The 57,671-nt window shown below is 33.5% G+C and carries 54 protein-coding genes and 2 pseudogenes (2 of these 56 only partly in view); 25 read left to right on the top strand and 31 right to left on the bottom strand.

Annotated elements, in window-relative coordinates:
• Both BTM19_RS06680 and BTM19_RS06675 read right to left on the bottom strand, forming a co-directional pair.
• On the bottom strand, positions 1–1,007 hold the 5' portion of the coding sequence (locus BTM19_RS06680) for a M20/M25/M40 family metallo-hydrolase (protein ID WP_058625876.1). It extends 592 nt beyond the left edge of the window; only the first 1,007 of its 1,599 coding nucleotides appear in the window; the start codon lies at positions 1,005–1,007; the stop codon falls past the left edge of the window.
• 221 nt (positions 1,008–1,228) lie between these two features.
• Positions 1,229–2,620, bottom strand: a complete 1,392-nt coding sequence (locus BTM19_RS06675; protein ID WP_058625877.1) for an MFS transporter — start codon at positions 2,618–2,620, stop codon at positions 1,229–1,231.
• 439 nt (positions 2,621–3,059) lie between these two features.
• Here BTM19_RS06675 and BTM19_RS06670 point away from each other — a divergent pair, with 439 nt between their 5' ends.
• From BTM19_RS06670 to lrgB, 4 genes are all read left to right on the top strand, one after another.
• Positions 3,060–4,811, top strand: coding sequence for a sensor histidine kinase (locus BTM19_RS06670; protein WP_029378326.1), 1,752 nt, complete (start codon positions 3,060–3,062; stop codon positions 4,809–4,811).
• Between the two features lie 2 nt (positions 4,812–4,813).
• On the top strand, positions 4,814–5,578 hold the full coding sequence (locus tag BTM19_RS06665) for a response regulator transcription factor LytR (RefSeq protein ID WP_029378325.1): 765 nt from the start codon (positions 4,814–4,816) through the stop codon (positions 5,576–5,578).
• 121 nt (positions 5,579–5,699) lie between these two features.
• Positions 5,700–6,143, top strand: a complete 444-nt coding sequence (gene lrgA, locus BTM19_RS06660) for an antiholin-like murein hydrolase modulator LrgA (RefSeq protein WP_029378324.1) — start codon at positions 5,700–5,702, stop codon at positions 6,141–6,143.
• Positions 6,140–6,841, top strand: a complete 702-nt coding sequence (gene lrgB, locus BTM19_RS06655; RefSeq protein WP_029378323.1) for an antiholin-like protein LrgB — start codon at positions 6,140–6,142, stop codon at positions 6,839–6,841. Before lrgA ends, lrgB begins: the two co-directional genes overlap by 4 nt.
• Before the next feature lie 137 nt (positions 6,842–6,978).
• On the opposite strand, the gene BTM19_RS06650 is transcribed toward lrgB, so the two are convergent.
• The 10 genes and pseudogenes from BTM19_RS06650 to BTM19_RS06605 form a co-directional block, all read right to left on the bottom strand.
• Complete coding sequence (locus BTM19_RS06650) at positions 6,979–7,737, bottom strand: alpha/beta hydrolase (protein ID WP_029378322.1); 759 nt, start codon at positions 7,735–7,737, stop codon at positions 6,979–6,981.
• An 18-nt stretch (positions 7,738–7,755) separates the two neighbouring features.
• Positions 7,756–8,448, bottom strand: coding sequence for an ABC transporter permease (locus BTM19_RS06645; protein ID WP_029378321.1), 693 nt, complete (start codon positions 8,446–8,448; stop codon positions 7,756–7,758).
• Positions 8,448–9,392: an osmoprotectant ABC transporter substrate-binding protein gene (locus BTM19_RS06640; protein WP_029378320.1), complete on the bottom strand. Its 945-nt coding sequence runs from the start codon at positions 9,390–9,392 to the stop codon at positions 8,448–8,450. The genes BTM19_RS06645 and BTM19_RS06640 overlap by 1 nt, the downstream gene beginning before the upstream one ends.
• A 15-nt stretch (positions 9,393–9,407) precedes the next feature.
• Positions 9,408–10,043 (bottom strand): ABC transporter permease, encoded by a 636-nt coding sequence (locus tag BTM19_RS06635; protein ID WP_017722793.1) that lies wholly within the window; start codon positions 10,041–10,043, stop codon positions 9,408–9,410.
• On the bottom strand, positions 10,043–11,227 hold the full coding sequence (locus BTM19_RS06630) for a betaine/proline/choline family ABC transporter ATP-binding protein (protein WP_029378319.1): 1,185 nt from the start codon (positions 11,225–11,227) through the stop codon (positions 10,043–10,045). Before BTM19_RS06630 ends, BTM19_RS06635 begins: the two co-directional genes overlap by 1 nt.
• Positions 11,228–11,519: 292 nt before the next feature.
• Positions 11,520–11,987 carry a thioesterase family protein gene (locus BTM19_RS06625; RefSeq protein WP_058625878.1) on the bottom strand — a complete coding sequence of 156 codons (468 nt, stop codon included), beginning with the start codon at positions 11,985–11,987 and terminating at the stop codon, positions 11,520–11,522.
• Between the two features lies 1 nt (position 11,988).
• Entirely contained in the window at positions 11,989–12,951 is a 963-nt protein-coding gene (locus tag BTM19_RS06620) for a 3-hydroxyacyl-CoA dehydrogenase NAD-binding domain-containing protein (RefSeq protein WP_029378317.1), read from the bottom strand.
• On the bottom strand, positions 12,948–13,838 hold the full coding sequence (locus BTM19_RS06615) for a beta-keto acid cleavage family enzyme (RefSeq protein WP_029378316.1): 891 nt from the start codon (positions 13,836–13,838) through the stop codon (positions 12,948–12,950). Before BTM19_RS06615 ends, BTM19_RS06620 begins: the two co-directional genes overlap by 4 nt.
• Before the next feature lie 193 nt (positions 13,839–14,031).
• The gene (locus BTM19_RS06610) at positions 14,032–14,580 is read right to left on the bottom strand and encodes a TetR/AcrR family transcriptional regulator (RefSeq protein WP_029378315.1); all 549 of its coding nucleotides are present in this window, start codon (positions 14,578–14,580) and stop codon (positions 14,032–14,034) included.
• Positions 14,581–14,839: 259 nt separating this feature from the next.
• Positions 14,840–15,436 (bottom strand): annotated as a pseudogene (locus tag BTM19_RS06605) (YdeI/OmpD-associated family protein).
• Between the two features lie 175 nt (positions 15,437–15,611).
• Here BTM19_RS06605 and BTM19_RS06600 point away from each other — a divergent pair.
• Positions 15,612–16,967: an APC family permease gene (locus BTM19_RS06600; protein WP_029378313.1), complete on the top strand. Its 1,356-nt coding sequence runs from the start codon at positions 15,612–15,614 to the stop codon at positions 16,965–16,967.
• A 263-nt stretch (positions 16,968–17,230) separates the two neighbouring features.
• Positions 17,231–18,601: a CitMHS family transporter gene (locus tag BTM19_RS06595; protein WP_029378312.1), complete on the top strand. Its 1,371-nt coding sequence runs from the start codon at positions 17,231–17,233 to the stop codon at positions 18,599–18,601.
• A 176-nt stretch (positions 18,602–18,777) separates the two neighbouring features.
• Here the strand turns inward: BTM19_RS06595 and BTM19_RS06590 are convergent, their stop codons facing one another.
• From BTM19_RS06590 to BTM19_RS06575, 4 genes are all read right to left on the bottom strand, one after another.
• A complete protein-coding gene (locus BTM19_RS06590; RefSeq protein WP_029378311.1) occupies positions 18,778–19,956 on the bottom strand; it encodes an MFS transporter in 1,179 nt (392 codons plus the stop codon).
• 239 nt (positions 19,957–20,195) lie between these two features.
• On the bottom strand, positions 20,196–20,969 hold the full coding sequence (locus tag BTM19_RS06585; RefSeq protein ID WP_029378310.1) for an ABC transporter permease: 774 nt from the start codon (positions 20,967–20,969) through the stop codon (positions 20,196–20,198).
• Positions 20,966–21,616, bottom strand: coding sequence for an ABC transporter ATP-binding protein (locus tag BTM19_RS06580; protein WP_058625687.1), 651 nt, complete (start codon positions 21,614–21,616; stop codon positions 20,966–20,968). The genes BTM19_RS06585 and BTM19_RS06580 overlap by 4 nt, the downstream gene beginning before the upstream one ends.
• A gap of 104 nt (positions 21,617–21,720) precedes the next feature.
• Complete coding sequence (locus BTM19_RS06575) at positions 21,721–22,497, bottom strand: CPBP family intramembrane glutamic endopeptidase (protein ID WP_058625688.1); 777 nt, start codon at positions 22,495–22,497, stop codon at positions 21,721–21,723.
• Positions 22,498–22,688: 191 nt separating this feature from the next.
• Here BTM19_RS06575 and BTM19_RS06570 point away from each other — a divergent pair, with 191 nt between their 5' ends.
• Entirely contained in the window at positions 22,689–24,272 is a 1,584-nt protein-coding gene (locus tag BTM19_RS06570) for an FMN-binding glutamate synthase family protein (protein WP_029378307.1), read from the top strand.
• A gap of 55 nt (positions 24,273–24,327) precedes the next feature.
• On the opposite strand, the gene BTM19_RS06565 is transcribed toward BTM19_RS06570, so the two are convergent.
• Positions 24,328–24,846, bottom strand: a complete 519-nt coding sequence (locus BTM19_RS06565; protein WP_029378306.1) for a thioredoxin domain-containing protein — start codon at positions 24,844–24,846, stop codon at positions 24,328–24,330.
• 199 nt (positions 24,847–25,045) lie between these two features.
• Here BTM19_RS06565 and BTM19_RS06560 point away from each other — a divergent pair, with 199 nt between their 5' ends.
• Positions 25,046–26,122: a M42 family metallopeptidase gene (locus BTM19_RS06560; protein WP_029378305.1), complete on the top strand. Its 1,077-nt coding sequence runs from the start codon at positions 25,046–25,048 to the stop codon at positions 26,120–26,122.
• Between the two features lie 668 nt (positions 26,123–26,790).
• Here the strand turns inward: BTM19_RS06560 and BTM19_RS06555 are convergent.
• Positions 26,791–27,609 (bottom strand): SDR family oxidoreductase, encoded by an 819-nt coding sequence (locus tag BTM19_RS06555; RefSeq protein ID WP_029378304.1) that lies wholly within the window; start codon positions 27,607–27,609, stop codon positions 26,791–26,793.
• A 220-nt stretch (positions 27,610–27,829) separates the two neighbouring features.
• Here BTM19_RS06555 and BTM19_RS06550 point away from each other — a divergent pair, with 220 nt between their 5' ends.
• From BTM19_RS06550 to hisIE, 13 genes are all read left to right on the top strand, one after another.
• The gene (locus BTM19_RS06550; RefSeq protein ID WP_029378303.1) at positions 27,830–29,368 is read left to right on the top strand and encodes an AbgT family transporter; all 1,539 of its coding nucleotides are present in this window, start codon (positions 27,830–27,832) and stop codon (positions 29,366–29,368) included.
• A 232-nt stretch (positions 29,369–29,600) separates the two neighbouring features.
• The gene (gene ppx / locus BTM19_RS06545; protein WP_029378302.1) at positions 29,601–31,130 is read left to right on the top strand and encodes an exopolyphosphatase; all 1,530 of its coding nucleotides are present in this window, start codon (positions 29,601–29,603) and stop codon (positions 31,128–31,130) included.
• Positions 31,131–31,198: 68 nt separating this feature from the next.
• On the top strand, positions 31,199–33,358 hold the full coding sequence (locus tag BTM19_RS06540; protein ID WP_069796931.1) for an RNA degradosome polyphosphate kinase: 2,160 nt from the start codon (positions 31,199–31,201) through the stop codon (positions 33,356–33,358).
• 302 nt (positions 33,359–33,660) lie between these two features.
• The gene (locus BTM19_RS06535; RefSeq protein WP_038679117.1) at positions 33,661–34,977 is read left to right on the top strand and encodes a D-serine ammonia-lyase; all 1,317 of its coding nucleotides are present in this window, start codon (positions 33,661–33,663) and stop codon (positions 34,975–34,977) included.
• Positions 34,978–35,357: 380 nt separating this feature from the next.
• On the top strand, positions 35,358–36,173 hold the full coding sequence (locus BTM19_RS06530) for an ATP phosphoribosyltransferase regulatory subunit (RefSeq protein ID WP_037557181.1): 816 nt from the start codon (positions 35,358–35,360) through the stop codon (positions 36,171–36,173).
• 17 nt (positions 36,174–36,190) lie between these two features.
• Positions 36,191–36,808 carry an ATP phosphoribosyltransferase gene (gene hisG, locus BTM19_RS06525; protein ID WP_029378298.1) on the top strand — a complete coding sequence of 206 codons (618 nt, stop codon included), beginning with the start codon at positions 36,191–36,193 and terminating at the stop codon, positions 36,806–36,808.
• Positions 36,798–38,054 carry a histidinol dehydrogenase gene (gene hisD / locus BTM19_RS06520; RefSeq protein ID WP_029378297.1) on the top strand — a complete coding sequence of 419 codons (1,257 nt, stop codon included), beginning with the start codon at positions 36,798–36,800 and terminating at the stop codon, positions 38,052–38,054. The genes hisG and hisD overlap by 11 nt, the downstream gene beginning before the upstream one ends.
• Positions 38,054–39,058 carry a pyridoxal phosphate-dependent aminotransferase gene (locus tag BTM19_RS06515; protein ID WP_058625690.1) on the top strand — a complete coding sequence of 335 codons (1,005 nt, stop codon included), beginning with the start codon at positions 38,054–38,056 and terminating at the stop codon, positions 39,056–39,058. Before hisD ends, BTM19_RS06515 begins: the two co-directional genes overlap by 1 nt.
• Complete coding sequence (gene hisB / locus BTM19_RS06510; protein WP_017723145.1) at positions 39,036–39,614, top strand: imidazoleglycerol-phosphate dehydratase HisB; 579 nt, start codon at positions 39,036–39,038, stop codon at positions 39,612–39,614. The genes BTM19_RS06515 and hisB overlap by 23 nt, the downstream gene beginning before the upstream one ends.
• Positions 39,611–40,207, top strand: a complete 597-nt coding sequence (hisH, locus tag BTM19_RS06505) for an imidazole glycerol phosphate synthase subunit HisH (RefSeq protein WP_029378295.1) — start codon at positions 39,611–39,613, stop codon at positions 40,205–40,207. The genes hisB and hisH overlap by 4 nt, the downstream gene beginning before the upstream one ends.
• Positions 40,182–40,886, top strand: a complete 705-nt coding sequence (hisA, locus tag BTM19_RS06500) for a 1-(5-phosphoribosyl)-5-((5-phosphoribosylamino)methylideneamino)imidazole-4-carboxamide isomerase (RefSeq protein WP_029378294.1) — start codon at positions 40,182–40,184, stop codon at positions 40,884–40,886. Before hisH ends, hisA begins: the two co-directional genes overlap by 26 nt.
• On the top strand, positions 40,883–41,641 hold the full coding sequence (gene hisF / locus BTM19_RS06495) for an imidazole glycerol phosphate synthase subunit HisF (protein WP_029378293.1): 759 nt from the start codon (positions 40,883–40,885) through the stop codon (positions 41,639–41,641). The genes hisA and hisF overlap by 4 nt, the downstream gene beginning before the upstream one ends.
• The gene (gene hisIE, locus BTM19_RS06490; protein WP_029378292.1) at positions 41,638–42,270 is read left to right on the top strand and encodes a bifunctional phosphoribosyl-AMP cyclohydrolase/phosphoribosyl-ATP diphosphatase HisIE; all 633 of its coding nucleotides are present in this window, start codon (positions 41,638–41,640) and stop codon (positions 42,268–42,270) included. The genes hisF and hisIE overlap by 4 nt, the downstream gene beginning before the upstream one ends.
• Before the next feature lie 89 nt (positions 42,271–42,359).
• Here the strand turns inward: hisIE and BTM19_RS13125 are convergent, their stop codons facing one another.
• The 3 genes from BTM19_RS13125 to BTM19_RS13115 all read right to left on the bottom strand — a co-directional run bounded on the left by BTM19_RS13125 (position 42,360) and on the right by BTM19_RS13115 (position 43,079).
• The gene (locus BTM19_RS13125) at positions 42,360–42,590 is read right to left on the bottom strand and encodes a TroA family protein (RefSeq protein WP_081047818.1); all 231 of its coding nucleotides are present in this window, start codon (positions 42,588–42,590) and stop codon (positions 42,360–42,362) included.
• A 21-nt stretch (positions 42,591–42,611) separates the two neighbouring features.
• Positions 42,612–42,851 (bottom strand): TroA family protein, encoded by a 240-nt coding sequence (locus BTM19_RS13120; RefSeq protein WP_029378290.1) that lies wholly within the window; start codon positions 42,849–42,851, stop codon positions 42,612–42,614.
• An 81-nt stretch (positions 42,852–42,932) separates the two neighbouring features.
• Complete coding sequence (locus BTM19_RS13115; protein ID WP_228064943.1) at positions 42,933–43,079, bottom strand: hypothetical protein; 147 nt, start codon at positions 43,077–43,079, stop codon at positions 42,933–42,935.
• A gap of 116 nt (positions 43,080–43,195) precedes the next feature.
• Between BTM19_RS13115 and BTM19_RS06480 the strand changes: the two genes are divergently transcribed.
• Positions 43,196–43,564, top strand: a complete 369-nt coding sequence (locus BTM19_RS06480; RefSeq protein WP_029378289.1) for a VOC family protein — start codon at positions 43,196–43,198, stop codon at positions 43,562–43,564.
• Between the two features lie 311 nt (positions 43,565–43,875).
• Here BTM19_RS06480 and BTM19_RS06475 read toward each other — a convergent pair whose 3' ends face one another.
• The 3 genes from BTM19_RS06475 to BTM19_RS06465 all read right to left on the bottom strand — a co-directional run bounded on the left by BTM19_RS06475 (position 43,876) and on the right by BTM19_RS06465 (position 45,810).
• Entirely contained in the window at positions 43,876–44,409 is a 534-nt protein-coding gene (locus BTM19_RS06475; RefSeq protein ID WP_029378288.1) for a GNAT family N-acetyltransferase, read from the bottom strand.
• A gap of 41 nt (positions 44,410–44,450) precedes the next feature.
• Positions 44,451–44,951, bottom strand: a complete 501-nt coding sequence (locus BTM19_RS06470; protein ID WP_058625692.1) for a GNAT family N-acetyltransferase — start codon at positions 44,949–44,951, stop codon at positions 44,451–44,453.
• A 154-nt stretch (positions 44,952–45,105) separates the two neighbouring features.
• Positions 45,106–45,810 (bottom strand): SDR family oxidoreductase, encoded by a 705-nt coding sequence (locus BTM19_RS06465; protein ID WP_029378286.1) that lies wholly within the window; start codon positions 45,808–45,810, stop codon positions 45,106–45,108.
• A 194-nt stretch (positions 45,811–46,004) separates the two neighbouring features.
• On the opposite strand from BTM19_RS06465, the gene BTM19_RS06460 reads away from it, so the two are divergent.
• Positions 46,005–46,274 carry a DUF1413 domain-containing protein gene (locus BTM19_RS06460; protein ID WP_029378285.1) on the top strand — a complete coding sequence of 90 codons (270 nt, stop codon included), beginning with the start codon at positions 46,005–46,007 and terminating at the stop codon, positions 46,272–46,274.
• 223 nt (positions 46,275–46,497) lie between these two features.
• On the opposite strand, the gene BTM19_RS06455 is transcribed toward BTM19_RS06460, so the two are convergent.
• From BTM19_RS06455 to BTM19_RS06435, 5 genes and pseudogenes are all read right to left on the bottom strand, one after another.
• A complete protein-coding gene (locus BTM19_RS06455; protein WP_029378284.1) occupies positions 46,498–46,689 on the bottom strand; it encodes a hypothetical protein in 192 nt (63 codons plus the stop codon).
• A gap of 244 nt (positions 46,690–46,933) precedes the next feature.
• Positions 46,934–47,966: pseudogene (locus BTM19_RS06450) on the bottom strand (mannonate dehydratase).
• A 24-nt stretch (positions 47,967–47,990) separates the two neighbouring features.
• Entirely contained in the window at positions 47,991–49,397 is a 1,407-nt protein-coding gene (gene uxaC / locus BTM19_RS06445; protein ID WP_029378282.1) for a glucuronate isomerase, read from the bottom strand.
• A gap of 20 nt (positions 49,398–49,417) precedes the next feature.
• Positions 49,418–50,812, bottom strand: coding sequence for an MFS transporter (locus BTM19_RS06440; RefSeq protein ID WP_228064947.1), 1,395 nt, complete (start codon positions 50,810–50,812; stop codon positions 49,418–49,420).
• 241 nt (positions 50,813–51,053) lie between these two features.
• Positions 51,054–51,692 (bottom strand): bifunctional 2-keto-4-hydroxyglutarate aldolase/2-keto-3-deoxy-6-phosphogluconate aldolase, encoded by a 639-nt coding sequence (locus BTM19_RS06435; protein WP_099265794.1) that lies wholly within the window; start codon positions 51,690–51,692, stop codon positions 51,054–51,056.
• Between the two features lie 524 nt (positions 51,693–52,216).
• On the opposite strand from BTM19_RS06435, the gene BTM19_RS06430 reads away from it, so the two are divergent.
• The gene (locus tag BTM19_RS06430) at positions 52,217–53,062 is read left to right on the top strand and encodes an HAD hydrolase-like protein (protein ID WP_038679123.1); all 846 of its coding nucleotides are present in this window, start codon (positions 52,217–52,219) and stop codon (positions 53,060–53,062) included.
• A gap of 3 nt (positions 53,063–53,065) precedes the next feature.
• Positions 53,066–54,790: a glycoside hydrolase family 3 protein gene (locus BTM19_RS06425; protein WP_029378278.1), complete on the top strand. Its 1,725-nt coding sequence runs from the start codon at positions 53,066–53,068 to the stop codon at positions 54,788–54,790.
• Between the two features lie 225 nt (positions 54,791–55,015).
• Here BTM19_RS06425 and uidA read toward each other — a convergent pair whose 3' ends face one another.
• A complete protein-coding gene (gene uidA / locus BTM19_RS06420) occupies positions 55,016–56,809 on the bottom strand; it encodes a beta-glucuronidase (protein WP_069796932.1) in 1,794 nt (597 codons plus the stop codon).
• Between the two features lie 34 nt (positions 56,810–56,843).
• Positions 56,844–57,671: the 3' portion of an MFS transporter gene (locus tag BTM19_RS06415; RefSeq protein WP_029378276.1), read on the bottom strand. It continues 576 nt past the right edge of the window; the window shows 828 of its 1,404 coding nt (coding positions 577–1,404); its start codon lies off the right edge, out of view; the stop codon is at positions 56,844–56,846.

Here is a 57,671-nt window from a genome sequence, read left to right as displayed (position 1 = left end):
TCTAAAATCGATAACCAATCACTTTCACAGCGTTCTGTTGCTTTAATAACTGTATCTATAAATTGCCTATATAAGTCAGCAGGTCTCTGTTTGAAAAGGAACATATTAAATAATGCCATTGTTCTAAATGGTGTTTGTACATCATATGTTTGCTTAATATCTTTTGTCATTAATGAAACAGGCAAAGGTGTCGTTTCATTTTCAAATGTTTCTTTAAACTCATCATTATATTCTATCGCTTGATTAATATAACTCATCATAAAGTTAGAACTTAATCCATCCATTGGGTTTCCTACATGCGTTTCTTTTCCATAACATAATACACCTGGCATTATTTTCCCAATAGAGCCAGAGTATATATAATGATGTTCATCTGCGCTAGCTTGTTGGAAAGTAGGTTCACTATTTAAATGAAGCTGAATATCTAGCTGATGTTGTTGTTTTAGTCTAGCAATCGTCTCTACAGCTTTGCGCATACCTGAAGAATTCACTTCTTCATCTGGTACAGTGACTAAAATCAAATTAATATCCCATGCTTCAATACTTGCTTGTTCTATTAAAGATAAATGCAACATTAAACCTGCTTTCATATCCATTACACCACGACCAAATAAATATGTATCACGATTTAAATCTTCAATGGCATCTTCACTGAGGTAACTACTATTATCTTTAAATATTTCCTTTAATGCATCAGGATCAAAAGCATGCTCACTATATGAGCCAAAATCTTCTACACCAACTGTATCAAAATGACTGATTAGTACGATTGTCTTTTTAGAAGTAGGTGCCTGATAAAAAGCTACAACAGCTTCTTTTTTATCTTCAGTAGCTTCAAGTAATATTTGAGATTGATGCTGTTGAAAATACTCCAATTTTAATAGCAGATTCTTTACAAAATTAGGAAATGTAATCTCACCTTGAGTACTAGTAACTGTTTCATGTTTAACTAAACTTTTTAATAAATTCAATCTATCTTCATAAGTTTGCCATAGTTGCTGTGCCATATAACCCCTCCTCATGCAAACGCTTACTTAATTATAATATGTTTTTTATTCCATAAGCAATATATTCCCGTGAAAAGCTTTTTAAAATTAATACTCCTCCGCTTAATATAATATGAACAACAAAAAATAAAAAACGGAATTACGCAATCAATATTATAAATTGACTTCGTAACCCCGTTTCGACAATAAAAAATTATAATTTAAAGTTCTATAGATTTACATTAATTATTAAATTGATTTTTTGGTACTAATATGAGTACTGCTAAAAATGCGATAATCGCTAATGCTGCATTGAACCACAATCCCATCATTGCTCCTACTTGTATATTAGATACTACAGTCATAACAGTAAAGATAGTACCAGATAATGCGACACCAAATGAATTTCCTAATGATGATGCCATTTTATACACACCAGATGCAACGCCTACTTTATCTTCTGGCGCAGTTGATACTGCTGTATCTGTCGATGGTGTTGCATACATACCTAATCCCATACCATAGATTAAATAACCTATTATACACACTACAATATAAGCTGGTGTAGGTAAAAACGTAAATGAAATTAAAATAATACCAATAGCATTAAGTGCTGCACCAATTAGCATTGGTCTTCTTGGACCAATCTTTTGTAACACTTTTTCTCCGACTCTAATCATTACAAGTACCGCTACTAAATACGTAATAGACATGACTCCAGACTGGAAAGAACTAAAATGTAATCCAGATTGGAAATACGTATTAGCAACAATAAGTGTCCCTGCTACTGCATTTAATAAAAAGTTGGAAATTGTAGCACCACTATAACCTTTATGTTTAAATAGTTTAAAATCTATAAGTGGATTTTTAACTTTGCCTTCATAATATAAAAAACAAAGTGCTGAAATCACAAACACAACAATTAGTGTCATGATAAATGGCGAGAAAAGCCCATAATTCGATGATTCTGTGATAATCAAATTAATACTTAGCATTCCAATAATTAAAATAATAAGGCCTACTATATCAAATTTAGCTTTTTTTGTTTCTTCTGTTTGTATAGCTTTTGTTTCTGGAGTATGTCTCATTAAGTACATTGCCATTAATGCTACAATAATTGAAATAATGAATATTGATCTCCAACCAATAAAGGTAGACATTACACCACCAAATAATGAACAAACTCCAGTCCCTCCCCAAGAACCGATTGACCAATAACTCAATGCCCGTTGACGCCGACTACCAATATAATATTCATTGATAATAGCCAAAGTTGAAGGCATAATACATGCTGCAGATAATCCTTGAATCGCACGACCAACAACAAGTAATGGCATAAATCCTGGTATTATGATTAATAACGAACCAACAATACTTAATATTAATCCGATATAGGTCATTTTCACCCTGCCATATCTATCAGCAAGTCCTCCTGTTCCTACTACAAATAAACCACATAATAATGCAGTTAAACTCACAGCCACATTTATTGTTCCATAATTAGTATCAAATGATGATTCTAAATCTGGAATAATATTTACTAATGATTGTGCAAACAACCAAAATGTAATAACTCCTAAGAAAATACCTACAAGAAGTTTATTATCTCCTTCAAACGAATGTGTTGATTCCATATGCTTTTTTCCTCCTATTTTCCCGTAAACACATAGATCACATTTCAAAAAAGGTATACACGCCTTTAACGCTATCTTCCTTACAAACTGAAAAACCGCTAAAAAAGTCTATATCTATTTCAAAAATAATCTTTTAAGATGCAATTGACTTAAAATTCCGTAATAATTATATACAATTAATTTTATATTAATATCTACATTTTTTACAAATCCTTTTAAAAGCCAATATTAATAAAATAACACTTCACTCGCAATAATGCTAAAGAACTGCGTCAATTATGTATTTATTTACATAGAGAGTAATTTGATTCTCCTACTCTAATCACTGGTATGATGGGTCTTTAGGATATAATCTAAATAAAATAATTCACATAAAACTCATAGTTTTATAAAATTCTGTATAATCAACCATGACAAACTAATTAAAAAAGGTGAAATCATGTTAAATTTATTTATCTTATTATTAGAACGTGTTGGTTTAATTATACTGATTGCATATATTTTAATGAATATTAATCATTTTAAATCAATGATGAATGACCGAGAAAAGCGACGTTCACAATGGCAACTGATTATCATATTCGGTTGTTTCTCTATGCTTTCAAACTTTACCGGAGTACAAATTCGTGGTGCTGAAATTATTAACGGCACGGTCTATAATCATTTGAGTCCTGATGCGTCGTTAGCTAACACACGCGTATTAACAATTGGAGTATCTGGGTTAATTGGTGGCCCTTTCGTCGCCTTAGCTGTATCACTAATTTCAGGCATTTATCGTGTCTATATCGGAGGTGCAGATGCATACATATATTTAATTTCTTCAATTATTATTGCACTTGTTTCTGGTTATTTTGGTCATAAAGCTATGCGAGCTAACAGATATCCAACAATTGTAAAAGGCGCGCTCATCGGTGGTGCTACAGAAATTATTCAGATGCTTTGCATTTTAGTATTTTCCGATAATACTTTACACGCATGGACGTTAGTAAAACTTATTGCCTTACCTATGATTTCCATTAATTCAATAGGTACAGCTATATTTTTATCAATCATCCTTTCTACGATTAAGAAAGAAGAAGAAACCCGTGCAATCCAAACTCATGATGTCTTACAATTGGCTAACCAAACATTGCCTTATTTCCGTTCAGGTTTAAATGAGCAATCTGCTAAACAAGCTGCTGAAATTATTTTAAATTTAATGCGAGTTTCAGCCGTTGCTATTACAAATCGTAAAGATATACTAACCCACGTTGGTGTTGCAAGTAATCATCACGTTGCACAAAAAACAATTATTACAGATTTATCAAAAATTGCTATTCAAACTGGCACTTTAAAAGAAGCATATTCAAGTAAAGAAATTGGTTGTAACCACCCTGGCTGTCCGTTAGAGGCTGCTATTGTTGTGCCATTATATGTAAAAAATGAAGTCGTTGGTACACTAAAACTCTATTTTACTAACAAGCATGACGTTAACTTTTCAGATAAACAGCTAGCAACAGGACTGGCAGATATATTTTCTAGCCAACTTGAACTGGGTCAAGCTGAAACGCAAAATGCGTTAATAAGAGATGCTGAGATTAAGTCGCTCCAAGCTCAAGTCAATCCTCACTTTTTCTTTAACTCAATTAACACTATTTCGGCATTAGTACGAATCGATAGCGAAAAAGCACGAGAATTATTATTACAACTCAGTCAATTTTTCCGTTCAAACTTACAAGGTACACGTAATAACACTATTTCTTTAGAAAAAGAATTACAGCAGGTTGAGGCTTATTTATCATTAGAACAAGCGCGTTATCCAGATCGATTTAATGTTAGTTTTGATATCGATGATTCAAGCTATGGTGCTTTAGTCCCCCCTTTTGCAATTCAAATACTTGTTGAAAATGCAATTAAACATGCATTTAAAAATAGAAAATATGATAACAATATTATTGTAAAAGCCCACCAAAATAACTACGGATTAAATATTTCTGTCTCAGATAATGGACAAGGCATACCAGTAAATAAACTTGATAAAATTGGAAAAACTAGTGTTTATTCAGAATCTGGTACAGGAAGTGCGTTAGAAAATTTAAATCAAAGATTAGATGGTTTATTTGGCTATAAAGCTAAACTTCAATTTGAATCAAATAAACAAGGTACAAAAGTAAGTTGCACAATTCCGCATCACACTACAGAGGAGGGATAAATATGAAAGCAATTATCGTAGATGATGAACCGCTAGCACGTAATGAACTACACTATTTATTAAATAAGATTCGTTCTTTTGACTTAATTAAAGAAGCCGAAAATATCTCTGAAACTTTAGAATTATTACTTTATGATAACTACGACGTTATTTTTTTAGACATTAATTTAATGGATGAAAGCGGTCTTGATTTAGCCAATAAAATCAAAAAAATGAAGCATCGCCCTTTGATTATTTTCGCAACTGCACATGACACTTTTGCAGTAAAAGCGTTTGAATTAGATGCTATTGACTATATTTTGAAACCATTTGAACAACAAAGAATCGCACAAGCTATCCATAAAGTTGAACAAGTGCTTCACCCAAATATTGAAAAACAAAATTTTATAAATAATGATAATAACCCTAATGATTCACATAACAAACTTGAAAATACGCCCAACGTACTCCCTATAGAAGTTAACGAGCGTATTCATATTATCAATTTAGATGATATTATCGCAATTTCCGTCAATAATGGGGTCACAACAATTAATACAACGCTTGATGAATTTGATACTTCTGAACCACTGAATTATTACGAAAAAAAATTAGATACTACTCAATTTATGAGAATTCATCGTGCCACTTTAATTAACAAAACACATATTCAAACAATTGAGCATTGGTTTAACTATACCTATCAATTAACCATGACCAATCAATTAAAATTCCAAGTAAGTCGCTCTTACATGAAACCATTTAAACAAGACATGGGACTATCTTGATTTTCAAGTTCTAATTTATGCATTTCGGAGTCAACGTCTAGTAAGTCGCTCGCGAATCCAACAAAAGTAATCGCTTTCATTTTATAATTAACCCAAGATCAATACGGGAGGAACTTTAATTATGGAAGCAAACAAACAACAAAATACAGAACAAACTCAACATTCAAAAACATATAATTTTTTCCATCAAGCACTTGTAATTGCTATTATTATGCTTATTTCAAATATTATCGAAAGTTTCATGCCAATTCCTATGCCCGCTTCAGTTATAGGTCTTGTGCTACTATTTATAGCACTATGTACAGGTGTTATTAAACTTGGTCAAGTCGAGAAAGTCGGTACAACGTTAACAAACAATATTGGTTTCCTATTTGTACCAGCAGGTGTATCAGTTATTAATTCACTAGGCATTTTAAGTACGAGCCCTATCCTGATTATTTTATTAATCATTATTTCAACACTCTTATTATTATTATGTACAGGATTCTTTGCTCAAATGCTTATAACTAAATCCTTTATTCCAAGAAAAAGACTACAAAAACAACTTGCGGAGGATAAATTATGATTGAACATTTAGCTATTAACACGCCTTATTTCGGTATCTTACTTTCACTGATACCATTTATTATTGCTACATTTTTATTTAAAAAAACTAATGGTTTTTTCTTATTCACACCGTTATTTGTAAGTATGGTAGTAGGTATAGCATTTCTAAAATTAACTGGTATAGATTATGCAAATTACAAAATAGGTGGCGACATCATTAATTTCTTCCTAGAACCAGCAACTATATGTTTTGCTATTCCTTTATATAAAAAACGTGATGTTTTAAAAAAATACTGGAAACAAGTATTAGGCGGTATTACATTAGGTACTACGGCAGCTCTAATTTGCATTTACTTAATAGCTGAAGCATTCCAATTTTCTAATGGCATTATTGCATCTATGTTACCTCAAGGTGCGACAACTGCTATCGCACTACCTGTTTCAGCAGATATCGGCGGAATTAAAGAATTAACTTCATTAGCTGTTATATTAAATGGCGTAATTATTTACGCACTCGGCACAAAGTTAATCAAATTATTTAATATTACTAATCCTATCGCGCGTGGCCTTGCGCTTGGCACAAGTGGTCATTCTTTGGGTGTTTCTTCAGCTCAAGAGTTTGGTGAAACCGAAGCTTCAATGGCATCTATTTCATTAGTTATTGTCGGTGTGATTGTAGTAGTTGTTGCTCCAATTCTTGCAACAATTTTACTTTAAAGAAAATATATTGTAATGACAATTAGCCTTTGTCTCATCGTTTGTACGTTCAATCTTTTCAAAATAAAACCACCTCAATCATTTTTATGATTGAGGTGGTTTTTTATTTATGATAAATCATTATTATAATTTATTATTTATCCTACGAACCATTCAATTGCACGTTTTACTGCCTTGTCCCAATAAGCATAATCATGCTTACCAGGTCCATCTTCAAATTGATAAGGGACATTTTGTTTGTCCAAATATGCTATAAATTGCTTATTATCTTCGTAGAGTTGATCTTCTGTTCCACACATAATAAGTAACTCTGGTATTACTTTGCTTTCAGCTACTGCTTGATCGACTAAATAATACGGATCAAGTTCTGTGTCCTGTGTCATTTTGTCTACACCTGCAATTGCTTGGCCTGAAAAGTCGTTCCAATCAATGTCTATAAAGGATTGTGCATTAAATACAGATGATAATGGGCAAGCTTTAGCAAAACGATGGCCTTGTATTAAGGCATATTTTATCGTTCCATATCCTCCCATAGAATGCCCAGCAATAAAGTTATCTTCTCTCTTCTGTGATAACGGTAAGATTTGATGTGCATAGTCTAATACTTCTAATACATAATCAAAGTATTTATGACCAAATTTCATATTACTATAACCACTATGGTCAGCATTAGGCATAATAACTGCAATTTGATGGTCATTTGCATAACGTTCAATGCTTGTATAGCGCATATAAGATGTTTCATCACTCGATAAGCCATGTAACAATAACATTGTCTTTAATTGTTTTGGCTCTGTCTCCGTATTAAAATAGCTAACATCTTCAGGTAAAATTGCTATAAATGAATGATTCATACCAATGGTTTTGGATTTGTAATTTATCGTTAACAACGCCATATGACTTCACTACTTTCATTACTGATTAATACCCTGAGGTCTATGCTTTTGTTTCTTCTGTGTTCTATTCGTGGGGTCTAATCGTTTTTCTAATAATCTTAATACAACATCTATTAAAATTGCAATTAATGCGATAGGTATGGCACCAGCTAAAATAAATGTCGTGCCATCTGTAGCATTTGTTCCACGAATTACAATGTCACCTAATGTCGGTGCACCAATGAATGATCCAACAGCGACAACTCCAATAGCTACGACAAGTGCAATTCTGAGTCCGCCTAAGATAACAGATAAAGCTAATGGTAACTCTATCATGCGTAAGACTTGGTTGCGTGTCATACCCATACCTTTACCAGCATCTTTAATATTTTCATCTACGCCCACGATACCTGTAAAAGTATTTTTAATAATTGGTAATAAAGCGTATAAGAATACCGTTACTACTACAGTCGTTGGCCCTAGACCCATAACTAACATCAAAATAGCAAGCATCGCTATAACAGGTACGGTTTGTATAATATTCGCTATCGTAATAATCGTCCATGACAGTTTCTTATATCTAGCTATAATAATACCTAATGGGATACCTACAATAGCTGCAAATAACACACCATACACAGACATAAGTAAATGTTTAATAAATAAATCCCAAAGGTAGCCAAAGTTTACTGAATAATATTCGACTAATTGCTGTAATAAATTACCCTCCATTAGTTTTGACCACCCTTCTTATCATTTTCAAAATAGTTATGTTTTTTCAAGAAGTTTTCTGCAACAACTGCCGGCTCTTTGCCCTTACCATCAGCTTGATAATTAAGCTCTTGCATTTCACTTGTTGAAATCGTATTCTCTAACTTATTTATAATCGGTTTTAACTCAGGATATTTATCTAATAATTCATTTGTAGCTACCGAACTAGCTGCATAAGGTGGGAAAAAGCGTCTATCATCTTTCAATACTTTTAAATCATATGCCGCAATTCTACCATCTGTTGAATATCCTACTGCTACATCAAGGTTTTTAGAATTTAAAGCATCATATACTAAACCAATTTGCATCGGTCTAACAGTATTAAATTTAAAACCATACTCTTTCGTAAACCCTGGATAACCATCGCCTTCACGATTTAACCATGAACTATCGACGCCTAGTTTTAATTCATCACTATGTGCTTTCAAATCAGATACTGTTTCCAAGTTATATTTTTTAGCTGTTTCTTTTGTAACCATAAACGCATATGTATTTGCAAAACCATACGAGTTAAAGAATGTTTGATTAAACTTCTCTTGGAAACCATCTTGGGTAACTTCCATTGCTTTTTTTGGATCTTTAATAGGATCTTCATTTAATGCACCTGTTAAGTCTGTACCATTGTAACGAGCCCCAGACATATTAGCATCACCATTTACAAGAGCGTTGTGTTGAATTGTACTTGATCCTAAGTTATTTATTAATGTTGGTTTAATCTTTCCATCTGTATCATGTTCTATTAAAAGTCTCAGCATATGAGACATAATTTGTGATTCACTCGTCGCAAGCGCTGTAATCTTGACTTCGTTGTCTGAGCTATTTCCACCTAAACCGGGTAAACTACATCCAGATAACACCGTCAGACACAGTACAAGCGCGATACAATACTGTTTCAATCGTTTCATAATGTCCTCCTTAATTTATCTGGATACTTTTAATCCTTTTGGCACTGCCCATTTTTCAACTAACGATAGTAATAAATCAACAATTAATGCCAATGCTGTGACAAGCACTGCAGCACTTACAATCATCAATGGATCGTATAAGTTTAATCCATTAAATACAAAGTCACCTAAACCGCCGGCACCGACATAACTTGCAAGTGTGGCCCAGCTGATTACATAAACTGATGATAATCTAATACCACCTAAAATCAGCGGTAAGGCTAATGGCAATTCTACGTCTTTCATTAATTGAAAACGAGTCATCCCCATACTTATCGCCGCTTCTTTAATATTACTATCGATATTTTTAACACCTAATACAGTATTATTTAATATTGGTAAAAGTACATAGATAAATAAAGCGATGATTGCTGGTAATTTTCCCACACCAAAAATTGGTATCATGACTGCAAGTACAGCTAATGTAGGAATCGTTTGTAGTACACCAGCAACTGTAAGCACAATATTTGAAGTTCGTTTCATCTTGGATAGAATTATGCCTAATGGCACAGCTACTACAATGGCAATCAACAAAGCGATCATTGAGATATAAAAGTGTTCTACTGTTTTAGAAATCAGTTGACCACCATATTGCTCTATGAATTGTTTCATTATATATCAGCTCCTACATTATCGGCCTCTACAATTGCAGCTTCAGTAGCGCTAACATCCTCATCTAATTCTCCCCAAATGCTGTCATAAACGATATCTACTAAGTTGGCTCTCGTTACTAATCCAATCAATGTTTTGCCATCACTATCCACTACTGGCACATTTCTTACATTTCTCTTAAGGATTGTACGAACAGAGTCTTGTAACTTACTGTCTATTCTCACTCTATAAATATCACGTTGCATCATATCAATAAGGTCTTTATTTGTTCTTAAACCTTGATTGATATCTTCAATATCTAAATAACCTAATAATCTGCTATTATTACCTACTACAAAAATAGTATCGACACGACGTGCTCTCATAATTTCTACCGCTTCATTCAATGTACTATCTGCATGTACTGTCACTGGTTTAATCATCGCATCTTTAACCGTACGCATGTTAGGTCTATCTTGTATCAATCTATTTTGACCAATAAAGTCACGTACAAAGTCGTTAGCTGGGTGACGTAAAATATTGTCAGGTGTGTCATATTGAATCACTTGACCTTCTGACATAATACAAATTTTGTCGGCTAGCTTAATCGCCTCATCCATATCATGCGTGACAAATATAAATGTTTTACCTAGTTTTTGTTGTAACTCTTTAACTAAATCTTGTAGCGTATCTCTAGTAATTGGATCCAATGCCCCAAAAGGCTCGTCCATCAGAATAACATCTTGCTCAGCTGCTAATGCTCTAACAACACCAATACGCTGTTGTTGACCACCAGAAAGTTGCGATGGGTATCTATCTAAAAATTCTTCAGGTAAGTCGACTAATTTAATTAATTCTTTTGCCTTTTTTTCTTTTTTTTCTTGTGACCATTTCAACAATTTAGGTACTAAAACAATATTTTCTCTAATAGTCATATGTGGCATCAATCCGATTTGTTGAATAACGTAACCAATTTTTCTACGTAATTCTACTGGGTTCATCTTTCGAACATCTTTGCCATTAATTGTAATTTGTCCCTCAGTCGCTTCTATCATTCTATTTATCATTCTTAAGGCAGTTGTTTTACCACTACCACTCGTACCAATAAATGCTATAAATTCACCAGATTCAACCTCTAATGAAATATTATCCACAGCTTTTTTACCGCCGCCATAAACTTTAGATAAGTTTTTAATACTTAACATGGGTCAGTTCCTTTCTATGTACATATTCAATTTCAACTATTTCCTAATAAATTTAGGGCTACTTGTGGATGTTATACAAATCCTAAAATAAGTAAAAACATGAGCACATATAGCCCTAATTTATTCATGTTCCGCTAAATACATATAAATAAATAGCCATTTTTTCGTAGATGTTTTATCAACCTATATATAACAAGATACATCAATTAATAAAATTAAACAATTTATAATGATGAATTTTGTTTCTCAATACATTCAAAAATCGTTTTATTCAATAGCCTAAAATTTATTTTCATTTAATCCCAATATGATGGCCAAGTTCTTCAGGTTGATGTTGGATCGATGCTATATCTGCATAAAATTCAACTGATTTTCTAATAGTTTCTGGAAATGGCTTTGGTTTATTAGATTCAGTATCCATCCCCATTAACATCACTTCATATGTCGCACATCTGTCATTTCGCTCATTATTTAATGTCATAAATACGTGTAAGCGCTTTGCATCAAAATCAAACAACTCTACTGTGACAGTGATAGACTCATTTACTTTTATTTCTTTTAAATACATCACGTGATTTTCAAGTGTGAATATTGTATATTTCAATTGTTCGATTGCTTGTAAATCTAACCCCAAAGTAGCTAACCACGCGTCTGTTGCATCGCTGAATACACGATTATACTCAGCATCATTCATATGACCATTATGATCTACCCAAATTTGTTTTACTGTTGTTGTATATTCAAATAGTGATTGAGTCATATTAATACACCGACTGATTATTTTTTTTCATTGAAGGAGTGTCTTCTGGCCAATACGTTTCTGCAAGTTGTTTAACTTTAACTAAAAATTCATTACGTTTTTGGTCAAGTTCTGACATCGTTTGTCCTTGTGATGAAGATTCACATCCATTGACGACTTCATCATAAAGTTCTTGTGTTAATTCAGGAGCCAATAACTTAGTCCAAGGTTTTTTCAATGCAGGGCCAAATTGTTTTAACATATGACGCATACCGCCCTCACCACCAGCTAAATGGAAAGTCATAAACGGACCATATTGTGCATAACGTAATCCAGCTGCGTGGGTAAATGCTTTATCTACTTCTTCTGTAGTAGCGATGCCATCATTGACTATATGCAACGCTTCTCTCCATAAAGCCTCCATCAATCTGTCAGCCACATGTCCTTCTATTTCATGTCTCACATGTAGTACATCCATACCAATACTCTCGTAAATTGTTTCAGCTTTTTCAGTTGTTTCTTCTGTAGTTAGTTTACCAGGAACAATTTCAACTAAAGGTAAAATATACACAGGATGGAATGGGTGTGCTACCACTAGCCTTTCTGGATGTTGTAAATTCTTTTGTAATTCTGAAGGCATAATACCCGATGTACTAGAACCTATTATCGCATCAGGCTTTGCATAAAAATCTATCTCAGTTAATACTTGATCTTTTATCGATTCAATTTCTGGCACATTTTCTTGAATGTGATCTGCATCTTTAACTGCTTCTTCTAAATGAGGTGTGAACGTTAAGTTTTCTAAAGATGCATTTTCTGCTAAACCAAGTTGTTCGGCATATGGCCAATTTTGTTTCACTTGTTTCAACATACTTTCAAATGCTTTTTCACTCGGATCAGTCGCAATGACTTCATGTCCATGTGCTAACATTCTTGTAATCCAACCGCTACCGATTACACCTGTACCTACAACTGCAAACTTCATTTTGTACCTCCTTGTGGCGCTCTAAGCTGATACTTTTCACGCGCCTCTGCTGGTGTCATCGGCTCAATGTCTAAATCTTTAAGTATTGCTACTGCTTTTTCAACAAGTTGCTCGTTAGAAGCTTTTACACCTTTTGCTAAATATAAATTGTCCTCTAAACCAACACGAACATTACCACCACGTTTTGCTGCTTCCTCTACAGTTGGAAATTGCATTCTTCCAATACCAAATGCTGACCACTCTGCATTTTCAGGTATACGTGTTTTAAAATATTCTATCGTTTCTGTATCATTCTCAGCGCCCCATGGTATACCTAAACAGAATTGGAATAATGGCGTACCTTCTATAAGCCCTTCATTTATCAATTGTTTCGCAAAAGAAATATGGCCACTATCAAAGCACTCTAATTCTGGTTTAACACCTGCATCTTTGACCAATTGCGCTTGTTTCCTTAACCAATCTGCAGGGCTCAAATAAATAGCATCCCCCATGTTGACACTACCACAATCTAATGTACACATTTCAGGTAATAATGTGCCAACTGGTTCATGTCGCTCATCAGGGGTTTGCAAATCGGATCCTTTTTCTGCTTTATATGGATTATCAAGGCTCGGAATGAAATCTCCGCCTCCACCTGACGTAATATTGATAATGATATCTTCATCGGCAGCTCTAATTAGTCTTACTGCTTCTCTAAAAAACTCCACATTATGACTAATGCCCCCTGTTTCTGGATCCCTCGCATGAATATGTGCTACAGTAGCACCTGCCTTCGCACATTTAATTGCAGAATCAGCAATTTCTTGTGGTGTTACAGGGACATGCTTATTTTTATCTACAGTATCTCCAGCACCTGTCAATGCTGCTGTTAGCATAACTTTTTTCATTGTTATAAACCTCCAAGAGAGTTTTTAATACATCGGTTAGTGTACCAACTGGACGGTTTAGTTTCAAGCCTTTAGAGATTCAAAAAAAGGGATAATCAACTTTAAATTGTCGATTATCCCTTTAGCAACAGTATTTACCATAGCTTATTCATTTTATTATTTTTTTATAAATTACATAGGTTCAAAGAATAATTTAGTCATTTTTATCAATTTGAGTATATTCGGTCAACCTGTCCAAGACTTTTTCTCTCATCGATTCATCTAAATTATCTAAACCGAAAATTTCTGACAACCACAATCCATCAACTGCCAACCTAATTATTGTAGCGTCTACTTTATCTAGACCATCATTTTCAATATTATGTTGCCATTCTTTGTATGTGTCCTGTAATGGTAATAGTAAATTACTGTTTATGCCTTGGGCAGCAAGCATACCAGATGTAATCGAACCATTTTCAGCACGATGTTCACGAGTTGCTTCGATAAAAGCACGAACCCATTTACCATTCTTATTATTATCTTTTTCTACATGTTCATTAACATTGTTGCGATATAGTTCATCTGCATGATCAACAAGCCCTTGTATTAACGCAAATTTATTTTGAAAATGATACAATAAACCACCCTTACTGACACCAGCTTTTTTAGCAACAGCATCTAAAGTTAAATATTCACTACCTTGTTCATCCACGATAGTTGCAGCTGCCTGTAATAATTGTATCCGTTTGGAAACTCTTGGCATTCATACACCTTCTTTCTCAATGTACTATCTGACCTGTTGTCTCGTAGTATTTTATATTCGAGCAAACTATATACGATAAACACTAAAGTTGCAACTTTATTTTTCTATAACTTCTAAATTAAAGACATAGGTATATTATCATATTTTATAATATATTTTATTTTAAATACGTTGCCATGTCACTTGTAATAAGAAGGATAATTAAAGGCTGAGACACTAATTATGAGCCCCAGCCGTAGTATTTTACGCGTTTTAAAAATTATTTATCATTTATGCCTTTACCATCTAAAATATGATTTATATATTTCAACACGCGATCCTCACGCGTTGAAGCTCTTTTAGCCTGTCCAATGTAATACATATATTGTCTCTGTCTACCAGGAGTTAACTGATGAAATGCTTTTTCTAATTCCGGCCTTTCCTCAAATTTTGCTTGTAATTCTACTGGCATTTCGTAGTCTTTTGTTTCTTTCATTGGCACTTTTTCACCTGATTTTTCAATTCTTATGGCTTCTTCAATATACCATTTAATTTCTTCTCTACGTCTTTCGATATCTTCTAAACTTTCAAAGCGTAATTATCTAGCTGCCTGGACATTTTTAGTTTGTTGAATCAACGTTTGATAAGGATCTTCCATAATTGTACCTTTTTCAAATAACAATGCACAATAGTGCTTGAAGTCTTGGACAATCACTACGTTTTTACCTTCTAATGTATAACAAGGGTGCATCCATTTATAATCCTCAACTAATTCCGTTTCTCTAATAATTTCACGCATCAATTTAAATTCATCTTGCCACTGTTTTAATCTATCGATAAATGCATCTACTTTTATATGATTTTGTTGATTTGTCATAGCAATTGCACCTCATTATATTTTTCATTTATTTTCATTCTACTATAAAACGCTCTATTTCGGTTATTTTTATCTTTAAACCAAGTTTTCCGATTGATGTACTATGAATTAGGCGCATATTATGTTATGATTTTTTTATTATTTTTACAATTACATAGTATATAGAGGTGGTTGAATGCAACAAGCAACAAATTTAAAAAAAGTGTTAGGTCTTACAGATGTTTTGGGAATTGCGATTGGTCAAATTATCGGAGCTGGTGTCATGTCATTAACTGGTATTGGCATACAGATGACAGGTAGTGGTATAACACCAGCCTTCATTTTATCTGCTGTTATAACGTTACTGACTATGTTTCCAATTGCTATATTAGGTTCAACATTACCTACTACCGGAGGCATGTACCAATATACTAGTCGTTTATTGTCCCCTAAAACAGGTGTTTTTTGGCTGATGTTATTTATGTTTTTACAAATCACCTTATCCTTATATGCGCTATCATTTGCGCAATATTTAGAAGGCCTTTTTCCTGGTGTACCAGTTAGAACTGTCGCCTTCTCATTGTTAACTATTTTATTTATTGTGAATATCATTGGCATAAAGTCTGCATCAATTATAGGAAATTTGATGGTAATCACTTTAATTGTAGCTCTATCTTGTTTCATCATCTTTGGTATACCGCATGTTAATTTTGACGTATTTAATTCTAACTCAATGTTCCCAGATGGATTTACAGGATTCTTCACTGCTGTAGGTTTAGTTTCTTTCGCTACTGGTGGCGCACAGGTTGTTGCTGAATTAGGTGGAGAAATGAAAAATCCAAAAAGAGATATACCAATTGTTATAATTGTAGCTACTATTTTTGTTGGTATATTATATGCCTTTATTGCATCAATTGCAGTTGGTGTTTTACCGATTCCTGAAGTAGCAGGCAGACCTTTAACTAGCGTAGCAAAAGAAATACTACCTACTCCCATTTTTATTTTCTTTATGATTGGTGGCGCAATGTTTGCTTTAGCTACAACGCTTAACTCAACTTTTACTTGGGTAACTAAAAGTTTATTAATCGCAATTCATGACGGTTACTTGCCCAAATCCTTAGGACACGTGAACAAGCGATTTGGCACACCACATTGGTTACTACTTATTTTTTATATTATAGGTGCGCTACCTATCGTTACGGGTATGTCGCTAAATGTTGTTGCTCAATTAGGTACAGGCATATCATTAATAGTATTTGCGTTTCCTGCATTAGCTGTAACACAATTACCTAAAAAATATCCTGATGCCTATAAGCAATCACCTTTTAAAGTACCCTATCCAGTACTAATCGTTATAGCAATTACTGCTATAATTGTTTTACTATATCAGTCTTATTTATTAATATCTGATTTGAAAATTAGTTATATTATAGGTACTTTAATTTATATTCTACTTTCACTTGCTATTGCACAAATTTCAAATAGCAAAGCTAGTTTAAATATAAATGATATACATTTAAATACAACTCAACTTTCAGAAAAAACAAATTAACAAAATTATCTTTGATAGGAAGCAGATTAGAAATTATATAATTTCAATCTGCTTCCTTTTTTATATTGTACATTTAAAAAATATACCTTTATCTCCTGTATTTGTTTTACTTATTATTTAATATAAGCAAATTAATATGAAATAATACAACAATAATCACTTAACAATATTCAATTTTGTTACAATTATCTATAATCATTACAAATTAATCAAATGATGTTTCGTTTTTTGTAAGCGCTTTAAATTAGGGGAGGGGAAGTACTATGCAACAAGAGAGTATTTGGTTAACAATTGTAGGCCTAGTGATTATCATTTCTATTGTAGGCTTATTAATTGCGCAACGTATTAGTCCTGTAGTTGGTATGATTTTAATACCGAGTATTGGCGCATTACTTTTAGGATACAATGTTGGGGATTTAGTAAAATTTTTCAATAGTGGATTAGATCAAGTTATAAATGTTGTTATTATGTTTATTTTCGCTATTATATTCTTTGGTATAATGAGTGATAGTGGTTTATTTAAACCGCTTGTAAAAAGATTAATCCTACTTACTAGAGGTAACGTCATAGTAGTTTGTATCGTTACTGCTTTAATAGGTATCTTCGCACAACTTGATGGTGCTGGAGCAACAACTTTTTTATTATCTATCCCGGCATTATTACCACTTTATAAAGCGTTGAATATGAATCGGTATTTATTACTACTATTATTAGCACTAAGTGCTGCTATTATGAACATGGTACCTTGGGGCGGTCCTATGGCACGTACTGCTTCAGTGTTAAATGTCAAAAATGTCAATGAACTTTGGTACGGAATTATACCTATTCAATTAACAGGCTTTGCACTTGTACTGTTTTTTGCAGCTTATTTAGGACTTCGAGAGAAGGCTAGAATTAACAAAGCTATAAATAAAGGTGAAGTTAGAGACACACAACATTTAGATATTCATAAAATTGTGGATAATTACGAAAAAGATCAGGCAGTAAAATTTCCCGTACGTGGAACTGCCGTATCTAAACCATGGATTAATTGGGTTAATGGGTTACTAACGATTATAATTATCGTCATGATGTTAGCTAATATTGCACCACCAGAATTCGCTTTCATGATAGGTGTTGCAATCGCATTGGTAATCAATTTCCCAAATGTAGATGAACAAATGAGCCGTTTGAAAGCACACGCGCCCAATGCGTTAATGATGGCAGCTGTAATTTTAGCAGCAGGAATGTTTTTAGGCGTACTAAATAAAACTGGTATGCTAGAAGCAATAGCTTTAAACTTTATAGCTATTATTCCAGATGCAGTTGGTCCATATTTACATATTATTGTAGGTATTTTTGGTGTACCACTTGATTTACTCACGAGTACAGATGCTTATTATTTTGCTGTGCTTCCAATTGTAGAACAGACTGCTGGTCAATTTGGTGTCCCTGCTATATCTACAGCATACGCAATGATAATTGGTAATATCATCGGAACCTTTGTCAGCCCATTCTCACCAGCCTTATGGTTAGCAATTGGCCTTGCAGAGGCAAATATGGGGACATATATAAAATATGCCTTTTTCTGGATATGGGGATTTGCTATTATTATGTTAATTATCGCTGTATTGATCGGCGTGGTAGCAATCTAAAATTACTAATTTAAATTTGAACTTAAAATGGGGACAACTATCCAAGATATTAAGTAAAGCTTAGTATCGGATAGTTGTCCCCATTATTTATCTTTAAGTTAGTTGATTTAAACAATTTTTTGATTAATCATAAGTTATATACATGGTTAATTTTTACATGTTATTATTTATAATCCTTAAACCTGAGCTTTGTTAAATTTCGCGACATTTTTCAAACTAATGATTAATATAAAGGCTAATAACGCAATCGCCGCACTAAAGTAAGTTGTTGCAAAAACATCTACTTTTGAAACGACTAAGCCCCCTACTATACCACCTATACCAATACCTGCATTTAAGCTAGACATATTCCAACTCATGACTTGGCTCGTATCACCTTCTACATGTTCAATGACACCACTTTGTACAGCTGGATTTGTACTCCACTGCATGATATTCCAAATAAAGATAACCATCAATAATAGGCCTGTACCTGGTAAGAAAACATTTAAGATTAACATCATAACGATAAAAATGGTTGTCGCAATCGTTAACCAACGTTTACTTGTGAGTTTATCAGATAAGAATCCACCCATTGATGTCCCTATTACACCTGCTACACCATTAATCAACAATGCGATAGACACAAAGGATAAATCATGGCCACTTTTCAGCATCAATGGATTAATATAAATAAACGTCACTGAATTGGCAACGAGTAGTAAAAACGTTATACTCAAATATTTTACAATTTCTGCCGGTCTCAATATTTTAGAATAACTACTTGTACGTTGCGTTGTTTCTGTACCTGCTTTTGGCATTTCAAATTGTGGCTGTGGTACATAAAAGTACATTAGTATACCAACTAGCACACTGACTACGACGATAAATAAGAATGTATATCTCCATCCTACTAAGTCACCTATAATTGTCCCAATAGGCACACCAAATACATTAGCACCACTAAACCCTGAATAAACAATCCCAATCATTTTTCCACGGTGCTGTGGAGCTGTTAATAAAGCAGTTAATGCTAAGATTTTCACCACGATTAACGCTGCCGCAGCAGATGATAAAATACGTCCAAACACTAAGATTGAAAAATTAGGCGCCATAGCAATAATTACATTCCCTATAATAAAAATTGTTAACGCCCATAATAAGACTGGCCTCGGTGAAAAGCGATTAGTTAATTTTACTAAGATTGGACCGGCTATAGCAAATGTGATCGCATATAGAGTCACTAACTGACCCACTATCGCTTCTGATACATGCAAATCATTGCTCATTAAATTCATAATCCCAGCAACCATCATTTCAACCATACCTACTATAAATATACTTAAAATGAATGTTGCGATTCTCATCACTGACATAAATTCACTCCTCCCTTTAATAAATTTTTATTTTTACATAACCACTATATTATAAACCATTCGTCAACACGTTTGAATATTTTAAAATAACAATGGTTACCTATATATCGTCAGGTATTAAAATAACAATTCGTCTTTGTATCGTTAAAATTTAGAAGTTCAAAAAAACGCAAAAAATACCAACAAAACACGTAACTTTGTTGGTATTTCGCCTAATTTATAAATATGATAAGTAACCATTATCTTTCTTTCGTATGCATGTGGCGTCCGATCAGTTGATCTCGGTGATTAAAGAATTGTTTATAGCTTAGGTAAGTCGCAATTAAAGCGGACATAATCGTCGCAGTTGTATGGATAAATACAACCATTAACTGAAACTTCACTGCTTCTAATGGTGCAACGCCACCTAGTATCAAACCGGTCATCATACCAGGTATAGAGACAATACCATATGTTTTTACAGAATCAATCGTAGGTACAATTGCAGTTTTAATGCTGTTTCTAATAGTTGCCTTAGAGGATAACTTAGGGGTCGCGCCTAAAGCTAATTTAGCTTCTATTTGACTCATTTCTTTCACAAATTCTTTATCTAAATTTTGATAGGCTAAATTGATGGCTATCAGACCATTACTTCCTAACATACCTGCTATCGGTATAACTTCATTCGGTTTAAACTGTATCGCACCAGTTAAGATAACACCAACTAATGGCAAGGCAACACCAACGAATATGGACATAAATGAAATCCAAAACACATGATGCATAACTGGTGAAGCCCTACTTATTGTATTCCAAGAAGCGTTTATAATGATTATCAATACAAATATAAGCAGTAGCCACTTTTGATTAACACCAAAAATAAAATGTAAGAGATAACCCAATATGACCAGTTGTACCACTGCACGTAATGTAGCAACTAATAAATCTTTAATTATATGTAATTTTTCTTTATAAGAGACGATAATAGGAAATAGCAACAGAAGACCGGTTAATGCTAACGCAGTTGTACTCATGATAAATCATCCTCCTGTGCAATTCGACCTTTAACAATTCTAATTCTTTTTTTAAAGTGCCTAATACTTTGTTCATTACTATGAGTAATCCATAAAATAGAGACTCCTTCTTTAGCCATTTGAAAAATTAGTTTTTCAATTTTTTCACTATTTTGCTCATCTAGTGCACTAGTCGCCTCATCTAGTAATAGTATCTGTGGTTTGTACATTAACTGTCTTGCTATAGTTATTCTCTGTCTTTCACCACCGGATAAATGATTAACCCTTGTATTAAAATTGTAATGACCCAAACCTACAGACTTCAATAAATATTTTGCTCTTTTGCGATCAAATTTATCATTGCGCGCTTCTGCTGGAAAAGCTAAATTCTCTCCTATAGTTCTATCAAACAAGTCACTTTCTTGTAATAGATAACTAATTTTCATACGCAATGTTTCTGGATCAATCTGATCGTAAGGCTCACCGTTCAAATAAAGTTCACCTTCTGTAGGACTAATTAAATTATTAATCAAACGCATTAGTGTACTTTTCCCACTTCCTGAAGGACCTACAATCGCAATAGTGTCTCCTTGTTCAATTTTCAAAGAAATATTGTTGATGATGTCACGGTTATCAACATGATATGAAACATTTTTCAGTTCTAACATGCTAAGGCCTCCCTAATATTTGCTTTACTCACCATTATTCCCTAATAAATGATAGAAATAACCAGTTTCTACAAAAATATAAGTTAACAACTCATTATTAAAAATTATTTTAAGATAACAATAGCTATAAATGATATAAAATTATTTAAACTATGCAGTGTGATAGAAACAGCTAAATTCATGCCACTTTTTAGATAAACAAAGGCTAGACTGGCACCAATTATTATATAACTCCCTATTTCGAAAGGTGACGTGGCACCCATAACATGTACACTCGCGAAAAGGATTACAGACAGAACTGTAGCAAAACCATAGGTTATTTTTTTACCTAATTCATGAATAATTAAGTGTCTAAATAATAATTCTTCAATAAAAGGCGTTAAAATAACGATGTCTATAAACAACAATGGTAGCATCCAATTATTATTAAACAATTCTTCTAGTAACATTTGATTTTGAGTTTCTCCATATTGAAGAGATTCAGGCAAAAAATCTGTCATCCATTCATATCCAGTAATTAATAATAGTGAAACAATATAAGTCACCAAAATTATTAATAAATATTTTTGGACTCTCATAAAACGCTCTATCGCTATCGGTATTAATCGATGCTTCTTATGTATTAAATAAAAACTTAGCAAAATAATAATTTCGGAGATTACGCTACCTATAATTATGTAATCATTGCCTGCTACTTCATTTTTATTATTAAGTAAAAATGAAAATTCAAATATTACAGCTAAGACAATTAAAGGTACAACTTGATTGAATAGTATATAAAAAGGAATAAGCCAGAAATCTCTTTTCACTATATGCTTATTCTGCCATTTGTTTTTTTCTTGTATTGGTTCCGTTCTTTTTAACGTTGATTTGTTATCCATCAAGGCACCTTCCTTCATATTTATATATTATAAATATATCATGATTCAAATTACTTATATATGTTTTATAAAATTTTTAGTGTTATTTCATTTTTTATAACTTTAATATTAAGTGACTTTTTCTTTATCCGGTTATTTTATTGTAAAATGATCATTTTGTTGTAACATATAGTTAAATGGGGGGATGCTTTATGACAATATTAACCGTACTACAGTTTATTGTTAATATAATCATTGTTTTATTTCTAATAAGTGGGCTTATTATAGGAGCACTATTACTATTTAAAGATAAGCGTCAAAAACAACATAGCGTATTACGTAATTATCCTTTGTTAGCTAGAATACGTTATTTTGGTGAGAAAATAGGCCCGGAATTACGCCAATATCTTTTTTTGCCAGATACTAAGGGTAAACCTTTTTCTAGAAATAATTTCACTAATATCGTTTTAGCAGGCAAATACAATTCTAGAATGACAAGTTTCGGTACTCAACGCGATTATGAAGATGGCTTTTATATTCAAAACACTATGTTTCCATTACAATCATCAGAATTACACATTGACCAATCACCTATGATATCTTCTTTTATTTATCAGATAGACAATGAACGTCTATTTGATCGTGATGAGCATAGAATTAAAACAGAAATTGACCCTTATTATTTATCAGATGATAATCAAATTATTCTCGGACCAGATCTTGAACAACCTTTCAAATTAAAACGTTTGGTTGGCCAATCTGGTATGAGTTATGGTGCGCTAGGTAGTCATGCAATCACTGCCCTTTCCAAAGGTTTAGGACAAGCTGGCACTTGGATGAATACTGGGGAAGGTGGACTATCAAAACACCATCTTTCTGGTGACGTAGATATTATTTTCCAAATTGGACCAGGTCTATTCGGAGTCCGTGATAAAGAAGGCAATTTTGATACAGACGCCTTTAGAGATTTATCACAGCATCCACGAGTTAAAGCTTTTGAAATCAAATTAGCTCAAGGTGCTAAAACAAGAGGCGGTCATATGCAAGGTAATAAAGTCACTGAAGAAATTGCAGAAATTCGTAAAGTTGAACCATGGAAGACGATAAATTCACCTAATCGTTTTGATCAAATCGATAATCCCGTTGCATTACTTTCTTGGGTACATCAATTACAGGAACTTGGTCAAAAACCTGTTGGTTTTAAAATTGTAATTAGTAAGGTCTCAGAGATAGAAGAGTTAGTACGAACAATGGTTGATACACAACAATACCCAAACTTTATAACCATAGATGGTGGTGAAGGCGGAACTGGCGCAACTTTCCAAGAATTAGAAGATGGTGTAGGTTTACCCCTTTTTACAGCACTACCTATACTCACTTCTTTACTAGAAAAGTACGGCATTCGAGATCGCATTAAAATATTCGCTTCAGGCAAGCTAATCACACCCGATAAGATTGCAATTGCGCTTGGTTTAGGTGCCGATTTAATCAACATAGCTCGTGGCATGATGATTAGCGTAGGTTGTATTATGAGTCAACAATGTCACATGAACACTTGCCCTGTAGGCGTTGCCACAACAGACCCCAAAAGAGAAAAAGGCCTAATTATTGATGAGAAAAAATACCGTGTGACTAACTTTGTAACAAGTTTGCATGAAGGTTTATTTAATATTGCAGCTGCGGTTGGTGTTGAATCACCGACACAAATTACTAAAGATCATATTATTATCAAAAATAAAGATGGCAGTATTCAATCTATCCAAGACTATAAATTAAAACTAATTGAGCATGAATAAAAATTAAAAAACACTATGACAAGCTTTTCTAATTGCTGTCATAGTGTTTTTATTTTTAACTGTTTAGTTGATTTATTTTGTCAGTAATTAATGTTTCTATTTCATTCTGTTCATCTTTTAATGGATTGAACTCAAGTTGAACTTCATTAATAAATACTGTTGGAATACCTTTAATACCACGTTTAAATGTTTCTTCATTAATTGCTAATGAACGTTCGTCCGCTTCTTTGTTAGGTGTTAAGTTAAATGTTTGAGTCATTTTTTCTTCAATTGCAGTAAAACTCTTTTTCCATTCATCTTGCGTATCGTATAAGTCGCGTATAACTTCTATCGTTTCATTAACTTTTTGATAATCTAAATGTATATTAGCAACTGTTCCTTTTAGTAAGGCTTGCTTAGTTTTATCAAAATGTTTAATCACATGTTGCACTTTACCTGCATCAATAAATGGTTTAAGTGCCTTGTCTGCAGCTCTAAAATAGTTCTTACAATATGGACATGCAAAATTAATAAAAGATTCGACTTGAATTGGTGCTTCATTTGAACCCAATGTAAGATAATTAACTTTTGTCATTTTAACCCCTCCACTTTATCTAATGTATTTATTGAAACACGATTGTTTGTTTATTGCACACTTTTAGTCTTAGTGAATTAGTATGATTTATTTTTATATTTATACAGTTCTTATCAATTTCCATTTAAATCAAATGACTATATGCTATTAATCTTAAAATGGTAAAATATGTCTATAAATCAAACTTGGGAGGGTTAATATGAATCAATCAGTACAACTATTAAAAACTTTAACTGATGTCGACGGCATCGCAGGTCATGAAATGAAAGTGAAGGCTTTAATGCATGATTATTTGGCACCAGTAAGTGACGAAATCGTAGAAGACAATCTTGGAGGAATTTTTGGTAAAAAATCCGCAACAAATGGTAACAAGACATTGATGGTTGCTGGGCATTTAGACGAGATTGGTTTCATCGTTACTAAAATTGATAATGATGGATTTTTAAAATTCACTCCAATTGGAGGTTGGTGGAATCAAGTCATGTTGTCACAAAAAGTTACTGTCACAACAGACAAAGGTAAGAAAATCAGAGGCATTATCGGTTCTAAACCACCGCACGTACTATCACCTGAAGAACGTAAAAAAACGATTGATATGAAAGAAATGTTTATAGATATTGGTGTTAAAAGTAAAAAAGAAGCCGAGCAATTCGGTATTGAAATTGGAAATATGATTACGCCATATAGTGAATTTGAAACATTAGCTAACAACAAATATTTAACTGCAAAAGCATTTGATAATCGCTATGGATGTGCACTTGCTGTTGATGTGTTACAACAATTAAAAAATGAAACCATCGATGTCAATTTAGTCGCTGGTGCAAATGTTCAAGAAGAAGTTGGCCTACGTGGTGCTAAAGTTGCTGCTAATAAAATCAAACCCGACTTAGCTATCGCTGTTGACGTTGCAATTGCATATGACACACCAGGAATGTCTGGACAAGTGAGTGATACAGCTATTGGTAATGGACCTGTTGTCATTATTATGGATGCTTCTAATATCGGCCATGTTGGCTTTACCAAACATATTAAAGAGGTAGCTAAGAAACACAACATTTCTATTCAATTAGATACTACAGCTGGTGGCGGTACTGATGCTGGTAGTATACATGTTGCGAATGAAGGCATACCAACTGTTTCTATCGGTGTCGCATTACGTTATATGCATTCAAATGTGTCGGTACTACACACAGATGATTACAAGAATTCAGTTGCACTTGTGACTGAAATTGTTAAATCTCTAAATGATGACGTTGTAGAAGAAATTATTTGGTAATCTTTCTAACATATCTTGAGTAATTTTATTTAACTAATTTTTATATGTTAATAATCACACACTACGTAAAAATGCATAATACAATTAGCATATCAGCAGGGCTTTAAACTACTGCCAATTTATGCTTAATAAGAGAGGCTGAGACAATGTCTCCGGCTTTGTTGGCATTTTTTATGCACGCTTTCCGCGGGCAATGCCTTAGCCTGTAGTCTTCGGCTAGTGCTATTCCCGCAGGAGTCGGCATAAACCACTGCCAACATGACAAAAAAATTATGATAATATATGTAAATTAAACAGTGATGGTGTTTATGTTGAATATATAAGATTGGTGGATATAGTAAAAAACAATATAAAATGCGAAGTCAAACAGTAGAGAGAAGCTTTGATGATGCAAAAGTGCAGCGTGGTATGCGATGAACGAGGTATAGAAGCCATGACAAAGTTTCCATGGATATCACACTGATTTGTGCTGACATGAATCTTAAAAAAGCGTAATGTGGCTAATAAAAGGACCATTAATGGTCTGAAAGATTACTACTATTTTGAAAAATTTATTTAAAATAGAAAATAAACAAACCTTTCGCATTGATTCGCGAAGGGTTTGTCAACGTTCTAAGAGAGGCTGAGACAAAATATTTGTCTCAGCCTCTCTCTTTTATAAATTATTTTTATTTAGTCGTATTTTTCCAACTATCATCACTTAACATTTCACCAGGCCATGTATAAGCCATTACCCCACCATCAATAGTAATCGTCTCACCAGTAATAAATGAACTATCGTCTGAAGCTAGAAACGCAACAAGTTTCCCAACTTCTTCTGGTGTTCCTAATCTACCTAAAGGTGTAACCCATTTTTGATTTTCTCTAAATGCTTTACCAGATTCTTCCTCAGCAGTCCCAGTCAATTTATCGACAAGTGGCGTTTCAATAGTACCTGGTGCAATCGCATTCGCTCTAATATTCTCACGTCCATATTCAATTGCAGTTGAACGCGTGAAATTAATTACGCCACCTTTTGCAGCATTATATCCTGAACGATTTAAATCTGCTGCTAAACCTGAGAATGACGCCGTATTAATAATAGAACCACCTTCATCCATCATTAAAGGTAAGAAAAACTTAGTCATTAAAAATGTCCCTCTCAGATCAACTCCCATTATCTTATCAAAGACTTCTACAGGATATTCATGTATCCTACCAGCAGCATTATCAACCCCCGCATTATTAAAGAGTACATCGATTGTTGAAAATTTTTCTTTAATAGCTTCTACAAATCGTTCTACAGCATGTTCATCTGAAATATCAACAGTATAACCTGAAGCTTTATACCCTGCATTATTAATTTCTTTAACTGTATCGTGTACTTTTTCTGAGATATCTACTGCTATAACATGAGCACCTTCTTTAGCTAAAACATGTGCGGTAGCAGCCCCAATACCTGTGCTAACACCTGTTAATATAGCTACTTTATCTTCTAATCTTCCCATAATTACTCACAACTCCTTTTCTAAAATTACTTTCCTTCTTAAGACATATCAGTTATACAGTTCCTTTTTTAATTGCCTGCGAAACTTCATTTAATAGGATTTTTAAATAAAAACGTTTACAGCATTTAATTTGTTCAACTATTTAAATTGTCAAAATTTTCATTTAATTATTAACTTTAATTTGTTATACTTTCGACAACTTAATTGGGAGGTAAGGATTATGTCATTAAATTCAAAAGAAAAACCAACGCTTATCAATAGATTTTTAAACATAGTAGAAAAAATTGGGAACAGATTACCTGACCCTAGTATTTTATTTTTCTTAATGTGCTTAGGTCTCGCCGTATTAACTTGGATTATTTCATTTTTCTCTATCACGGTTAAACATCCCGGAAGCGGTGATACCATTGCAATTAAAAGTATTTTAAGTAGCGATGGCTTATCAATGATATTGAATGATGCTATTAAGAATTTTTCTGAATTTCCCGCACTAGGTCTCGTATTAGCAGTCATGCTTGGTATTGGCGTATCGGAAAAAACAGGTTACTTTGATAAATTGATGATACAAGTCGTACATAAAGCGCCAAAGAAAATTATAATTCCGGTAATTATATTAGTCGGTATCTTAGGTAATGCTGCTGGTGATGCCGCTACTATCGTGTTACCACCACTTACTGCCATGGTATTTATTAAATTAGGTTACCATCCTATTGCTGGATTAGCTATGGCTTATGCATCAGCACTTGGTGGTTTCTCGGCTAATGTCATGATTGGTATGTCCGATGCTTTACTTTATGCTTTTACAGAGCCTGCAGCAAAAATAGTTTCTGATAATGTACACGTAAACGTCGCAATGAATTGGTACTTTATAGCTGCTAGTATTATCGTTTTATTACCATCTGTATATTGGGTAACCATGCGATTTGTCATTCCTAGACTTGGAACGTATGATACATCCAACTCAGATATTAAAGTTGATGAAGAAAATAAAGGACTAACACCTGAAGAAAATAAAGCAGTTTTTTGGGCAAACATAAGCTTCTTCGCAATGATTGCTTTACTCATTCTTTTAGCAATCCCACAGAACAGTTTTCTAAGAAATGCTAAAACAGGTAGCTTACTTAATGATGCACCGATTATTAATGGCGTAGGTTTGATTATTTTAGTCTTATTTTTAGTACCTGGTTTAGTATATGGAATCAAAATGAAAGTATTTCATAACTCTAAAGACTTAGGTAAAATGTTAGCTGATTCTATGGGATCGATGGGGTCCTTTATTGTTATAGTATTCTTTGCAGCGCAACTACTAGCATTCCTAGAGTGGAGTAATCTCGGTGTTATTGTTGCTGTTAAAGGAGCTTCATTGCTCCAAGGGCAAAATGGAATTGTGTTAATTTTAGGTATTATCATATTAAGTGGGCTCATTAACCTATTGATAGGGAGTGCATCGGCTAAATGGGGAATTTTGGCACCTATTTTCATACCAATGTTAATGCTAGTCGGATTTCACCCCGCGTTTACACAAATGCTTTATAGAATTGGTGATTCCATCAGTAATCCGATTACTCCAATGATGCCATATTTACCACTACTATTATCTTATGCGCAAAAATATGACAAGCATATGAAATTAGGTTCTTTACTTTCAAGTTTAATGCCTTATACCATCATTTTAAGCATTGTTTGGCCATTGTTTATGATTATTTGGTATTTGTTAGGTTGGCCATTAGGTCCTGGTGGTCCGTTAGATATGAAATAATACTTAAAAATTTCCACACATAAGAGACAAATCTTTCAGTATAAATTTGACTGTCCGATTCGTCTCTTTTATGTTACACATTGTAATTTATACGATTTATTTCAAATTATTTTCTATTGAGCAGCATGAAAATAATTAGTAACAAATTATTATATTTAATGTAATATAATCTTAAGAAATGGGTAAATAAAATAGAACAATATAAATTACCTCATTAAATATTTTAGGAGGCATTATGGAACGTATAGGATTAATTGATATCGGATCAAATACCATTAGATTGGTTATTTTCGAATTTGATAAAAAAACAGGATTAAATGAATTATTAAATATAAAAACACCCGCAAGGCTAAGTCAGTATCTAACTGAAGATTTAGCAATGAGCGACGATGGAATCAATGTGTTAACTGAAACCTTAAGTAGCTTTAAAAAAGTAGCAGACAAATTCGAAGTTGATGCATTGCATCCCGTAGCTACTGCAGCAATCAGACAATCAACAAACAGAGATAAAATCATCGAAAAAATAAAAAAAGAACTTAATATCAAAATTAAAATTATTAACGATCAAGAAGAAGCATTTTATGGATTTTATGCTATTACACATACTACAGACATTAATGATGGTGTTTCTGTTGATATTGGTGGTGGTTCAACAGAAGTTACACTTTTTAAAGATAAGAGGCTAATAGAATCGCATAGTTTCCCTTTCGGAGTCGTTACTTTACAACGCAAATTTTTCGATGGCAAAGATCATAACGACAAATCTGCAATTAAAGATATGGAAAAATTCTTATCTAAACAATTTGATCAATTACCATGGATAAAAAATCAAGAAGTTGCACTTGTAGGTATTGGTGGTTCTGCTCGTAACGTAGCACGAATTCATCAGTCAGAACACTCGTACCCTATCGGCGGTGTGCACAATTATACAATGTCTGAAAAAGATATTGATGAAGTATATACAATCATTAAAAAGAGTTCACGTGATGATTTAAAGGATATTGATGGACTAAGTAGAGACCGTGTGGATATTATACTGCCAGCCGTAGCAGTCTTTAATACTCTATTTAATAAAATAGATGCTACTCAATTTACATTCTCTCGAAAGGGTCTTCGTGAAGGCTATGCCATGAATGTTATAGGCGAACGCCACCCTGAAGAATTTAAAAAAGAAAATATTAGAACGGATGCTTTGTATCATTTAGCGAATGAATACGGTATCGAAGAAACTAGCGCTAACCAACGCGTAAAATTAGCACAATCACTCTTAGAGCAATTAATAAAATGGGATAAAATTGAAGTTTCAGAAAAAGAAAAATCTTTATTTGCTGAGGGGGCATACTTGTATTATCTAGGTAGATTTATTGATGCGGACTCTAGTTCGCCACATACCTATTATATTATTGCCAATTCAATGATAGATGGCTTCAAGCACGAAGATCGTGTCAAATTAGCGTTGCTCGCAAGTTTTAAAAATAAGTCGCTATTAAAATTTTTTAGTCATGAAACAAAATGGCTTCGCGGTAAGGAACTAGATAATATTCAATCCCTAGGAGGCATTATAAAATTCGTTAATGCACTTAATATTTCTCACACAAGTGCAGTTGAGCGCTTAAATCTTAAACATGAAAACGATGGTTATACCCTATACGTTTACTATAATGGCTCGCCCATCGCTGAAGAATATCAAGCGCATAGACAAAAGAAACATATCGATAAAATATTAAAGGAAAATGTTTCTATAATCTTTACAAAATCTTAAAATTCTTATGATAAATTAAGTGTAGCAAAACATGTATCTAAGACTACTAATGAGGTGTATTAACAGTTATGCATAGAAATTTGGGAGAGAAATATTTAAATTCGCCACAACATTATAATAATAGAGAGCTGAGTTGGTTAGATTTTAACTATCGTGTGTTACAAGAAGCACAAGATAAAAACAATCCATTATTAGAACAGCTTAACTTTGTTTCTATATTCAGCTCAAATTTGGATGAATTTTTTATGGTACGAGTAGCCGGTCTACAAGATCAAGTGAAATTGGGCTATGATAAACCAGAAAACAAAGCACAATTAACACCAAAAGAACAACTTGATCAGATTAAAATAAAAAACAAGAAAAACGTTGATTTACAATATGAAGTTTATAATGAATTAATCAATGATTTACGTCAGTATCAAGTAGAAATCGTAAAACCTCATAAGTTACCTAAAACGCTCTTGGCACGACTTGAAACAGAATTCAAAGTTGGTATATTGCCTACTTTGACACCGTTAGGTATCGATGCTTATCATCCTTTTCCTAAATTAAATAATAAGAGTTTAAACATTTTTGTAAACATCGATACACCTGATGAAATTAATTCCGCTATTGTTCAAATCCCATCATTAATACCACGTTTTTATGCATTTAATGAAGGTGATAAGCAATACATTATTATGGTCGAAGACATTATCACTTATTTTATAAATGATTTATTTACTGGGTTTAATGTCATAAATACATTTACCTTTAGAATTACAAGAAATGCAGATTTAACCATCCACGAAGATGGTGCAGAAGATTTATTAATAGAAATCGAGCGTTTCTTAAAAGAACGAAAACGTGGCACAGCTGTTCGTTTAGAAGTAGATGGTAGAGATGCAACACATGAAGATATTGTATGGATTATGAATCAATTAGAAGTTCAAGACAATGATGTTTATTTCTTAGATGGGCCACTCGACTTAACTATGCTTTCTGATTTAGTTGAACATTTATCTAATAAATTAAAACACTTAAAATATAATAAATACGTACCACAAATTCCACAATCTTTAGGTGATAATAATATTTATGACCTATCACTAAAAAGAGATATATTTTTCCACCACCCTTATGAATCTTTCGAGCCTATCGTAGATTTTATACGTGAAGCATCCGAAGATCCTGACACGATTGCAATTAAACAAACGCTTTATCGTGTCAGCAAAGACTCACCTATCATCAATAGCCTGAAAAATGCTGCTGAAAACGGCAAACAAGTTACCGTTTTGGTAGAATTAAAAGCACGTTTCGATGAAGAAAATAATGTCCATTGGGCTAGAATGTTAGAAGATGCCGGTTGCCATGTTATTTATGGTATGACACATTTAAAAACACATAGTAAAATTTCGCTAGTGGTTAAACGCATTAACAATAAACTTACTTCTTTTGTACATCTAGGAACCGGCAATTATAATGATAAAACCGCTAATCTATATACTGATATGGGAATTATAACGACGAACAATGAGATTGCCGAAGATGCAATTAACTTTTTTAACTATCTCAGTGGCTATTCGATAAAACCAGTTTATAACAAATTGATCGTGGCTCCATTTGATATCCGTGATGTCTTTTTAGCTCGTATAGATAATGAAATTAAGACTCATCTAGAACATGGTAATGGAAAGATCATTATGAAGATGAACTCTTTAACTGATAAAGATATTATACTCAAATTATTCGAAGCATCCTGTGCTGGTGTCAAAGTACAACTTATTATTCGTGGTATCTGTTGCTTAAAACCAGGAGTCCCAGGAATCAGTGAAAACATTGAAGTAGTGAGCATAGTCGGACGCTTTCTAGAACATTCTCGTATTTATTACTTCCATAATAATGGAGAAGATAAGATTTATCTCTCTTCTGCAGATGCGATGACGAGAAATATGATTAAACGTGTAGAAATTTTATTCCCTGTTGAAGATAAAGCGATCGCAAGCCGTCTATTAGATTATATGAATCTTCAACTTTCTGATAATCAAAAAGGACGTTACCAAGATCAAAACGGTAACTACCACTATATTGAAAATAATTTGTCACCATTAAATTCACAAGCATATCTTATGAATGAAGCTATTAAATTTGGTCAATCTTTACAAGAAAAATCTGCACAACCTCAAGTTATGTCAGCTAATAATCGCAAAGGTTGGTTTACTAAAATACGAAAATCTTTTAAAAAATAAACTAATTTCTTAACACTTTATTTTAAAGTCACGCCTCTAAAGTGTTTTACTTATTAGATGAGCAGGTACTGCTCATCTAATAAGCTCATAAAAGTGGCATAGAAATCAAATTAAATCGTGGTTTCTATGCCACTTCTGTTTCTATTTGTTAACTGAAACCATGCTCTCTCACATGGCTCACAATGTTTCTCAGATACTTAATCATTTAGTAAGTTTTTAATCATCCGCGTCTATACACCGATGATTAAAAACACTTTGCTATAATATATATGAGAATGAATTCGAACTGTAGGAGGATGACTATGACCACTCTCAATCAATTGAAACAAACGTTTCCTTTAATTAATAAGTTACAAGACTATAAACCTTTATTCTGGGAAAATCCAAATTTTCAAAAACCAGGATCTTTCCCTTTTTCTATTAATGATATTAAAGAAGCTGCCGCAAGATTAGAAAGGTTTAGCAACTATATTCGTGTAGTTTTTCCTGAAACCGAGAAAAATGATGGCTTAATAGAATCACCTTTAAAACATATTCCATTTATGCAAGACGCTTTAACGAAATCAGACTTTCAAACTAAGATAGGAAAATTATGGCTTAAATGCGATAGCCACCTTGCAATATCTGGTTCTATAAAAGCACGTGGTGGCATCTATGAAGTACTGAAGTTAGCAGAAACCATTGCAATGGATCAAGGTGATTTAAACTATAGTGATAACTACAGTATTTTAGCTGAACCAAAGTATCAGGCACTATTTAGCCAATATAATGTAGCTGTTGGCTCAACAGGAAATCTTGGTTTAAGTATTGGTATTATAAGTGCAAAACTTGGATTCAGTGTAACAGTCCATATGTCGAGCGACGCACGTCAATGGAAAAAAGATTTATTGCGCGACCGTGGGGTAGAAGTTATTGAACATCAATCTGATTATCAATTTGCTGTTGCAAAAGGCAGGAAAGCTGCTGAACATGATCCTACATGTCATTTCGTAGATGATGAAGGCTCAGCCGATTTATTCTTAGGCTATGCCGTAGCAGCTTTAAGATTAAAATCGCAAATTAGAGAACAAAATATACAAGTTGATGCTGAGCATCCTCTCTTTGTATATTTGCCATGTGGAGTTGGTGGTGGACCCGGTGGCGTAGCTTTTGGTTTAAATCAAATTTTTGGTGATCACGTTTATTGTGTGTTCGTTGAACCAACGCATGCCCCATGCATGTTACTAGGTATGATGACACAACTTCATGATGAAATTGCTGTCACAGATATTGGTTTGGATGGACGTACAGATGCTGACGGTTTAGCAGTATCACGTCCCTCTCGCCTCGTTGGACAAATAATGAACAACTTACTTTATGGCGCATGTACTGTATCAGATAAGCAAATGTATCGATATTTATATACTTTGAGCCAAAAGGAACACATATTCATTGAACCTTCAGCAGCTTCTGGATTTGCTGGTATAAATGCAGCAACTCAAACAGCGATTAATAAGGGAATTGCTGTAGAAAATGCGAACCATATCGTTTGGGCAACCGGTGGTAATATGGTGCCTAAAGATGAAATGCTTAATTACGTAGATTATGGCAAGAACTTAGTTGAAAATAATCAATATTAACTTCACTCTTTGCTACAACAATATATAAAAATTACCTACTCCAAATAATTACATCCTTAGTTAAATTTTATTATTGTTAATATTGAAACTTAGAAGTTCGAAGTGGGATAGCAAACAATTTTTAATAAAATAATTTTATTATCTCACCTAGTTAATGATGACTAAACATACTAAGTCCGAGACATCTATTTATGCCTCGGACTTTAGTTTTATTATTTATTAAAATGTATCATGTGTATATTTTAAGATGACTACTATTAACTCCACCAATTATTTTCAGAATATTTATTGAATTACAAAAATATCTATGTTAAAGTGTTCTTTATCAATTCACTTTAGTTCGGTAGAGAAACAAAGTATATGTAAAGGATGGTTATATTATGAATGCTACAACACTTATCAAAAACAAAGAAATTGAACTCGCATTTTTAAAGCATTTTCAACAAGCTGGATTTAAACTTGTTGATTTCAGCTTTATAGAATCTCTGTCATGGCAAACACTTACAAAAGACGACCTTCAACAAATGACAGAGCGTAGTTTCTGGCAACATGACCATCATATCTTTGCGCTACGCAATGATTTTACTGATCAATTATTGCGTTATTATAGTAGTTATCCACGGCAGTTAAGCAATGTAGCATATTCAGGGCCTATTGTGCGTGATAATGAAGTCTATACTCAATTAGGTATAGAACACTACAACCCTACCATTACAAACATGCAAGATGACTTTATGACTTTTTATGAATTTATAAAAAACTCACTTAACGATGAGATAGATTTTGTTATTTTAGGTCATTACCAACTTATTGACCTACTTTTAACGACTAAAGAACAAACTAACGAGATTCTAAAACTTGTTCAAGAACGCAATATTTCAGAGCTTACTTCGCAACTTGGTATCGCTCATCCAATCGTTCAATTATTAACTACTAAAACGACAGAGCAACTAGATCTATTAAGTCAACTATTCCAACACGATCATCGTACTATTCAAGCGTTAAGACGTTGGGATCAGTGGTTCAAGTCACTTGGTATTAGCGATATACATCTAGATATTACACCTCAGCCACCTCGCTCATATTATAAAGGCGCATTTATGAGATGTCACCTTAAAGAAAATAAAAATCAACAACTAACTGGTGGTTTTTACAAAGGTGATTTAGAAGGATTTGGACTCGGGTTTATTTTATAAAAAAAGGAGCGACACACATGCTTACAGTAGCTTTAGCAAAAGGAAGATTATTAAAAAGCTTTATTGCTTATTTAAATGACATAAATGAACAATCATATGCGCAAGCGTTAGAACAGAGAGAACGTCAATTATTAATTACTGTTGGTTCTATCCAATTTGTATTAGTTAAAGGTAGTGATGTCCCTATCTATGTAGAACAAGGTGTAGCAGATGTAGGTATTGTCGGAAGTGATGTGCTGGAGGAAAGTAATTATACAATCAATAACCTTCTGGACTTACCATTTGGCAATTGTCACTTTGCTTTAGCCTCTAAACCAGAAACAACTAATTTCACTAAAGTTGCTACTTCATATATGAAAACAGCACGTAAATATTTTGAATCACAAGGACTTGATGTAGAACTCGTAAAATTATCTGGTTCTATCGAGTTAGCTTGTTTAGTTGATATGGTAGATGGCATCGTCGATATCGTCCAAACCGGCACAACGTTAAAATCTAACGGATTAGTTGAAAAAGATACCATTAAGAATATAAATGCAAAACTTATTACCAACAAGCAATCTTACTTTAAAAAATCAACAGAAATTGATGATTTAATTCAAACCTTGGAGGTGTCACTCATTGATTATAAATAAAGAAACATTTTTAAATGACTATTTAGATCAATCCTCTTTAAACGAGGATTTGTATCCATTGGTTAAAGAGATTTGTGAAAGAGTTAAATCAGAAGGTGATCAAGCGCTTAAAGCATATAATAAAGAGTTAGACAAAGTAGATACACCTCAATTAGCAATTCCATTCTCAGAGTTGGAAGCAGCCTTTCATCGCTTAGACAATAATTTACGAGAAGCTTTACAACATAGTCATGCTCGTATTGAAACTTATCAAAAATCTATCAAATGGACAGACCAACAAGGTTCTACTGAATGTTATGAAATGTATCATCCATTAGAACGCGTTGGTGTTTATGTACCAGGTGGTAAAGCGAGCTATCCTTCAACTGTATTAATGACTGCAACACTCGCGAAAGTTGCTGGTGTCGAAAATATAACAGTTGTAACACCACCACAAGCAGGCGGTCTACCTGATATCGTTTTGGCAGCATGTTATATTGCTGGCGTTGATTATGTTTTTCAAGTTGGTGGCGCACAAAGTATAGCTGCTCTTGCATATGGCACTGAGACGATACCTAAAGTAGATAAAATCGTTGGCCCAGGCAATCAATATGTTGCTTATGCGAAAAAATACCTCTTTGGACAAGTGGGTATAGACCAAATTGCAGGCCCGAGTGAAATTGCTTTAATCATTGATAAGACTGCTGATTTAGATGCAATTACATATGATGTATTTGCGCAAGCTGAACATGATGAATTAGCACGTACATTTGTTATCAGTGAAGATAAGGCACTCCTACAACAACTTGAACAAAAGATCCAACAAACGCTCACTCGTATTGAACGTCAATCTATCGTAAAGGCAAGTTTAGCTAATCATCATTTTTTGATTGCAGTTGATGACTTTACAGAATCCTGCGATTTAATGAATCAAATCGCACCTGAACATGCGTCAATTCAAACCGCTTCACCACGAGACTATTTAAATCATGTACGTTATGTAGGAGCTTTGTTTTTAGGTCATTATTCACCAGAAGTCATAGGTGATTATGTTGCTGGCCCAAGCCATGTATTACCTACTAATCAAACAGCAAGGTTTACGAACGGTTTATCAGTGAATGACTTTTTAACGCGTCACTCGGTCATAGATTTGTCTCAAGATACTTTCAATCAAATTGAAAAACCTGCTCGTGAGCTTGCTCATATTGAACAACTATATAACCATGAACAATCTATCGAAATTAGAACAACAAAGGGGTCATATTGATGATAAGAATTAACAAAAATGAAAGCCCACTTCGTCCTTTAACAGATTCACAACTAGCTACAATAATACAAGAAGCATCCTTTAACTTTTATCCAGATGATGAATATGAACGCTTTAAAGCCGCTTATGCAAATTATTATGGCTATACTGCTGAACAAGTCATAGCTGGTAATGGATCTGATGAACTGATTCAAAAATTGATGTTAATCATGCCAGAGGGTCCGGCATTAACACTTAACCCAGATTTTTTCATGTATCAGGCTTATGCCGCTCAAGTAAATCGTCCTATTGAATTTGTGGAAGCTGAGGACGATTTAACATTTAACCTTGAACAGATTTTACAACGCATTGAGGAAGTACAGCCAGCATTTTTTATAATGAGCAATCCACATAATCCATCTGGCAAACAATACGGTACAACATTTTTAAAAGCTATAGCTGACAAGATGAACTCTATTGGTGGTTATTTCGTAATAGATGAAGCATACCTAGATTTCGGTGAAGCTTACAAGTTTGATATGCAATCACACGTACTCCAAATGCGTACCTTATCAAAAGCGTTCGGTATCGCTGGCTTAAGATTAGGCGTTCTAATTGGTACACCTGAGACAATTCAACATATACAGAGTATTGAGCATCCCTATCCATTAAATACGCTTACGCTACACATCGCTTTATATATGTTTGAACATCCAGAAAAAACCAAACAATTTATTGATCATCAACGCCAATTAGCACTTAGATTAAGAAACTTATTTAACGATTACGTTGCAGATGTTATGGTCGTCTTTCCATCATATACAAATTTTGTACTTACTAAAGGAGCAGCTGCACAAAATTTAGGCCAATATATTCAATCACATGGTTTTTTACCTAGATTGTATGATGAGCCAGAAATGAATGACTATGTGCGTTACTCTATTGCGACAGATTCACAATTGGATGACTTAGAAGAAATTATTAAAACTTGGAGGTCTCAATATGATTTATCAAAAAACACGTAACACTGCTGAAACACAATTATCTATCTCACTTGCAGATGACAATCGCCCAAGCAAAATCAACACTGGCGTGGGTTTTCTAGATCATATGTTGACCCTCTTCACCTTCCATAGCAACCTATCTATTACTATCGAAGCAAATGGTGATACAGAAGTAGACGATCACCACGTCACAGAAGATATTGGTATTGTTTTAGGTCAATTGTTGTTAGAAATGACTCGAGAAAGAAAATCCTTTCAACGTTATGGCGTAAGTTATATCCCTATGGATGAAACATTAGCACGTACGGTCGTTGATATTAGTGGACGTCCTTTCCTTTCATTTAATGCGCATTTAAGTCGTGAAAAGGTAGGCACTTTTGATACGGAATTAGTAGAAGAATTCTTCCGTGCATTAGTCATTAATGCCCGCTTAACAACGCATATTGATTTAATACGTGGTGGTAATACGCACCATGAAATAGAAGGAATCTTCAAATCTTTTGCGCGTGCACTTAAAGAATCTCTATCAAGCAATGACATCGAAGGCACGCCGTCATCTAAGGGTGTGATAGAATGATTGCCCTTATTGATTACGGTTTAGGCAACATAAAAAATGTACAACGTGCAATCAATCATCTTGGTTATGAATCTAAATTAACAGATGATCCAAAAGATATTGAAGCTGCTGATATGATTATTCTACCTGGCGTCGGTCACTTTAAAGATGCCATGCAAGCGATTCAATCACGAGGTTTGGTGGAAGTTTTGCAATCTGTTACAAACAAACCTGTGATTGGTATTTGTCTTGGTATGCAACTGCTATATGAATGGAGTGCCGAAGGTGATGTATCTGGTTTAAAACTAATTCCTGGTCGTATTATACCAATTGAAACGCCCTATCCAGTACCTCACTTAGGTTGGAACAATCTAATTAGTAATCAACCAACACTTTCTCAAGATGTCTATTTTGTACATTCTTATCAAGCAGAAATGTCAAAATATGTTGTAGCATTTGCCGAATATGGCACACAAGTCCCTGCAATTGTACAATTTAAAAATTATATAGGCATCCAATTCCACCCTGAAAAGAGTGGCGATGATGGCTTAGCAATACTCAATCAAGCACTGAAAGGTGGATTCCTAAATGATCAAACTATGGCCAGCCATTGATTTAATAAATGCAACAAGTGTACGTCTTACTGAGGGTAAATATGATTCAGAAGAAAAAATGTCCCGTAGCGCTGAAGAAAGTATTCAATTTTATAATCAATACAATTGTGTAGATCGTATTCATATAGTAGATTTAATCGGTGCTAAACAACAGTCATCTATTGAACAAGACTATATTAAAGACTTACGTACCCTAACTGATAAACCTATAGAAGTTGGTGGTGGTATTAGAAGTGTAAAAACAATTGAAGCTTATTTTAACGATGGTATTAATTATTGTATTATCGGTACCAAAGGCATTCAAGATTTAGAATGGTTAGCCGAAATGGCACACCAATTTCCTAATCGTTTATACCTATCAGTAGATGCCTATAGACGAGAAGTAAAAATAAACGGTTGGGAACAAGATGCTGAACTAGATTTATTTGAGCTAATTGAAAAAATTGAGTCTTTACCAATTGGGGGCATCATCTACACAGATATTTCGAAAGATGGGCGACTAGAAGGCCCTAATTTTGAAATTACTGGACAATTAGTCAACGCAACTCAAAAACCTGTCGTAGCTTCTGGTGGTATTCGTCATCAACAAGATTTAGAAAAATTAGAATCCCTTGGTGTCTCTGCAGCTATCGTGGGTAAAGCTGCCCATAACCCTACTTTTTGGGAGGGCTTGTCATGATTAAAAAAAGAATCATTCCTTGTTTAGATGTTAAAGATGGACGCGTCGTTAAAGGCATACAATTTAAAGGATTAAGAGATATTGGTAACCCAGTCGAATATGCACTGTATTATAACGAGCAAGGCGCTGATGAATTAGTTTTTTTAGATATTTCACGTACTGAAGCGGGTCATGACCTAGTACTCGATGTTATTGAAGAAACTGCAGATAAACTATTTATACCATTAACTGTCGGTGGTGGAATATCAACTATTGATGATATTTCTCAACTGTTAAATCATGGTGCTGACAAAGTATCATTGAATTCAAGTGCACTTAAAAATCCATCATTTATTAAAGAAGCTAGTGAAAAATTTGGCAGCCAATGCATTTGTATCGCTATTGATAGTAATTATGATAGTGAATTAAATGACTATTTTTGCTATACACATGGTGGTAAGCAACGTACTGATAAACGTGTCTATGACTGGGTTCAAGAAGTTGAAGCTTTAGGTGCAGGTGAGTTACTTATCACAAGTATGACTCATGATGGTATGAAACAAGGGTTCGATGTCATTCACTTGCATGAAATCGAACAGCTTGTGAACATTCCAGTTATAGCTAGTGGTGGCGGTGGCAATCCAGAGCATTTTGTTAATTTATTTAAGCAAACTGATGTTTCTGCCGGTCTTGCCGCAAGTATTTTACATGATAAAGAAACAACTGTAGATGAAATTAAAAAAACAATGGCACAAGGAGGTATCCCAGTTAGATGACTACACAACAACCTGATTTTAGCAAAGGGCTTTTACCAGCTATATTGCAAGATGTTAATACAAAACAAGTGCTAATGCTCGGTTACATGAATGAATCAGCTTATCAACAAACACTCACAAGTGGCGTTGTTTGTTTTTATTCACGTTCCAAAAATCGTTTATGGACAAAAGGAGAAACATCTGGCAATACTCAAATCGTAAAGAATATCCATTTAGATTGCGACCAAGATACACTCCTTATCGATGTTGTACCAAATGGGCCAACATGCCATACAGGTAGTCAAAGTTGCTTTAACACACCTACGCCTTTCAACGTGCAACAACTAGAGCAAACTGTAACAACTAGTGCCAAATCTAATAAAGAAAACTCATATACGCAGTATTTATTGAATGAAGGACTAGAAAAAATCACAAAAAAATTCGGTGAAGAATCATTTGAAGTTGTTATAGGTGCAATGAAAAATGATCGCGAAGAAGTAACGAATGAAACTGCTGATTTAATGTATCATCTATTTGTGTTATTACACGCCTTAGATATAAAATTTGACGACGTGGAACAAGTTCTCGCTCAACGTCATAAAACCGCTAATAATTTCAAAGGGGAACGCACAGATATTAATCATTGGTAATAATATCTTAAATACAAAGACGAGATGAATTTGGAACAAAATCTATTTTTTTAATTAGATTTAGATAGTCCAAATTCATCTCGCCTTTTTTATTTGTCTTTCAACAACTCTTTTTTAAATAATTCTGCTTGTTTTTCTGCAGAAATTAAATCTGCATATATCGCTTCATCCATATCATAATAAATTATATGATTGTTTTGTACAGCTTGATTATTTTTCCAAGTGTTTGATTTTACGAAATCATTATTAGGTTTCTTCACACCTTTTGTAGGGAGTAATAAATAGTTGCCTGAATAAGCATTGAATTTCTCTTTGGGCATAGCTTTTATAGCTTTAGGGTTCTATTTTAAATTGAATCCTTCATAGATTGCTTCACTGCCCTGACCATATCTAGGGCCGAATTGATAAATATCTTTAGCTTGAATGTCCATAATTGAAAAAGTTTTATCTTTACCGATTACTTTTTTAATTGCTTCACCATCTTTTGCCAATTTGGACGATAATTTATTTGCTTGCTCTTTAGCTTTTGCTTCTTTATTCACTAGTTTACCTATTTCTATATGTGTATCTTTATAATCCATGTTCTGCACCTTTATTGGAACAGCTGGCGCAATTTTCGTTAATTTTTGTTATTCTTATTTTCTTTATATGTAATGATTAAATCAGGTTTTAATTTTGCTGCCTTCATCTGTTGTATATGTTTTCATCTTGCTACCTTCTGTTGAAGTTGCATCTTTAGACTCAGTATTATCGCCACAAGTCGTTAAAAATAATAATAAACACAACATGAAATATAATAATTTCTTCAAAATATTAACCCTTTGCATAGTATTGTACTTCCATTACATTTTTCAATATCATAAATTGTAATAGTCGTTTTATTTTTACACTTTTGATACTATAAATTACAAAAGGAGTTGTTATTATGCAAAAGCACTTTATAGGAATTGATCATGTTCAGGTTGCAGCACCAGCAAATCAAGAAGATTTAGCTAGAACTTTTTATGCTGAAAAATTAGGTTTTAAAGAAATACCTAAACCAGATAACCTTACACTAAAAGGTGGACTCTGGTTTCAAATCGGTAAACAACAACTTCATATTGGCGTTGAAAACAATTTTAGCCCAGCCAAAAAGGCACACCCTGCATTTGCAGTACACAATGCAACAGAAGTAAGGAAAAACCTTGAATTACAAGAAGTCGAAATTATATATGGAGATGAACTTGAAGGTGCTGATCGCTTTTATATTTACGACCCATTTGGCAATAGAATTGAAATTATAGAATGGCTATAAATCGACTCTATATAAAGATCCACTTCTTTAAAGTCCCACTTCTCAATTTATTGAGTTAGTGGGACTTATGCATGAGCACCAGCTCAGGTAATCATTAACTACACTTTTTACACATGAGTTCCTACTCAGGTGTTCCTCTTCTAAAAGTTAGTGGGACTTATGCATGAGCGCTAGCTCAGGTAATCAGTATTGAGTTATCGAGATATACACATTAGCCTTACTCAGATGGCCTTCTAAAAGTTTACAATTATTGGAAGTTGAACTATGTAACAACTCATCGCCAACACATATCTTATAGTCATAAACAGACGTCACTCAAACAGATAAATGTCGCCCATTTCCTCATAATTGTTATAACTGCTTATTTTTTCAAATCCTAACGATTGCGCAGTCATAATAGATGGGAAGTTGTCTTTTTTTGTGCGTACAAGTATTTGATGGTTCACTTGTATGTCCTCTTTCACATAATCTATGATTGCTAAACATGCTTCTTTGGTAAAACCTTTTCGGGCATATTCTGGATTCAGTCGATAAGCCAAATTAAGATATGTTTCACCTAACATTGATTTATATGTCAAACCACACATACCAACCATTTGACCGCTTGCTTTTTCTATCATTAATGCGTAACCAAAACGGTATTTAAACCAATGTTCAATCCATGACTTAAGCATCTCTTCTGTTTCTTCGATACTTTGATGAGGCCCTGCTGGATTATAAATGTTTGTTCTCGGATCTGAATGTAAACTGTGTAAGTCAGTTAAATATTCTTGAGAAGGTCTTACTAAATATAATCGCTCTGTTACAATAATAAAGTTTGTCTCCATAATATAATCTGTTTCCATATTTTCCCCCACCTTAGTTTAATATTTACAACTGCTATATATTATAATTCCATGTACATTAAATCTTCATCATAATAATTACTACCATCAAATAGTGCTTTGGGCTCAGTTCCATAACGCTTAAATCCTAATTGTTCATATAATGCAATAGCACTTTCATTTTCAGATAGTACACATAATACAATTATTTTCACAAAGCCTAGTTCATTTGCCTCGTTAATTATTTTTTGTATCAATAAACTGGCAATACCTTGTCGCCTATAAGATGGATCACAGTATACCGTCACTAAGTTGCCTTTATGCTTCACCTTTTCTAAGGTTTCGCTATAAAAAGTACCTATACAAACTAATGCAGTGTCATCAAACGCACCAATTGTAAATTGAGTTTCTGAAGATATAATTCGCGATTTAAACTTACTTAGTGGGAATTCCACCTCACGTTTGTAAGTAGATGCAAAACCTTTCGGATCAGTTTGCAATGATTTCAAACGCAGCTTACGATATTGCTTTACGTCACTTTCAGTTAATCGTCTATAATACATTTATTATCACTTCTTTCATATAAAGAGGTACAAAAATATAAATTTTAAGAGTGAGACAAAAATCAATATTTATAATTTGATTTTCATCTCACTCCCATATGATTAACAGATAACAAAGTACAAAATATGTGAAACAATACTTACCTGTGATATTTTATACTGGTCTTACCGTAACTTCATTGATATTGACATGACTAGGTTGTTGTAACGCATAAACGACAGCTTCGGCAATATCTTGCGGATCTAACTTTTTACGAGAACCCCAATCAGTATTACCGCTTAGTGGTGTGTCTACCATACCAGGTGAAATACTTGTAACCCTTACACCTGTTTTAGCTAATTCTTTTTCTAGCCCTTGTGTAATAGTATGTACCGCTGCTTTAGATGCGCTATATAAGGTACTTTGTTTTGTAACTTCAAAACCAGAAATAGAAGCAATATTTATAATATGTCCTGTAGTTTGATTTAAAAATATTGGTAAAACGGCATTAATGCCATATAAAGTACCTTTGACGTTGACATCAATCATATTTTCCCATGCCTCAACATCACCATCTGTAATTGCAGAAGAAAGCATTAAACCAGCGCTATTCACTAATATATCTACTCGACCAAATTTATTTTCAGTCTCTTTTACTAATTTGGCTACTTCATCTTTTTGCGTAACATCGACGATATGTGTATCAATTTCAGACTGACTATTTTCTCGAAGTTGTTTAGCTACATCAGATAAACGTGTTTCATTACGTCCTGTTAATACTACTTTCACGCCATGTTGTGATAATGTTTCGGCAATACTTGCGCCAATACCACTACTCGCACCTGTAACAATTGCAACTTTATTTTTTAACTCGCTCATCCATATCTTCCTTTCTCTTTCAATTTAACTATGTATAAGGTTATTTCCCTATTTTTACTTATTTTATCATGTTAATTTATTTTTTATTAAATTTTTGAATTATAACAATTATTCATTACCTATACTTCCATTTAATGTGGGTATATAATGGGTGTATATCAATTTAATAACGTTTGTTTAAAGGGGGATTAAATTTGAACTTTGATGAAAGAATCAATCATTTACATGCATCTATGGCCAAAGATAACTTTGACTTTCGTTTTGAAGTATTGTTTGAACAAGAAGAGTGGATTCAAATGTCTTTAAATCATCGCAATCAATTAGAACGTGAATTCCGTAGATATGTAGAACAACATGATCACTTACGCATACCTTACGCTTCACAAGATCACATTCGCATGCGTATGTATAATTCCGTTTATGACTTTAATTCGGTTAAACATAATTTCAAGGCATATATTTAGGATTAACTATTTAATAGGGTTTCCTTTAAATCAATATAGAAAAAGCCTACACATACTGTAGAAACAGTATGCGTAGGCTTTTCTTAATACTGGGGGTGAGGGTGTTTAAATAAATCATGAAAGTTTCACTGGGGAGAAAAACTTACACGAAGTTAATAGGTTTTATTGTAAGCGCATATTAAAACACTATTAAACTTCAATTCACATCGATGTATACAGTGTATTATTGGTTAACTAATAGCTCTTTCTTTAAACCATAGTTGTAAATTTTCTCTGCATCGATGTAAGCTATATAGTCAATACTTCTGTATCCATCTTTAATGTCATTAATAATACCTTGGTTTACGCCTGTGTGCGTATAAATTTCGTAACTACTTTCGTTTGAAAAAATAACTGCTTCAATTACTTTTCTCATAAATAATCACTCCGTAGTTTTCTATTAAGAAGCTTTGTTTATCTTCTACACCCTTATCATAATCTATGTTCCACCAAATTAAAAGCATTTTGTGATTGTTTTCACAAATTCATCACTTTTATTCTTTTTCCTTATTCTATTAAAATCTTATATTTGACATTTCTCTCTTTACCTCAAACATCATATCGTCATCCACCATAATCATTATTGAATACTTTATAGAAGCTGACGCTTATTTGCTAAGCTATTTTTTTTCCATTGATTCATATAAACCATTTAAGTAGGTTGCGCCTAATGCTCGATCATATAAACCATAGCCTGCTTTACCTGTTTCTCCCCAAATCATACGTCCATGATCTGGTCTAATCGGTCCCTCGTAACCAAAGTCATGCAATGCCTTTATAACTTCATACATATCGATAGAACCTGCTTCTGATAAATGTGCAGCTTCTTGGAATGACTTATTTCCAACTAATTTCACATTACGTGCATGGACAAAATGTACTCGTCCTTTTTGGCCAAAATATGCTAACATTTCTGGAAAATTGTTATACTTATCCGAACCCAAAGAACCTGAACACATAGTCAAACCATTATACTTAGACGGGTGTAAGCGAATGAACCTTTCTAGATTTTCTCTATTTGTAATAATTCTGGGTAACCCAAATATACTCCAAGGTGGATCATCTGGGTGTATTGCCATCAATTCATCCGCTTCTTCTGCAACAAGTATTACTTTATTAATAAAGTAACTTAAATTCTCCCATAACCTTTCTTTATCAATAGTTTTGTAATCTGCAAAGAGCGTTGCTAAATCTTCTTGCGTATAACTTGAATCCCACCCCGGTAGCGAGAGTTCACCTTTTAGTGGATCCATTTTAGCAATTGCTTCTTCATCATATATTAGTGCTGTCGAACCATCTACTAACGGAAAATCCAACTGTGAGCGCGTCCAATCAAATACTGGCATAAAGTTATAGCACACTACTTTAATACCTACCTGACCAATATGTCGTAACGTTTGGCAATAATTTTCAATATATTTATCGCGCGTTGCCTTCCCTAATTTGATATCTTCATGCACGGGTACACTCTCAATGACCGATAGTTCTAAATTAGCATTTTCAATTTCTGATTTTAACTCTTGGATTTTATCTAATGGCCACACTTCGCCTACCGGTATCATAAATCGCGCTGACAATACCTTTCATACTTGGTATTTGCTTGATATATTCTAAACTGATTGGATCATCTTTACCATACCATCTAAATGTCATTTTCATTCCTAATGGCGCCCCTCTCTAAATCAATTTAAAGTAATTATAAGCGTTGTAATAACAAATATTTTTAATTAACTTCTCTAATAACCTTGGGTCATCTGGTATTTCTTCTAACTCCACCAAACTACCAATATAAGTACACAGAATTCTTCTAAAATAATCATGTCTTGAGTAAGAAATAAAGCTTCTAGAGTCTGTTAACATACCAACAAAATGCATCAATAACCCTTGATCTGCCAATGATGTCATTTGATTTAACATGCCACGTTTTGTATCGTTAAACCACCATCCCGCACCATGTTGTACTTTACTTTGTATGTGAGATTGGTTTTGGAAATTTGCTATAGTAGTCCCTACAATGTCATTATATGTCGGATTCAAATTGTATAATATTGTTTTTGGTAAGTGATGATCTGAAGCCATCATATTTAGCAAGCTATTCAAGTTTTCAGCAAGATTTTGTTGATCACGTATAGAATCAAACCCAGCGTCGGGTCCTAATTGTTCAAATGCCACAGTATTATTATTACGTATTGCACCAAAATGAATTTGCATAACCCAGCCTTTTTCATTATAAATCTTACTTAATTCATTTAATAAGAATGTTTGAAATTGTGCATGTGCTTTATTACTTACTTGCTGTTTATTCAATGCTTTTTTGAAAATATCATCAATATCTACGTGATTATATGACTGATATTCAATCGTATTTAATCCATGGTCTGCTAATCGTCCACCTTTGTCATGGAAATAATTAACTCGTATTTTCATAGCTTCTATAAAATCATCTACATTACTAATAGAGTGTGTTAAGTCACTTAATGTTTCTACAAAATCTACAAAACATTCTTCCCCAACTTTAAAAGCAATATCTGGTCTAAATGAAGGTAAGACCTTAGTCTTGAAGTCCTTTTGCTTATGCAATTTATCATGATAACGTAAATCATCTGTAGGGCTATCTGTAGTACAAATCAACTTAACATTTGATTGCGTAATCAAAGATTGTGCTGTGATATTATGACGCTGTAAATAACTGTTAACTTGATCATAAATTTGATCAGCATTGTGTTCGTTTAACACTTCATGCACATCAAAATACATAGCTAACTCTAAATGAGACCAATGATATAGAGGATTTGCAACTGAATTTTCCAAAGTAAGTGCCCATTTTTTAAACTTTTCTCGAGGTGAAGCATCACCAGTTATATAGTATTCATCAATACCTTGTGCCCGCATTGCTCTCCACTTATAATGATCTCCCCCTAGCCACAACGTTGTTATATTATCAAAGTGTGTATTCTCACTAATTTGTTGTGGGTCTAAATGGCAATGATAATCATAAATCGGCATATCTTTTGCGTATTTATTATATAACACAACTGCTTTTTTATTTTGTAACATAAAATGATCAGTGATAAATTGTGTCATGACTGAAAACGCCCTTTCCCTTATATTTCTTCTCTTAATGCTAGTTCCTTAACAATTTGTTTATGACGCTTATCTGTTAGTGGGTAACCAATTAAGAATATAATTAGCGCAATTAAACATCCTACACCTGGCACGGCAAAGAATAATATTTTAAGACCTGCTAATGTTTCCGTAGTCTGAGCAACATTTGGTTGATAACCAATCATAGTTAATGCAAGACCAGGAATAAAACCTGCCAAAGCTTGTGAAATCTTACGGGTGAAACTATAGCTTGAATACGTAATACCTTCAGACCGTATTCCAGATTTCCATTGCCCATATTCAACAACATCAGCAATAAATGCCCAAGTCACTGTATTAGGTATAACTAAAAAGAATGAAGAAATTGTATTTACTATTAAAAATGTTGTTATATGATCTCCAAAAAGTGCAAAGTTTAATATTTCACACAATACGAATCCTGCTATACCTATAATAGCTGTCATCTTTTTTCCTACCTTTTTACTTAACAACGTTGTTATATAAAGTGCTGGAATAAGCACAACAAAGTTTAAAGTACTCACAAGACCAACTAAATTAGGTGCATCCATAACATATTCGAAGTAATATAATTGAGATGACTGTTTTAAAAACATCGACATAATTGTTAATAATGTATAAATTGCTAATATTGCAAATGCCCCATTTTTCAATAGGCTCACAAAAGCTTTTTTACCCATACCTTTTGTCTTAGGACGTTGTATCACGTGTCTTTCTTTAACATTTTTATAACAAATTAAATGTAGAATAACGCCGACAATAGCTAATAATGCTACTGCAACAGGATATCCAACTGCCTGATTCGGAAACTGATTAACTAACGGTATGACCACAATACCTGCCACAAATAATGCCGCTTGTGACCCTAAATTTCTATATACTGATAACTGCGTTCTGTCTTCAGCATTAACAGTCATAGACGCAGAAAGTGAGCCATAAGGTATATTCACAACTGAATATGCCGCATTAAATAACATATACGTTGCAAATGCCCAAATGATTTTACCAGTTTGGTCTAAATTTGGTGCAATAAAAGATAAAACCGTACAAATCGCAAGTGGTACTGTACCATATAAAATAAACGGTCTAAATTTACCACGTTTACCAATATTCGTTCTCGAATCCACATAAGTACCTACACCAGTATCTACAAAAGCATCAAATATTTTTGATACAAGAAATACCAGCCCACCATAAAAAGCGGAAATACCTAGTATATCCGTAAAGAATTTTAATAAATATATTTGTCCCATATCAAACATCATACCGTTACCTAAATCACCTAAACCGTATGATAATTTTTCTTTGAATTTTAATTTTGGTGTACTAATATCGTCAAATTTTTCTTGCTTGGTTTGTTTTTTCTTCGCTGACATTGAAACCATAAGATGACCTCTTTCTAACGTTTGATGTTCCCTAAACATTTACTTAAGCATTAAAACTTTGTAAATATAACTGTCTTTATCGTTGTAATTACAAGGATGAATGTAAACGCTTTCTAAAAGCGCGAAAATTTTTTATGGCTCTTAATACCTATACTGTTTGTTAATACAACAATTAGTAGTGTTATAATATTCACTTAAATTATGAGAATTACCAGTTATCAAAGTTAAAATGTTAAGCTTTGATATTTTTAAATCTTTCCACAAATGCACGAGTCTGTTCTACAATAATTCGATCTGTTCCATCTTGAGCACCTTTGGTTAATGCACTACCAATACCTATGGCGAACGCCCCCTTTTCATACCATTCATGCATATTTTCTATAGATACGCCGCCTGAAGGCATCATTTCTACTTGTGGTATCGGTCCATGTATATTTTTTATAAAATCTGCTCCTAAGCCATCTCCTGGAAATAACTTCACTACATCAACTCCATGTTGCAAAGCAGTCGTTATTTCCGTAACTGAACTACATCCTGGCAAATAAGGTATCGTATATAAATTACACATCATTGCTATTTGTGCATCAAAATGAGGACTCACAATAAAGTTTGCTCCATTCATAATTGCGATACGTGCTGTAGTAGCATCCATAACTGTCCCGGCACCAATTAAAACATCCTTCTTATATTTCTGACTCAAAGATTTTATTACTGTTTCTGAATGTGGTGTCGTGAATGTAACTTCAATATTTAGTATGCCACCTTCAATAATTTGTTTACATTTTTGCCATGCATCATCCTCCGTATTACCTCTTACAACCGCAACCAAATAATTTTCTTGTAGTTGTTGTAAAGTTCTCATTTTATTCATTATCATCTTCCTTTTTCTGATTAAAATCTCATACTCAACTCACTTTCATTATATTTTTTATTTATTTCCAGTCAATTACAATAAAAATATGTCTAAATAGTGTCACTATATCATTTGCATTAGAATCGTTTGAAATCACTTGATAGATGTACAAACAATACTAGTATCTCAAAATTCAAAAGATATAAAAATTAAATAGTGTGCAAATTTGTAGCGGCGTAGTTAATCATTTGAATTATTGAAATATAAGCTCCTTTTTATAAACTTATTGACATTTTTAGAAATAAATTATCCTAAAATAGCTATTTTGTGAATAAAATCACATAATCAAAGATTATTCTGTAGTTTTTTTGAATTCGAAATGCTAACTTTAATAGTGTAAAGAAAGCGCTTTATCATATGGATTATCTGCTTTATATAGAACAATAATTTCAATCGTCTTTTACGCTACTCAACTCAATTAAGATTTTAAAAGACATTATGATAATCACTTTATTTAAAACTTAAGGGAGAGGAATTTTAAAATGATTCAATCTTTATCACACTATAAAGCTAAATATAATAAACTCATTTGCGTCGATTCAGATGGATGTGCCATTGATTCTATGACTATTAAACATGAACGAGCTTTTGGTCCAGCGCTTGTCGAAGAATGGCACCTCGAAGATGAGTCAGAAAGAATCTTAGAACGATGGAATGCATTCAACCTTTATGAAATAACCAGAGGCATCAACCGTTTTAGAGGTCTTGAAAAAATGTTAGAAGAACTTGTTGCAGAGGGTTTAGACATTAAAGGATATGACGACATAAAACAATGGGTACAAACTACCCAGTCTTTTTCAAATCCTAGTCTTGAAGAAGCTATCGAAGACAACCCAAGCCAATCTGGTTTACGTAAAGCTTTATCTTGGTCTCATAAAGTCAATTCACGTATTAAAGAACTTCCTAGTATCGGTCCTTTTAATCACGTACACAACGCCTTAAAAGATGCCGCATCATTTGCAGATATAGCTATCGTATCATCAGCCAACCTTTCTGCCGTTCAACATGAGTGGGAGTCATTTCACTTAACACCATACTTGAGTGGTATGTTCGCCCAAGAATCAGGTACGAAAGAGCATTGTCTTGAAGTATTAAAGTCATTTTATAATTTAGAAGATATTATTATGCTAGGTGATGCCAAAGGAGACTTAGAAGCTGCTCAAACGCATGATTTGTATTTTTATCCTATCCTTGCTGGCCACGAAGATCAGTCATGGTTAGATTTTCACAATAAATACTTAAAACTATTCAGAGAAGGTCGTTTCAATCAAGAAATCCAATCTTCTTTAATTTCTATATTTTATAATAATTTTGAAGGAGCGAAATAATTAATGGTAAAAGTAAACCTAAAAACATCACCTTATAATTTAGACGACACACAAATTGCTTGGGTTGAAGAAACACTAAAAGATTTATCAAATGAAGAAAAAATTGGCCAACTCTTTTTCAATTTATTTTCATTAGAAGATGGAAAAAAATTCCACGATGCAGATTTGAGTAATAAAGAAGTTTTAGAACGTTATCATATTGGTGGCGCACGTTACGAAGGCGGTAATAAAGTTGATGTACAAAGATTACTCAATGACTTACAACAAAATACAAAGGTTCCTGTACTTGTTGCAGCTAACTGTGATTCTGGAGGTAATGGCGCATGTAAAGATGGGACTTATATTGCGAGTGCAGCACAATGTGAAGCTGCACAAGATACTAAGGTCGCATACAATGCTGGACTCGTTTCTGCACGTGAGGCTTCAGCATTAGGTGTTCATATCAATTTTGATCCTTGTGTTGATATTCTTAAGAACTGGCGCAATACTATCGTAAATACACGCTCATACGGTACAGAGGCACAAACAGTTATCAAATATTCTAGTGCTTTTATTGATGGTTTCAATTCAGAACATGACATGATTACATGTATTAAACATTTCCCTGGAGATGGTACAGAAGAACGTGATCAACATTTAGTGTTAGGTGTAAACGAATTATCTACAGAAGAATGGGACAATAGTTTCCGTAAAGTTTATCAACATCATATTGATCGTGGTGTACAAATGATTATGGCTGGTCATATCGCACAGCCTGCTTATTCTAAAAAGTTAAACTCAAACCTAGAAGATAAAGATATTTTGCCAGCAACATTATCAAAAGAACTTATCACTGATTTACTTAAAGACGATATGCATTTTAATGGCTTAGTCGTTACAGATGCTAGTCATATGTTAGGAATGACTGCTGCTATGCGTCGTGAAGATTACGTACCTCTTTCAATTGCTGCTGGATGTGATATGTTCCTATTCTTCAATGATTTAGAAGAAGATTATCAATTTATGCTAAATGGATATAATAATGGTATCATCACAGATGAACGTTTAGATGATGCTGTTCGTCGTATCTTAGGACTTAAAGCACAATTGAATTTACACAAAAAACAAGTAGATGGAACAATCATTCGCGCTAAAGAAGACTTGCAAGTTATCGGCTGTCAAGAACATTTAGATATGCGTGCTGAAGCTGCTGATTTAGGTATTACACTAGTAAAAAACACTTTAGATCAATTACCGATTCGTCCAGAAACACATAAAAACATTCGTCTTTATGTAATTGAAGGTGAAAAAGATGGCATTTATAAATCTGCTAATAATGTGCCTGAAGACATTATTAAAGAACTTGAATCAAGAGGTTTTAATGTTACTTTAAATGATGGTTCTACACGTGTTAAAGGTAAAACTTTATCTTATCGTGAGGACGTTGATGCAGCACTTGTCTTTGCTAATATTATTGGTTACGCTGCTGAAAATAACTACCGAATCAAATGGGGTACTGCTATGAGCAATGAAATCCCTTGGTATGTACATGAAGTGCCAACGGTATTTGTTTCTTTAAACTTCACAACACACTTACATGATGCAACGATGGTGAAAGCTTATATAAACGCTTATCATTCTAACCCTGAAAGTATTAAACAAACGGTCGATAAAATTATGGGATTGAGCACTTTTAAAGGTTCTTATAACGATTTGGTTTGGACTGATAAATGGCAAGCCAAATTATAATATAAATGCATAAAAAGAAGCACTCAGATGATTGATGTGCACCCCAAAAGTTGGACTAAAAATCTAACTTATGGGCTACACATCATATTTAATTCATCTGAGTGCTTCTTTTTATTCAATACTTCTATATTGTTGGCTCGCTTTATTAAGGGACAGCTACATCCTGGTGTGTGTCAGAAACCTTTTAAATTAATTAGATTTCTGTCCACTTCCCTTTCATTTATATTATATTTTATATCCAAAATCCGGAATATTCGACCATCTTTCTTTGAAATAGTGAGCAACAGCTTTTGGTCTTCTTTCACGGGTGAAAATTCCTTTCTTATTTCCTTGCACTCTAATAATACCGGAAGAAGTTTCAAAATCTGCAAAATTCCATACCTGTTCTCCGATAAATTGAGGGTACTTATCCATAACTTCATGGTTTGCTTCATAATAACGTATTTGGTATTCCTCTGTGAACAATTCATCATTTAATGCATGCATTCCTGCCACAGTATCTGCGCCATATTCAGTAAACATAATTGGCTTATCTGGTTGTTTAATACTCCAGCCATCTAATTCTTCTGCTAATGCTAATTTAGCTGCTTTCAAATCTGCTGTTTGAGTATACCAACCATAGTATCTATTTAAACATAATACATCGACTAAATCTTGAACTTGGCATGTGTCTGGTTGAGAAGTCAATATTGTTACAATTGTAACAGGTCTCTGTTGTGGATCACACGTTCGTGCTAGATTCACTAATGGTTCGAAATATGCTTTTGCACCTTGTTCATCAGAAGCTGGTTCATTTGCAATAGACCACATGACCACACATGCATGATTTTTATCACGTTCTATTAACCCTTTAATCACAGCCTCATGCGCTGCTTTCGTACCTATCTCTTTAAAAGTATTTCTTTCTTTTTCTCCAGTTAAAATTGCATTAAAGTTTAAATGAACACCTACAGCAGTCGTTTCATCGATCACTACTATGCCTTGTTCATCAGCCAAACGCATCATTTCCTCTGAATATGGATAGTGGGAAGTTCTAAATGAATTGGCTCCAATCCATTTCATCAAATTAAAATCTAATACATTTACTACTTCATCCATACCTCTGCCATGATAATAACTATCCTCATGCTTACCAAATCCTTTAAAATAAAACGGCTCTCCATTAATTAAAAATTTACCCTTATCTACTTTGACAGAACGTATACCAAAACGCTCAGCATAAGTGTCAATTATCTCTTCATCTTCTATAAGCGACACTTCTAAATGGTATAAATACGCTTTTAGTGGTTGCCAAAGATGTGGATTCTGAACTTTTATTGTACCTTCTACTCCTGTTGATTCAGCTATAACTTGTTTGTCTTCATCCACTAATTGAACCTTAACAGCTCCTCTGCTTTGATTCGTGCTCACTTTATAATTTACGAAAGCATCATCACCTTGCACTTCAGGTACAATTTCAATATTTTGAATATGTGTCTTAGGTGTAGTGTATATTTTTACAGGTCTATGTAAACCTGCATAATTAAAGAAATCAAAATTTGGTATATTTTTCTTAATCACATTTCCTTGTGCATCTGTTGTTTCGCTATAATCCCCAACAGGTAAAGTCGTTTCATCTAAGATATTATTAACACATACCGTTAAACGATGCGTCCCAACTGTGTATGCTTTTTCTAATGTTACTTCAAATGGTAGGAAACCTCCTTGGTTTGACGTTACTTCGTTACCATCGATATATACGGTTGCTTTATGCGTTGCAGAACCAAACCTTAAGACAATACGTTCATTATTTAATACGTTGGGAACGGTAAATGTTCTCTCATACCATACATTTCCTACATGATTACGAATGTTAGCAGTGACCCCTTGATCATTGAATGACCCTGGCACAGCCATGACTTGTTCAGTATTTAATGGTTGTGATACATCAATCTGATCTTCGTTCCCCTCTAATTTAAAGCGCCATATACCGTTCAAATCAATGATACTTCTAAATTCATTTACAACTGGATACAACATATTTAGTTACTCCTTTCAATTTTATAAAATCTATCTACAATTCTTCTCTCAATGCTAACTCTTTAACAATTTGTTTATGTTTACGGTCAGTTAATGGGTATGCAAAGAAGAATAGTATGACTGCAATTAAACAAGCTGTCGCAGGAACGATAAAGAATAACACTTTCAACCCATGTAATGTATCTGCTGATTGAGTAGCATTAGGAACAAATCCAATAATTGTTAAAGATGCACCTGGTATAAATCCTGCTAAACCTTGTGATATTTTTCTTGTGAAACTATAGCTCGCATATATAATCCCTTCAGATCTAATCCCCGATTGCCATTGCCCATATTCCACAACATCAGCAATAAATGCCCAAGTTACAGTATTTGGAATGACTAAGAATAATTGTGCAATAGTATTAATAATTAAGAACATCACGATATGATCTGAGAAAAAAGTAAAGTTGATAAATTGGAATAAAATGAAACCACCTACACCTATAATCGCCGTCATTTTCTTACCAATCAATTTACTTAAGAACGTCGTTAATACTAATGCAGGAATTAGCACAAGGAAGTTTAATGTACTAACTATCCCTACTAAATTTTGTTCTCCTAATACATATTTAAAATAGTATAATTGTGAAGCTTGCTGTAAAAATAGTGCACTTATTGTTAAAAGTGTATAAATTGCTAATATGATAAAGGGTCTATTTTTCAATAAATTTAGAAATGCTTTACGGCCAAGCCCTTTTTCTTTCGGTCTTTCAATCGTATGTCTCTCAGTAACCCCTTTATAACAAATCATATGGAATATCACTCCAGCAATAGCAAGCATCCCAACTGCCATTGGATAACCAATTTGATGATTTGGAAA

Source organism: Staphylococcus xylosus (assembly GCF_002732165.1).
GTDB classification, from domain to species: Bacteria; Bacillota; Bacilli; order Staphylococcales; family Staphylococcaceae; genus Staphylococcus; species Staphylococcus xylosus.
This window is presented reverse-complemented; position numbering and strand designations above follow the sequence as displayed.

Coding starts and splice junctions, on each gene's coding strand:
- BTM19_RS13120 (WP_029378290.1), bottom strand. CDS start 42,851: ATGGATTATAAAGATACACATATAGAAATAGGTAAACTAGTGAATAAA.
- BTM19_RS06465 (WP_029378286.1), bottom strand. CDS start 45,810: ATGAGCGAGTTAAAAAATAAAGTTGCAATTGTTACAGGTGCGAGTAGT.
- BTM19_RS06555 (WP_029378304.1), bottom strand. CDS start 27,609: ATGGGAAGATTAGAAGATAAAGTAGCTATATTAACAGGTGTTAGCACA.
- BTM19_RS06595 (WP_029378312.1), top strand. CDS start 17,231: ATGCAACAAGAGAGTATTTGGTTAACAATTGTAGGCCTAGTGATTATC.
- BTM19_RS06430 (WP_038679123.1), top strand. CDS start 52,217: ATGATTCAATCTTTATCACACTATAAAGCTAAATATAATAAACTCATT.
- BTM19_RS06530 (WP_037557181.1), top strand. CDS start 35,358: ATGAATGCTACAACACTTATCAAAAACAAAGAAATTGAACTCGCATTT.
- BTM19_RS06560 (WP_029378305.1), top strand. CDS start 25,046: ATGAATCAATCAGTACAACTATTAAAAACTTTAACTGATGTCGACGGC.
- BTM19_RS06585 (WP_029378310.1), bottom strand. CDS start 20,969: ATGAGTACAACTGCGTTAGCATTAACCGGTCTTCTGTTGCTATTTCCT.
- BTM19_RS06675 (WP_058625877.1), bottom strand. CDS start 2,620: ATGGAATCAACACATTCGTTTGAAGGAGATAATAAACTTCTTGTAGGT.
- lrgA (WP_029378324.1), top strand. CDS start 5,700: ATGGAAGCAAACAAACAACAAAATACAGAACAAACTCAACATTCAAAA.
- BTM19_RS13125 (WP_081047818.1), bottom strand. CDS start 42,590: ATGCCCAAAGAGAAATTCAATGCTTATTCAGGCAACTATTTATTACTC.
- BTM19_RS06575 (WP_058625688.1), bottom strand. CDS start 22,497: ATGGATAACAAATCAACGTTAAAAAGAACGGAACCAATACAAGAAAAA.
- BTM19_RS06640 (WP_029378320.1), bottom strand. CDS start 9,392: ATGAAACGATTGAAACAGTATTGTATCGCGCTTGTACTGTGTCTGACG.
- BTM19_RS06625 (WP_058625878.1), bottom strand. CDS start 11,987: ATGACTCAATCACTATTTGAATATACAACAACAGTAAAACAAATTTGG.
- BTM19_RS06620 (WP_029378317.1), bottom strand. CDS start 12,951: ATGAAGTTTGCAGTTGTAGGTACAGGTGTAATCGGTAGCGGTTGGATT.
- BTM19_RS06540 (WP_069796931.1), top strand. CDS start 31,199: ATGCATAGAAATTTGGGAGAGAAATATTTAAATTCGCCACAACATTAT.
- hisF (WP_029378293.1), top strand. CDS start 40,883: ATGATTAAAAAAAGAATCATTCCTTGTTTAGATGTTAAAGATGGACGC.
- uidA (WP_069796932.1), bottom strand. CDS start 56,809: ATGTTGTATCCAGTTGTAAATGAATTTAGAAGTATCATTGATTTGAAC.
- BTM19_RS06590 (WP_029378311.1), bottom strand. CDS start 19,956: ATGTCAGTGATGAGAATCGCAACATTCATTTTAAGTATATTTATAGTA.
- BTM19_RS06535 (WP_038679117.1), top strand. CDS start 33,661: ATGACCACTCTCAATCAATTGAAACAAACGTTTCCTTTAATTAATAAG.
- BTM19_RS06480 (WP_029378289.1), top strand. CDS start 43,196: ATGCAAAAGCACTTTATAGGAATTGATCATGTTCAGGTTGCAGCACCA.
- BTM19_RS06570 (WP_029378307.1), top strand. CDS start 22,689: ATGACAATATTAACCGTACTACAGTTTATTGTTAATATAATCATTGTT.
- BTM19_RS06580 (WP_058625687.1), bottom strand. CDS start 21,616: ATGTTAGAACTGAAAAATGTTTCATATCATGTTGATAACCGTGACATC.
- BTM19_RS06610 (WP_029378315.1), bottom strand. CDS start 14,580: ATGCCAAGAGTTTCCAAACGGATACAATTATTACAGGCAGCTGCAACT.
- hisIE (WP_029378292.1), top strand. CDS start 41,638: ATGACTACACAACAACCTGATTTTAGCAAAGGGCTTTTACCAGCTATA.
- BTM19_RS06470 (WP_058625692.1), bottom strand. CDS start 44,951: ATGTATTATAGACGATTAACTGAAAGTGACGTAAAGCAATATCGTAAG.
- lrgB (WP_029378323.1), top strand. CDS start 6,140: ATGATTGAACATTTAGCTATTAACACGCCTTATTTCGGTATCTTACTT.
- BTM19_RS06650 (WP_029378322.1), bottom strand. CDS start 7,737: ATGGCGTTGTTAACGATAAATTACAAATCCAAAACCATTGGTATGAAT.
- hisH (WP_029378295.1), top strand. CDS start 39,611: ATGATTGCCCTTATTGATTACGGTTTAGGCAACATAAAAAATGTACAA.
- BTM19_RS06635 (WP_017722793.1), bottom strand. CDS start 10,043: ATGAAACAATTCATAGAGCAATATGGTGGTCAACTGATTTCTAAAACA.
- BTM19_RS06515 (WP_058625690.1), top strand. CDS start 38,054: ATGATAAGAATTAACAAAAATGAAAGCCCACTTCGTCCTTTAACAGAT.
- BTM19_RS06665 (WP_029378325.1), top strand. CDS start 4,814: ATGAAAGCAATTATCGTAGATGATGAACCGCTAGCACGTAATGAACTA.
- BTM19_RS06550 (WP_029378303.1), top strand. CDS start 27,830: ATGTCATTAAATTCAAAAGAAAAACCAACGCTTATCAATAGATTTTTA.
- BTM19_RS06425 (WP_029378278.1), top strand. CDS start 53,066: ATGGTAAAAGTAAACCTAAAAACATCACCTTATAATTTAGACGACACA.
- hisA (WP_029378294.1), top strand. CDS start 40,182: ATGATCAAACTATGGCCAGCCATTGATTTAATAAATGCAACAAGTGTA.
- uxaC (WP_029378282.1), bottom strand. CDS start 49,397: ATGACACAATTTATCACTGATCATTTTATGTTACAAAATAAAAAAGCA.
- hisB (WP_017723145.1), top strand. CDS start 39,036: ATGATTTATCAAAAAACACGTAACACTGCTGAAACACAATTATCTATC.
- BTM19_RS06435 (WP_099265794.1), bottom strand. CDS start 51,692: ATGAATAAAATGAGAACTTTACAACAACTACAAGAAAATTATTTGGTT.
- BTM19_RS06455 (WP_029378284.1), bottom strand. CDS start 46,689: ATGAGAAAAGTAATTGAAGCAGTTATTTTTTCAAACGAAAGTAGTTAC.
- BTM19_RS06670 (WP_029378326.1), top strand. CDS start 3,060: ATGTTAAATTTATTTATCTTATTATTAGAACGTGTTGGTTTAATTATA.
- hisG (WP_029378298.1), top strand. CDS start 36,191: ATGCTTACAGTAGCTTTAGCAAAAGGAAGATTATTAAAAAGCTTTATT.
- BTM19_RS06645 (WP_029378321.1), bottom strand. CDS start 8,448: ATGGAGGGTAATTTATTACAGCAATTAGTCGAATATTATTCAGTAAAC.
- BTM19_RS06615 (WP_029378316.1), bottom strand. CDS start 13,838: ATGAAAAAAGTTATGCTAACAGCAGCATTGACAGGTGCTGGAGATACT.
- BTM19_RS06565 (WP_029378306.1), bottom strand. CDS start 24,846: ATGACAAAAGTTAATTATCTTACATTGGGTTCAAATGAAGCACCAATT.
- BTM19_RS06600 (WP_029378313.1), top strand. CDS start 15,612: ATGCAACAAGCAACAAATTTAAAAAAAGTGTTAGGTCTTACAGATGTT.
- BTM19_RS06475 (WP_029378288.1), bottom strand. CDS start 44,409: ATGGAAACAGATTATATTATGGAGACAAACTTTATTATTGTAACAGAG.
- BTM19_RS06440 (WP_228064947.1), bottom strand. CDS start 50,812: ATGTCAGCGAAGAAAAAACAAACCAAGCAAGAAAAATTTGACGATATT.
- BTM19_RS06630 (WP_029378319.1), bottom strand. CDS start 11,227: ATGTTAAGTATTAAAAACTTATCTAAAGTTTATGGCGGCGGTAAAAAA.